Genomic DNA, 57,671 nt, shown 5'->3' with positions numbered 1-57,671 from the left:
TATTCTTTGTATCTGAAGGAACTGGTATGAAAAATATCTATTTTTTGTAATTATGATTAACATAGAAAATGCTTTTCAAGATGAAATGTAACTTGGTTCGTATCCTGTTATGAGACTACTATTGTGGGAGTATTATAGGCTTATTTTCTGTTGTTACAAATGGAAACTGGTTAAAACAGGGAAGGGGGGCCGGATTAATGCGGATTAAATCCTGAATCCGGTTCCGGTTTTATACGGATTGGAAGAAAATTGCAGATGCTTCCCTTGCCGACAGCTGTAGCTTCGGCAAGGAAAACTGTCTGTTTCACATGGCCTATACCGGTATTGGATTAACCCGGAGTGTGTCCAGATTGATATATGCTCCCCGGTACAGGGTTCTTCCTTCCTTGAACATCTTCCATAGAATGTCACAGCCGACTTGTGCCAGTATGGAGTTGATGTACAGGTCCTGTCTTTCCAGTGCTTCCGCCAGTGAGCAGCTCGGTCCGGAGTCCTTCTCTTCTATTGTGAAATAGTTCACCTCCTCGGTGATGACATTCATTCCGGGTACCGGCATGAATTCTTTTGATGCCGGCTGCCGTATCTTGTTGCGGACAGTACCTATGAAGACTTGCCCGGTGGTTTGCGCATTCCCGAAATCCATCCAGTAATAAACCGCCCTTTCATTGTTTACGGAGGCCTCCCTGTATTTTTTCAGGAATCTCCACAGTTCCAGTCGTGAGCGGGTATTGTCCGTGCAGGTGATGATGATATTCGCCGGCTTTGTCCTGTCATCCCCGTTTTCCTGTGTTTTCCGTACGGGATAGCGGCAGTTTTCCGCCGTCCATGTTGTTCCGAAAAAACGGTTGACGCGTGTGACGGCCGCCGTCGCCTTGCATTGCCCCAGTTCCGTCTCACTGAAGAGCTGGCGTCCTATGTTGGCTTCTGTGATAATGTCGGGATCGAATACGGTGACGTGTAGTCCCGGATGTCCCAGTGCCTGCAACGCGACGTTCATGCGTGCCAGATTGGTTATGACCTGTGATCCCGTGCCCCCTGCACCCGCAACATGGATGGTGACGGGATGGTAGGGTTTCAGCAGGTAGCTGTCCGTGTAATGAATCTTTTTCATGTCAGTATGTCTTTAAGTTTCTTCCCGGATTGTTGTAACTCGCTGTAATCAAACGGATTGTTCCGCGCATGTTCCGTTACGGAAACCAGATTGCTGCGGGTCGGGTTTCTGTCACCTCCCAAATGTGAGAACTCGCTCATCCAGAAACGCTTTTCCCAGTATTCCTGAAATTCATGAAAATCCATGTCCTGCGGTTTCTTTAGCGATGAGTTGCCCAGGCAGACGTCCGCCCCGGTTACATTGAAGAACGGCGCCAGATACAGTTCTGTCCGCTCTTCGGGGATTGCTCCCTTGAAGGCGTGTATGTCCATGCATTCCCGTTCCACCACGTAGATGACGCCCGGTACGTTGAATGTCCCGTCTGTAATGTGCAGCCCGTCCTGGAAGTACATTTTTCTCTTCTGCGGCGGATTGTACCATATGTACCTTTCGCGTCCTTTTCTGGGGTCGCACAGGAGCATGTTTCCGGGGATGCGTCCGTGCGGGATTCCGCTCATGCTTTCCGTGTATGATTCCACCAGTGAGTTCATGAACTCATAGGTTACCGGAATGCCGGCTCCCATCCGTCCTTTCTCATTGACAGGCCTGAGCTCGAGATAACTTTGCGGGATTGAGTAACCTGCCGTTTCGCATTCATAGGCGACAAGTACCGCTCTGGGATGCATGATTTGCTGCATCTGTTTTGTCAGTTCATTCATTTTCCTGTTTTATTAGAAGTTGTTTGTAATGAGTTTTGTGAAGCGTGCGAGCCATTGGGAGAACCGCTCCGGAAAGTCATCCATGGAGAAAGGCTTTTCCGTGTCCGGCGTCAGGTGGAATGTCGTGACGGGTGTGATCGCATATGATTCCTGGTAGTCCGAGTTGAAATAGCTTTCCATTTCGTCGTTCATGGCGTCCTTTACCGACCAGGTGACCATTATCTGCGTCTTCAGTCCCACCGACCTGAAATCAGGTGCCTCCTCGTATGCCCAGTCGTAGGAGTATTGCATGATGCTCGGGCTGCCGTGTGAAATGTATGCCATACCTTCCGTGAGCAGTTCCAGCAATGCCCGCTCATAGTTCTTCTTTGTGTGGTATTTCCGTATTTCCCCCTCCAGATCCGCAAGAAATCCCTTTGGATTGTCCATTCTCTCCAGTATACGGTGCGCCTTCCCTTTTTCATACAGTCTGGCAAGTGCGGCCTTGCGTCTGATCTCTCCTGCCGTCGCCTCTTCGTCGTAGAGCCTGTAGTCTTCCAGATAATCGTGTGCCATTTCGTAGTAGCTGGTATCCGTGCTTTTGGGTATGCCATGGTGCCGGGCGAGCTGCTGGATAAATTCCAGTGCTATCCTTCCGAGTTTTTCCGGCAGTCTCTCCGTGAATTCCAGCGGTATCCAGAACAGTTTATATTCCGGCCACTCATGGAACCGGTAGAGGCAGAAGTACAGCCTTCCGTTCTCCTCTTCCAGATTGACATGCTCCGGGAGTATGGTGTCCATTGCCCGGTACAGTTTGATGATGTTCATCCTCGGTGATTTCCCGGTCGGGCGGAAAGGAAGCCTGAGGCCGACAAGCCCGCTGTATCTGAGTGCCGAACGGTACAGGAAATCAAAATTCTCCCTTGTCGTAAGGTTGATTTTTTCTCCCGTGCGGCTCTCCATATAGTAATCGGGGGTAACGGGGAGAATCCTCCCCGTTAGAAAATCATTACGGTTCCTGCCGGCGGCAGCCTTCTTTTCTTTCTGCTGCCGGTTCCCCGGCTGATGTCTGTGCATCCGGCCTCGCTGATAATAAGTCGTGCCAGGTCTTCCGTTTGTAGTTCCGATAACTGTCTGCATGCTGTCTCCTTCTTTTTCTTAGGGTTTGTTTTCTTTACCATGGCTTATCCTTTCGTTCCTATGGTGGTTTTGAACCGGTATACCGCACGGTCCTCTTCGAGTTCCGGCCCGTGCAGGGTTGCCGTGGTCAGTTCCGGATAGTTCATGGAATAGAAGTCCGTTACTTCGGAAAGGGACATTCTGCTGTCCGGGTCTTCCAGTGTCAGGGTGTCATTTCCTTTTTTCAGGATGAATACTCTTTTGAGTCCTTTGATATCAAGTGCCATATTATTTAAAGTTTTAATGGTTTAACAACATATAAGCTCCGCCTGTGTCTCGTCCTTCATGCGGCATTCCTGCGGGAAGTCTATGTATTCCGCATACGGGTCTTCACGCAACAGTTCCTTGTCACTTTCATCGTCCTTGTCAAAAGTGAGTGCTTCTGCGGCCGGTTGTGGCGGTGATTGGTATTCCCTGCCCGTATTTTCCCGGGTTGTCTGTATGACGGTTGCTTGCGGCCGCTGGGGGACGGGTTGCGGCTGTTGCCATGGTTGTGCCTGGGGGTACTGTCCGCCGGGCTGGCGGAAGTATGTTTGGGGCTGTTCCTCTATTTGTTGCGGACTGCCGTTTGCGGGATTCCGGCAGTATCCTTCGTACATTGGCTGTGGTTGCGGTGTTCCCGGATAATATTGTGGTACAGGCTGCGGCTGTACTATCTGCGGCCGGGGCACCGGTTGTTGTACCGGTTGCGGGATTGCCTGCTGTACAGGCTGTTGTGGCGGTTGTGACGTGAACATCCGCATTTGTCCGTCAGGCCGGTTTCCGTTCGCCGTACCGTTTGCGGGCGGCTGTTGTGGAAGCGGTTGTGTGTCCGTTTCAGGAAACAGGCAGCCCTGTGACGACTCCTTCTGCACTTCCTGTATCCTTGCCTCTATCTGTTTCTGCCTGTCCGTATCTGCGAGTACCTTGGCCTGCCTGAAGCAGGTTGTCGCTTCCGAGTATCTTCCTGCCGTGAACGCCTCCTCCGCACGTTTGAGGAGTTTTTCCATCTTTTCCTGTTTTTCACGTGCCTCTTTTGTCTTCTTGTCGTTGGCGGTTCCGGTCGCCTTGCCTTGTGTTGCTGCGAGCCGTGCCTGCTGTTCGAAGGTTTCAAGGTTGGTGAGGATTCCCTGCGCTTTCTGCAGCGGTGTGGTGATGATTTGCAGGAATTGTCCGTCCAGTTCCATGGGGGTGCCGTTGAGTATGAGCGGCACGATGAGCTGTCCGGCTTCATCCTTGAGTGTTGTACGCCTGGGCATTACCGCTACGGACAGTTTTCCGTCCGTTCTCCTGATGTTGATGTTCAGGTCTGTGCCTGCCGACATCATCTGATAAATTGATTGGAAAAACATAATGGTTGTTTTTTATTGTTATACATAGGTTTCCTTGAGATATGTCTTCAGAATTTCGTCTCTGTCCGGTCGCTTCGTGATGTCAAGCAGTGGCTTGAGATAATACCCGATGTTTCTGGGCTCATCGACCGTATTGGGAAATCTTCTCTTTGCAGGTCTGATGTTGCGCGTTGTCGGCCACAGTGCGGGTGCGACCGGTACTGACGGGGTGAATTTTTTTGTTTCCATTTCATTTGTTGTTTAAGGGTTTATAATATCATTCCGATAAGGATCAGAATGGCGAGAATTGTCGCCAGGAACGGGAGGAGCCTTAGCAAGATACGGATTATGCCTTTGCGGCATAGCAGGATTATTGCTGCGGCTGCCAGTAGTGTGACCGCCGGCTTGCAGATGCTTGCGATGGATTTCTGTTTCATGTCCTTGTTGTTTTTATGAGTGTATGATTATCCCTTCGGGATCTGTTTTCCCGATTTTACAGGCCTTCGTCTCCCGGATTACCCTTTTGTGTCAAGGCTTGGCGAAAGAAAATACCGGAGCGCAGCGAGGATGATTTTCTTTCAGCCGACCGGCCCGCAGGGCTGCCTTGACACGAATACGGGGTAATCCGGTACCTTTGCCGCCTAAAAGCGGCATAACAGATGTCTGACAAATAAAAAATGCAGACTTTTCAGCCTGCATTTCCCGTTCCTATATATAGCTTCTATCTTTCACATTTCCGGAAGATATCTTCCGTTACCTCTCTTGAGAGTTTGAGTACCCCCTTCATGAATTCTTCCTGTGTAAGCTTTCCCCTTTCCATTCGTGCCAGTTGCGCCTCCCAGCCCGAAGTCAGTGCGGCTCCCGCTATTTTCATGTTCCGTACCGTCTCATATATGTAAAGTCCCTTTCGTGTGGGGATGATGTATTTGCCTGAATAACGTACATATTTGCGGTCAATCAGGGTCTGCAGGATTCCTGTACGCGTGGCCGCCGTTCCCAGTCCGGCAGTGTCCATGTAGGTGATCAGTTCCGCGTCGGTATATGCGGATATGGGCAGGTCCTTCCTGTGTATCAGGCTGCATCCGGTAACAGCGGCCGTCTCCCCGTTTTCGAGTTGTGGGATGGGGGAGAAGCCGTATTCCCTTCCTGCAATGACACTTTCCCTTTCGAATATGCCGAACCATCCCTTTTCAATGATGCGGCATGCATGACACCGGAAATTTCGTGCGGCACATACGGCATCCACAGTGGTGTATTCCGCCCTGCATGCGGGCATGAAGGCTTCCAGCATCCGTCCGATGATCATCATGTAAAGCTGCATCTCCTCCCGGTTTAATCCTTCCGGATATGTATCGGTAATGATGATGGCGTGGTGTTCCGCCGCCTGTCCTTCGTCGACAACCTTGTCCGGCAGGTCGAATATGTTGATCCCCATGCTTCTGACATACGGTCGGAATTCCTTCCTGTTCAGGATCTTTTCCATGATACGGGGCAATTTGTCGTAAACGTCCCGTGGAAGGAAACGTCCGGCAGTTCGCGGATAGGAAATCAGTTTCTTCTCATAAAGTCTCTGTGCGATTTCAAGTGATTTTCCGGCAGTCATTCCGTAATAGTTGTTGGCGTCTTTCTGGAGTTCGGTCAGGTTGTAGAGGGCTGGAGGCTCTATCTCCCTGACCTGCCTGCTGACAGCGGTGACGCGTGCATGTCCGGCCAGTTTGCAGTCGCTGTAAAGTTGTGCGGCCGCCTCCCGGTCTGTGAATTCTTCCGTACAGCGCATTTTGAGCAGGGTGTTACTTTTGCACAGGCTGATAAAAATCGGAAAGGTGTCCGTGGCAATGTGGTTCTCGCGTTCACGGTAACGGCTGCTTATGGCTGCCAGTACGGGCGTCTGCACCCGTCCCAGTGAGTTGTTTCCCGTTCCGGTCGCTTGGCAAAGGGCATAGCTGGCGTTGAGTCCCAGTACCCAGTCCGCCTTGTTGCGGCTGTCCGCTGCCAGAAACATGCGGTCATACAGGCTGCCGGGCCTGAGGTTGCCCATTCCCTCCAGCACGGCTTCGTCCGTAAGTGACGAGATCCATAGACGACGGTAGGGTTTCCTGCATTCCAAATACTGGTAAAGGTATCTGAACACCATTTCTCCCTCCCGGGAGGCGTCGGTGGCCGCAATAATGCTCTCGCAGGCGGCGAATACTTTCTCGATCACTTTCAGCTGGAGGACTGCGTTGATGTCCGGTATCCATCCCGTATCGGTCTTGATGTGTTTTACCATCAGTCTGAAGGGGGCGGGATTTATCGGGAAGTCCCCGCGTTCCGGGCGGTCCATCCCGTAATCCTTCGGCATGGCCAGCGAAAGCATATTGCCGAAGGTCCATGTCACTATGTACCCGTTCCCGCTCATGTATCCATCCTCTCTGGTATGTGCTCCCAGAATTCTTGCTATCTCTTTTCCCACATTGGGCTTGTCTGTCAATATCGCAATCATAATCTTCTTCCATTTGATGTTCCCCGTACCTTCGCAATAAAACCGGTACGGGGAAATTGTGTATACTTTTTATTCTGTCTGTACGGGTCAGGGATTATCCGCCGGCTTCGTTTTCCGCTTCGGGACTGATCCCGTTGATTTCCATTACCGGTTTTCCGTCCGTTCCCACCATGATCCTGAGGGTGGCGTCCATTGTTATGCTGAGTGCGGGAGTGCGGATTTTCAATGGGACGGTTTCCGTTTCCTCCCCTTGCAGGAGCAGTTCCATGTCCCCGCTTTTTTCCAGCTCTTCTTTGTGGATACCGATGGTCTCCAGTTCTTTCCAGTCAATGTCTTCCTTGCTGAATATCCGGTTGTCATTCTGATTCATGTCTTTTTCTCTGATGAATGGTTAATGATTCTTTTTTGTATTCTTCTTATACGGCCTGTCTGCTTCCTTTCTTCTGTTCCTGCTGCCGGTTTTGCGTGTCGTCCGCCTGTGCGGCGCGCCGGGCCGTATTGCGGCGTATATCGGGATTTTCCTGAAAGTATTGCAGCTGTCCGGAATTTGCGTTCACTTTCAGGTAGGAACTGAATGTCTTGTTGTTGGCGCTTTTCAGGTCCGATACGAGTATGGCTTTTCCGTCCTGCAGGTTGGCCCGTTCCTGTGCCGTGAATACATGTCCGTATACTTCCGCCGGAACGACCGGCACCTGGCGCTCGCTGAAACCGTCCGGTGTACGCGAGTATTGCGGCCTGCCCGTATTCATGTCCAGTTTGACGAAGGAGGAGAACTCTTCCCCCTTGCGGTTGATCATGTTTTCAAGGAAGACGGGTTGCCCCTTGCGTAGTGCCTCCTTGTCCTCGGGAGTCAGTAGCACGTTGCAGATTTCCTTCGGGATGTATATTTCCCCGTTCTCCGGATTATGGCGTGTATATTGCGGTCGGCCGGTTACCTTGTCCAGCGTGACGAAAGAGGAGAACATCGCTCCGTCGGTGCGTTTCATGTCCTCTACAAGGATGGTATGTCCTTCGCTGAGCATTTTGATCTGGTTGGGTGAAAGCTGTACGCCTCCCAGACTCTGCTGGTTGAACCCCTTGCTTTCCGGATAGATGAATTCCAGCCCCCTGCGTTCCGCACTGTATTGGAGTGTGGCGTCGAACGGCTTTCCGTTTTTTGAGGTCATTCCGTCCACATATACCGGTTGTCCTTCCTTCAGCGCGTTTATTTCATCCGCTGTCAGCCTGATGCCTTTCACTTCACTTGGTATGTACACGTTTTCCTGCCGTACGGCAACCAGCTCGTTGGTATTCTTGTCAATGGAGATGAGACAGGGTGTATAGGATCCCCCGTTCAGGTTCAGTTCCGCTACCCGTCCCATGTTTCCCGTCTCACGGAGGTTCTTCTTGTCCTCTTCCGTGAAGATGTGCCCGAAATAGGGTCTTTCCAACTCCGGTTCCTTGCGGATGCCGTGGATACCCAGACCGATTTGCCCGTCCGGCATGGTGATGAATGAGAGGCGTGCGTCCAGTTTGACCCTGGCACCTGTCAGCGTCAGTGTCAGGGGAACCAGTTTGTTGGTTTTGTATCCTTTCAGCATGGAATCCAGCAGTCCCTGCTGTTCGAGGGAAGTTTTGGAGACTCCCATCTTTTCCAGTGCGTCCCAGTTTACCATATTCTCGTCATAACGGTAGCGTGGTGCCTGCTGTTCCTGTGGTTGTCCTGTTGAAACTGTCGGTTGTGGTGCCTGCTGTGGTACCTGTTCCTGCGGGTTTTGTTTTTGTTTCTTTGCCATCGTTTCTGTTTCTTTTTCGTTTTTACTCTGTTCCTTGTTTTCTCTCGGCCGGATTTCGTAGCGTTTGAGGAACTCTTTTACTGCGTCCGTTTCCTTACCTTGTGACAAATCCCTGATTGCCTGCCTGTTCTGCTTGTAATCATGGATGGTCATTCGTATGAGCCTGAAATGTGTCGGTTCCTTGAGCTGGCTCCAGAAGTTCCTGATGAAGTTTTCGAGGATACTGGAGTTTTTCTCGAATTTCAGAAAGGAGTTTTCGTTCTTTTCTTCTGCAGGAACCGTCCTGACCTTTCCTTCCCCGTCAATTTCGCTGACGGCTTGCACACCGGCTTTGGGGTCCTCCTTGTTGTGGACAAACAGTAGTTCGTTGATTTGTTCCACATAGGGCTTTTCTTTGGCGGATTTCTGCGTTTTGCGCGTCCGCTTCGGTTTTTCTTTCACTTCTTTTTCTTGTGCCATGATCCATCATTTTGAGATTAATGTTTTCGTCTGACAGCTCAAAAATAGTGGCTGAAATTGAATAAAATGCTGATTCTCAAAACGGTGACATCACGTGTCGTTAGATGTCAGCAGATGTCAATCAAAGGGAAAGGATGATGGTGGAAAAAGGGAATAAGGAAGAAAAGAAATACACAGGCCGGTTAATAAGGTGAGAGAAATTTATGTAGAACAGAGGGAGCTGGAGTCCCTGTCTTTATTGGGGACAGTTTTTCTTTAATTATGAATTTACTTTGGGAACTGTGTAGTTAGTTTGTGTAATATTGTAGAGATGTTGGTAAAAAGAAAGGGAATGGTGGAAATGTGATCTATGCGTCACGTCGGTCGCAGTTAGTCCCTATAATCCTTCCATTAAATCAAAAACGTGGTCGGAGCGTTTTTTTCAAAGGAATTTTCTCCGACGAAGTCGCGAAGAAAACTTCTTTGAAAAACGTAAGCCAGAACGTGGAGATAAGACGTTTTTGGTTTATCTTTGTTATAGGGAATAATTGTGCTTATAATATTTGATTTGAGAGAGATTGTAGCAACAATGATATTACTAGGCATTAAATGCTAGACAAAATAGATAAAATAAAAATGTGTATATGTTTATGTGTTAGTTGTCTTGTGAAGGCTAGGTGAAAACTTGAAAGCTATTTGAATGTAATATGCCTTAAACATTGTGTTAAAATGCTTGAGGATAGTATGCTAGAAATAGTGTTCTGCAAAACGAAAACGTTTTGCTTGATATAGAATGCAGTAATTTTTTTTATTTGCATTTTGGGGATTATTGGGAATGGCAATAATTTTTAGTGTGGGTTTTCACTTTGCGTTGGCTTAAGCAAATAGGAAGTTTGTTGATAGGAAATGATTAATATTCTAAAACTATGAAAGGAATGAAAATCGTTTAATGAACAATTTGTTCCAAACAGAACTATTTTCATTCATATAAACGCAGATTGATCTGACGATATGGAGAGGTATAGAGCTAATGAAAGAATTTTGTAAACAGTAAAAAATGATGTATGATTTGTAAACTAATGATGGGTTTTAATTTGAAAAAAATAGTCTCAAGTAGGACAGTGATTTTCAATAATAAATTATGTTAAAAAATATAATGTAGTCATTTAACAATTGATATTTTACAATAATTTTATTATGTCTCTGTCTGAAATAAAAATGTTTTTGGTATAAAACTAGGTGATTGATTTTATCTTTTTGAAAATCAAAAAGTAAGGACTAAATCAAAAAGTAGGAGGTAATATATTGGTAGCAAAAGTCCTGCTGTATATTGCGTTTCTCTACATAATTTCAAATATCTCTATCACCAAAATAGTCAATATATTTGAGTGCAACAAATCAATTGAAAACTTTTATTGAGGATCGGCGTTATTTGTTGGTTCTTTTTTTATAGTAAATCTGAAAGCATACCGATACATTTTAGCTCCGATAACCCTGCCTCGTTTTATTAGGAAAAACAAAAAACAAGAAATAATAAACACTGATAGTAAGTGTATTACAGATAAAAATAGGGCTGACGGATATTAGAGAGCGCTGAAAAGGTCCTCCTGTATCTCTTCTACTTAAAAAATGACGGTATAAATCCAAGATAATACGGTACAACCGTCCGTGATAACCTATTGAAGCCGGCCTGTATTATTTTAACTTTGCCGTGAAATTTGAATTATGGATAAAGTTGAACTTTACAGACTGATTTTCACGTCTTTCATGCAGCTATGTGCTGAAGGCAAGCAGCCTGGTTCGTTTCGTGCATATTGCAACGAATATGGTGTTGATCAATATCAAAAGCCTCAAGTGCTGAAAGGGGAATTTCAAAATGTAAAAACACCTCCCGGCTACAGGGCCTACAGTTGCAAAGGACTTCATGGTGTGGGTAAACTATGTGCCAAGATTTATGAGGATTTCAAGCGTCTGTGGGCTACAGGAATATACTTCTGAAATTGTTTTAAATTTTAATGTCCTTCGTTCAAGTCTGACAGATGAGTTATTGGAAAAATGCGCAAAGGAAAGTGGTTTTAAAAGGAGAAAATCCCGAATCACCCCCAGCATATTTATTGATATGTTGCTGTACTGCGCTTCATTGAATACAGGGAAATACTCATTGTCTCAAACGGGTGCTTACTCGTTTGAGACTTTTGGAGTTTATGTTTCGAAGCAATCGATAGATGAGCGGTTCAATGCATCGGCCCAATCTTTTGTAAAGTCAATCTTGTCGCATTTAGTTGCTAATTACATATCTATTCCTCTGGGAAAATCCTATTTGTCACATTTTGAGAGAGTAAGAATAAAAGACTCCACTAAATTCATATTGCCTGATTTTCTGAAAGCGTACTATCGGGGAACAGGTGGCAACGTCAATATTTCCAAAGCCGGCATAAGTATCCATGAGTATGATATTAAAAGTTCATCTATCGTAGAGTTGGTTTTGACCGATGGCAATCGTAATGATATAACAGATGCCAAAGAAAGTTTTGATTGCATTGGAGCCGAGCCGGTGATTTGATTATTCGAGATCTGGGGTATTGTAGTCTTACTGTACTTGAAGGGATAAAGCAAAGAAAAGCTTTTTTATTTATCGTTTAATGCTTTCCTTGTCTGTCTTTGACTTTCATGGAGAAGATATTAATTTCAAAAGAATATATGAGAAGGTATTCTATCCCTTACTTGGAAATGATTGTATATATCGGAAATAAGGAAAGGATAATGATATCAGTCTTGCTTCAGAAAAGGCTTACAACCAACGTATGAATAAACAGAAAAAGGCTAATCAGAGGAGAAAGGACAATATCAGTGAGAACTCCAAGTTGCTCTTCAAACTTAATTTGTTCATTGTATATTTCTTAAATTTGTACGATTATTAACGAGTTGTTAAATTTGTAATCAACACAAGAGCCACCACAAGCACGGAATAAGGCAGATTGTTCATTCGTCCGTCGAGACAGGAAGAAATGTTGTGTCCCCGTGCTTTTACATCCGAGACCGGATAGTTCATTTGGGCAGTTTCCTGACCCCGCATTTTGCAATGGAGGTCTGAGATGTAACGGTGATTCTTATAAATTGCGAGATTATGAGATACATCGGAATCGACATCAGCAAAGCTATGTTCACCGTCGCCTATTCTCCCGACAGGTGGAGTGCCGTCAGTGATTTCCGCAACACGACCGCGGATATCCGCAAATTCATCCGCACACTTTCGGCGGAGTGCCACTGCGTCATGGAGGCCACAGGGCCCTACAGCACATTGCTTCTCTATCTGCTTTCCAAAGCCGGAATAACGGTCAGCATGGAAAATCCATTGAAGATAAAGAACTTCGCCAAGGCCATGCTCACGGTGACCAAGACAGACCGTGCAGACGCGAGGCTCATAGCCCTTTACGGAGAGCGGATGCAGCCGGAGCTGTACAAAATCCCCTCGGAGGCTCTTATGCTCCCCAAACAGAAGCGCACCGTCCTGCGACAGTGCAAGAAACAACTCGTCGCCACAAAGAACCTCGCTCACTCGCTTGATGTTCTGCCGGTTGTCGACAAGTCTGCCAAGGGAGCCGTGTCGTCCGTAATCACCTCTCTGGAGAAGCAGATCTCCAATCTTGAAAAGGAATTGGCAGATGTTACGGAAAAGGAGTTCAACCATCAGCTCAAACTGCCACCTCAGTCAAAGGCATAGGAATCACTTTGACCACGGCACTGATTGCCGCCACGGCCGGTTTTTCCAACTTTGACAATTCCAAACAGCTTTCCCGGTATCTTAGACTTGCGTCTACTTACGAGCAGTCGGGCACATCGGTCAACTACTGCGGTCACATCAACCGTAACGGTGATTCCTCCTTGCGCGGGCTTCTCTACGTTGCCGCATGGCCCGCAAGCAGGTATAACGCGGCATGTAAAGAGACATACACGCGACTTCGCGAGCGAGGCAAACCAGGGGCTCGCTATGGTCGCCGTTGCCAACAAACTTCTCAGACAGGCTTTCTCCGTCGTCAAAAGCGGTATGCCCTATGAGGATGGATTCGTCAGCCAAAAAACAATCGGGAACTGACAGGATATGATATAGTCCGGTACTTTTTATTAACTTTGCCTCTTGGAGAGCCGAAGAGGAAACAGGCTCTGCTGAGGAGCAACCTGCCAGCAATACGCTCTCCGCGCCACACTGGACAAACAATGGAGCGAGCGGGGCAGCCTTTGCTGAAACTCCGCCTTTTGCTTGTTTAGGAGGCGCCTCATGGATAAAAAAAACTTTACCACGACTTCCGTCAACAAGTACGGCAAATGTTAATAGTATGTTAAAGTCTCTCGCCATTCAATATAGTTCATTACTAATGTACCATCTTATATTCTTTCTGCCAAGGATATACAAGATTTGTATCATATCAGATGGCAGATAGAATTAATCTTTAAGCAATGGAAATCGACTTATGGAATTCATCGAATATCAACGATGAAGGTGTACAGATTCCTATGTATGTTTTATGCAAAACTAATATTGATACTTACTTGTTTGGCATTGGCTAATTTACTTAATGCGTACTATCACAAAGAAATAAAAAGCTTTTAAGTATACATAAATGTATGAAAACATTATGGAATAACTTTGGAATCTTACCTATAGTCATTAAAAAAGAAGAAAAAGAGGCTTATAAGAATTTTAGAAAACTTATTGATAAGGTGTCGGCAAACCATTGCCTTGAAAGGAAAAACAAAAAGTTATCCTATATTGATTTGTTCATCCGTTTCACAGAATTGTAGAATTGATTAACTTTGGTGTTAAAAGGCGAAATGCCCAAAGTATAGTCATTTGCCACTTCGCCTTAATCGAAAAAACTCAATAGTTCTTTGTCATGTTAAAAGATACGAAATTAAACTCTATTCCCGAAAGAAATGGGGTAAAAAAAGCTCCAAACGGAATGCTTTTAACATTATTTTGGTTCAAGTAAGCTTAGTCTGACGGTTATGGACGATACCCTCACTATGTTCCTCCATATGGAGTTCCAGCAGCCGGATGATAGAACCGGAGATGCTGCTGCAACCACCGCCCCTGACCAAGCATGGCGATCCGGCGGTGCAGTCTCCGTCAATGTATGCGGTCTTCCACTCTGCGACCTTGGGAGCAGGAATCTGAAACTTTCTTTGGTAGTCTTCCGGGTCTGTCACTTTCCTTGCCCGGCCCTGCCTTTCATGGTCCGGTACTTCCACCGGTGGTTCCGGGGGGACGGGAACTGATAGAAGACTCCTCGTGAGTCCGATCCCTCTGGTGTTCGGATTTATATTAAATTCGTTAGTAAATCGATGAATTATAAAAATAAATATAAAACAAATCTTTGGTCTTGTTAAAAAAATCTTTAGTAGTTTATTTATGTGATATGGGAATGTAACCAAGCATAAAATTATGGTTCATTTTATTGAATAAAAATATATAAATAAGTTAAATTGTCGGTTTGTATATAATTTAATGTATTACTTTTGTTATTGAAAATTAAATACTATAGAAATTCATAATGGGAAAAAGCATATTTGTCATATTAATATCTTTTTTATCTATTTCCTTTTGTTATGGGCAGAAATTGGATTATGGGCTTGAGATATTATCTCATCCATTGCCTAAAAAAGATTTTACTACTCTTTCATTGAATAATGGTGAAGTCATTGATTGGAATGATGAGTTTACCATTACTTTTCAGTTATGGTTATTTGACCGTTATATGACTGGTTCTTTTTGCCGGTTGATAACAGATCGTGGAGAGGTGATAGAAATGGTGTTCAGTAGAGAAAGTGATGGGCAACTTTTTGTTGTGGTAGTAACAGAGGGAGAAGCTCATCGTATTAATTGTTCTGTAAAGAAGGAGAAATGGACTGATGTTGAGCTGAGCATTTATCCAAAGAAGGGAATATTAAAAGTGAAATATGATAAAAGTGAAACCATCTTCACTTCCTCAGTTGTTAATAAGGGGAAGGGCTCTCAAGTATTTTTTGGTTATTATCCATTGAGGCAATATACACCTTATGTGGCATCGGTTTGCATTAAAGATATTCGTCTTCTTTGTGGTGGTCAAGAAGTAGGTAATTATAAACTACAGTGTCATAATAATGACACAACATACGATTCATGTCAAGGACAAGTAGCTATTGGTAAAAATACAAAATGGGTTATAGATGAAACCTTAAAGTGGAAACTTGTACTGACAAAAACATTTCATCATTTTCCTTCCATTGCTTTTGATTCAGCTAAGGAGACTTTTTATATGACAGTGGGGGATAATATGTTATATAAATATAATTATTATACCCATTATTTAGATAGTCTTAGAACGGTTGGTGGAAATTGTGTGGCTCGTTTTCCAAATCAACTTATGTTTATTTCTTGTTTAGATACCTTGCTGTCTTATGATGTAAATGAAAATCTTTATTCTTTTTTCTGTTTTAAAACTTTGAAATGGGGGGGGACTGAAATCTCTACATTAGATAATAAAGCGTGGAATAACAGTGTTAATTATAATTCGATAGATAGTACTCTTGTCAGTTTTGGGGGATATGGTCATTTTAGATATAGTAATGAATTAACAATAAGCTATCCGTACCATCCTGAAATTATTCCGAAAAAAATAATATTGAAAGAGATACCTCCGCGTTATTCTCCTGCGACAGCTATTGTTGACAATGTTCTTTATATTTTTGGTGGTAATGGTTCTGTATCTGGCTATCAGGAGATTCAACCGCGAAATTTTCAGGACTTTTATGCTGTAGATTTGAAAACTTATTGTGTCACAAAGTTATGGGAGAGACAGGAATATGCAACAGAGGAAGAATTTATACCTAGTGAACACATGATATATAATGGTAATGGATATTTTTACTTATTATGCAAGCGTTATGGTGGGAAAATGATTAGGATTAATTTGGATTCTCCATTTATAGAAGATATGTCTTATCCTATGTATGCTCCTCTAAAGACTGAATATATTTACGGTGATATTTTTTACTCTTCGCTTCGAAAGATGATGTATACTGTTTTTATTTTGTCAAATGGAAATGGTGAATCTACTGTTTTGGTCTATGAGATGAGTGAGCCTGTCGCTTCTCTACGGATGCTGACTAAAACTCTCCCTCCTATAGTGAGGAAAGATGGAAAAACTAAAGTTCAGGCTATTTTGATATTTTTTTCTATATTTCTTTTATGTGTGGTAATCCTTATTTGTAGATGTTATTGGAAGAAAAGAATGTTGCCTCTGAAAAGTAAGAGCGAAAAGATAGACAATAAGTTTGTTGTAAACGAAAAGAAAACGGATTTAGTATCTGAAAAATCAGAAATGGAAATATTTGACGAGGTTTCAATAGTACCTTATACAAAGAGTTGTATATATTTAATGGGGTGCTTTCAGGTGATAGATAGGGAGGGTAAAGATATAACATCTAACTTTACTCCAACATTAAGAACTCTTCTTTTTTTACTCATACTATGGTCAAAAAAGAAAGCGAAAAGTATATCGGGGCAACAGATAATTCAGATAATGTGGTCAGATAAGATGGAGGTTTCTGCGCGGAATAATAGGAATACTTATCTTAGTAGACTCCGTTTTTTGTTAGAGAATGTAGGTGTAAAGTTAGTAAATAATAATTCTTTGTGGGAAATCCAACTTGACAGTGATACTCATTGCGATTATATGGAAGCGATTGATTTGCTCTATAATAATAGTCGGACTTTGGAAGATACGGACTTATTGGTTACTTTGTTATTGCGGGGAGTGTTATCTGGTATGGATAATGATTGGGCAGATGATTCGAAAAATGAACTTTCTGATTTGACTATTAATTTCCTTTCTCAAGAATTAAAACGTTCCGACCTGTCGGATGAGAGAAAACTAAGAATGGCAGATATTCTTTTTTATCATGATTATTTGAGTGAAGAAGCATTACAGACTAAATGTTATATATATTATCAGCAAGGTAAAAAAGGGCTTTCTTTGAATATTTATAACGAGTTTTGCAAAAAATATAAAAGTTCATTAGGAGTGGATTATAAATATTCTTTTAATGAAATTTTGGCGCATTGATGTGAAGAAGACTTCTTGAATGAATATAGATATGTTAAAAATGAAGAAGTCTTTGTGGATATTCCTGAAATAAGAAAATTTAAGAGGATGTCCTTTTCAGACACCCTCATGAAAAATATTTATTTGATTGAGTACTTTATATAGTTGCAAAATAGTTTGCGTGCTACTTCTGATGCCGTATCGGTATTGTCTAATTCATTTACGATATTCAACGTAGAGAATACTATACGCCCTTTTCCACAGGGAATTACACCCACTGCTGTGCCAAGGTTAAACGGCCAACTACGGTATGCTCCAGCAGCTAAATCCTCACCATGAATACATAGTCCGAAGCGGTGATCACTGTCTTTTACTACTGCTTGGTAAGGCCAGTTCATCGAGTCACCGACGGGTAGTCCCTCGAATAACGGGTGCTTTTTCACAAAGTGTACACCACCAATCCAATGACGACCAATTGTAAAATATCCATCATATTTTATCCCTGTATATTCTGCCACATTTTTCATCCATGTCTCAGACTTATTGAGTAATATTATCGTGGTTCCGTCATTTTGGGCACGGTCAAAGATGGCTTGTGCTGATATACCATCAGGATTGGGCTGTGCCCATTTTAATTTCATCTTGCCTGTTTGTTGATTTTGTCTGTATTCCACCTTTATCTTCACGGGAATGCCTGCTTTTAGATTGAGTGTGCAATATTCTTCTATTTCCTTTTTATTATCCCAAAAGTTTAACACTGTTTTTCCGTCTACTTCAAGTCGTACACCACGATTAGTTTCTACAAAGAACTGAAACTCTCCCGTGTGCTGCGGCATTATTTTTCCTTCCCAGACTGCTGAGTACGGTTTGTTTGCTTTTAGTGATTTATCTGGTTGTTCCCCGTTTTTAAACGTATGGCTTATATTATCAACTGTATTTGTTACTACCTTATTACGCATATTGAAATCAGAGAACCATGTAACTTGTAATGTTGATTTGCCATCCTTATCCATGAAAAATTTGGATGCGATATCTACTGGTTCCTCAAACGGTGTACGGTTCACTACAATCCAGTCGAGTTTACCACTTTTCTTACTGAGTGGAGGCAATTCTTTACCTGTATTCTTTTTGTAGAAAGTTGCCATTGGATCATTTGCTATGCCATAATATGCTCCAATTCCGGCCATATCCTCGGCTTGCCATTCAACGCCGAGTACTTCGTCTCGCCCTATGGCGCACACCTTTCCGTCTGACGATATAATCTCTGCCTCAATACGGTACATTCCACCATTCTTCTTAATCGGTACGCTCACGTTTTCGACAAGAAGTTGTCCGAAGGTATCACCGCCAACTATATTTATTTGTTCCTTTTTGTTAAACACTTCTTGTCCATCGGGAGAAAGTACTTTTATACATAAGGTATGATTACCGTTCAAGTTCTTTTCATTTACGATGTAAAAGTCGATAATGGCTGTACCAGGACAACGTACTATTTGACTGCGTGTTGATACAGCTACGTAGAGTGGCTGATTGTAATACGCCAATGTTTGAATATTGCCCTTCGGATTGCGGTATATATCTACTACTCCTGAATGATTGTCATAAGGCATGGCTTCCCAACCGTTTATTGCATATACGTCGCCGATATTCTGCATACGAAGTCCTTCAATACGACGGCCTTGGTGATAGAGCGAGATATCTCCCATAGCTCGCGTTAGATTATCTATTGTACCGAAAGAGGAAGCAAGTCGTTTCTCGTTGAAATAATTACTGAATTTTTGATATTGGTCACGCCAGAACAAGCCATCCCATCCATTTTTGCCTGTGCGTACTATTTCTTCGTAGATCTTTTCTATTCGTGGCGGAGTGGATATGGCTCCTTCTTCGCCACGCATAAATATTTCCGTGTGGTTATCACTGAACATAAAGTTCTCCTTCGGACTTTTGTATGAACGCTGCTCCCATGTAGCAGGACCACCAGCACGGTGAGCGTCAAACCATCCACGACGATAAAGTTTATCGTCAAATGGCCGCATATGCGCCTTTGAATCTTCTTCGCTATTTTCCTTTTTCGCCCATCCTGATGTGAATGTCATGATACGGCTTGGGTCAAGTGCGTGGGCTATCTTCATATCGTTCATACGTTTCTCTGTAAGTTCTTTGTCGTCGGCGATCGAGCCACGAAGTTCGTTTATGAGATTGTATATTATCAGACTTGGATGACTGCGGTCTCGTTTAATCATACGATGCAGTTTTTCGTTGGCTATGGTGCGTATAAAGGTATTATTGTTGGCGGCATTGAATGATCCTGGTTCTTCATAATAGAGTAGACCAAGACTGTCTGCCGCCTCAAATACCACAGGCATTCCGATACTTCGGTGAAAGTTGAGCATATTTAGTCCCATTTCTTTAGCTATATTAACCTGTCGGTTAGCCATTTCTTTAGTCGAGTAGAGACCTGTAGCAGGGAAGTATCCCCAACTAATGGCACTACGTAGCACTATGCGTCGTCCATTAAGTCGCAGTATGGCATCCTTGCCAATACCTTCGGCGGTAAACCACCGAAAGCCAAAGGTACGCTCATTGTTATCGACAACGTTTTTGCCGTTTTTCAGTTGTACGTGGCAAACATATAGATTAGGCATATTGACATCCCATAGTTTGGCGTCCTTTATTTCTATGGGAATGTTCACAGTTTGATTGTCTGAAGTTATGGTAATGTTTTTCATCGTTGTGTGAAATACTTCTTTCATTGGGCTATTCTTTTCTGTCACTACGATGTCTATATCGTGTTTGGTATTCTGTTCTTTGGTATTCGATAACGTTACGATAGCATTTACTTTCTTTACCTCTGGTGTATTTTGCATATATACATCTGAAATATACACAGAATTAAGGCACTCTATGTGTACATCACCTATCAGGCCACTGAAACCACGTCCGGTAGGTACTTCATATTTACCCCATTTTATGCGGGTGAAATCTTGGCTGTCATAGTTTCCCCCAGGATTGGTCACACGTACAGCTAATGTCTGTTCTGTTCCGAACTTCACAGCATTAGTGATATCGAAGTCGAAGGGGGATTCGCCCACAATGTCGTATGCTACTAAACGACCATCAAGGTATACTTCAGCACGCATACGCACTGAACCAAAATAAAGACGGATCTGTCGTCCTTTCATGTCAATGGGTATCTTGATTTTACGCCACCACCAACTTACACCCTCCGTATCCTCGGGTTTCGGACTTTTGGTCTTGGTGAGATATTCTTCCACTGTGCCTGGTACTTGCACGTTAACGCCTGTAGATGTATCGCAGAGCACGCTCCAACCTCCTGTAGGCTGATTCACAGGTAAATTCGACAGATCTTTTGTTTCGGTAGGCAAGAATAACTTATCATTACGCCACATTGCTTTTTTGTCCATCCATAGTTTCCATTCGTCACCGTTCAAAGATATCGTGTATCTACTTTGACTTGCGACATTGCTGCCCATTATCATGGTAAGCAGCATTACTAATAATAAAATTCTTTTCATTTACTATACACTTTTATAGATTATTTTTTTGCATAGATAAACTGTAAGTCTAATTTTTGTATAAATTAGAACTAAATATTTGCTAAATATATTGATATAGCCCTTTTTCCCTTTTTTATTATTTATTTTTAACTAAATAGAGATCTCGGTCTTCGTGCTATTTGATTAGTGTACTTGTTGGTGTATGGATTTAACTTGATGATTAGTATATACCATCATTTTATTGAGAATTGTAAAGCAAAAAAATAGATGGGCTTAATACTTCTTTCTAATATATGAAATTTGATAATCATAAGACTTAGGCTGGACCTTGAATTGGGAGTGACAGGATAGTATGGTTGACATTGGGGTATTTTACTTTTTCTGCATAGATGAAAGGTAGCATGTCGTTATAATTTCTTTCTTTGGTAGGCAAATAATGAGATAGACAATAAATAAATTAATAATTTTTTCTGTTTGCTTATCTTTTAGTTTATATTTAGCTTATATATAGTCTATTTTTAGATCAGGTCTTGATATTTGTGAAAAATCGAAATACTATAGATAATGCAAAATGCAATTTATAAATTATAAAAAATGAAAATATTTATAAGGTGATATTATAGGTGTTTCGTTTCAAATCATTCCTTAATAGGATTCATGTTTTGAAGCTATGAGCTGGGAGGGAATATAACGAAACATTTTTTAAGTGTGTTAGAACTTTACATATTAGAATAGTATATTGTTTGTTAATATAATTGTTAATTTAAATTTTTTAGGATTATGATTATTAAAAAAATTTTAGGATTGGTGGCTTGTTCACTTTTTACTATGGAAATGGCACAAGCTGTGGAAGTGATTAATGAAAATGAAGTTATTTATTCTGATTTAGATCGTACTGGATGGGTTGTATCTGCTTCAAATAGTCGTGACCAAAATCGAGCTCCAGAGAAAGCCATAGATAATAATTTAGGCTCCCGTTGGGCTTCAGGAATCCTTCAAGAAGGTGGTGAATGGTTTATGGTTGATATGCGAACTCCTCAATCGTTTAATGTTATAGAATTGAACCAGGGGAAATCTCTCATGGATTATCCGCGTGGTTATGAGGTCTATATTTCAAATGATGGAAAGAATTGGGGGGAAGCGATTGTTACCGGAAAAGGTACGGAAGGAAAGGAAACGGTTATAACTCTTCCTAAGGTAGTTGAATCTAGGTATGTGAAAATTGTTCAAACTGGAATAGCTGATGGAAATTGGTGGTCAATACATGAATTCTATTTGAAAATGAATAAATAAAATAGTTATTAGGTCTAAAAATAAGGTTTAAGATTGTTTTGAGGATTGAAGCTATGTTACTTTTCTCGTTTAGAGGAGGTGGTATTTGTTTCAGTTACACAGGATATTGTTGGTTGCATATATAATCTAAATACTTTTATCATGAATGCAAATAGTGTCAAAAGAATATTCAGGCTACTGGTCTTTGTTTCCATTCTTATTTTTGTGAGTGGTTTTGTGAATGCGCAACAAACTAAAGATACAGATATTTTAAAAATAATAAGTAAGTTGGAAACAGGTGAAAAAATAGATCTTTTGTGTGCGAAAGCTCCTGCAGTACAACGTTTGGATATTCCTTCTTATGACTGGTGGAATGAATGTCTGCATGGAGTCGCTCGTAATGGTAAGGCGACGGTTTTTCCAAAACCTATAGCTATGGGGAGTATGTGGGATGTTGATTTGATGAAGCGTATTGCAAATGTCATTTCAGATGAAGCTAGAGCTAAGTATTATGAAGCATTGGACAAAAAAGGAGTTACAGGCAGATATGAAGGACTCACTTATTTCTCTCCTACTTTGAATATTGCTCGTGACCCGAGATGGGGGCGTATGTCAGAATGTTTTAGTGAGGATCCGCTTCTTACCTCTGAAATGGGAGTAGCTTTTGTTCAAGGATTGCAAGGAGACGATCCGTATTATTTGAAATTAGTTGCTACACCAAAACATTTCGTTGCGAATAATGAAGAGAATAGACGTGTTGATGGCTCGGCAGAAGTAGATGAAATGTCTTTACGGGAATATTATTTTCCAGCTTTCAAAGCGGCTGTCATGCGGGGTAAGGCTACTTCGGTTATGGGAGCTTATAATGCGCTCAATGGGGTTCCTTGCTGTGCCAATGAGTTCCTTTTGACAGATGTATTACGTAAAGAATGGGGATTTGAAGGTGTTGTTATGTCTGATGGTTCTGCTATAGGTAATATCTCGAATAAACATAAATATAAAGCCAATGGAGCTGAAGGGGCTGCCGCAGCTCTGCAAGCAGGGTGTGATATGGCTTTACGTGATGAATATGGAAAAGCTTTGAGGCAAGCGTTAAATAGAGGTTTGATTGAGGAAAAGGATATTGATATAGCTTTAAATAGAGTCCTTACATTAAGAAAACGTTTAGGTATTCTGACTTCTTCTGCAGCCAAGACACCCTATGAGCGCCCTAATAATAATATTGTTGAGTGTGAAGCTCACCGACAACTGGCGTATGAAGCAGCGTGTAAATCTATTGTATTATTAAAGAATGAGAACGTACTTCCTTTGAATGCCGAAAAGTTGAAAACTGTAGCTTTAATCGGTGATGCTTTCAAAAAAGTGTATTATGGTGACTATAGTGGTCGTTCAGAACAAAATACAACCCTTTTGGATGCTCTTATAGAGGGGTATCAAGATAAAATTAAATTTCTATGGGCGGGTGATGGTAATGAGAACGTAGTGGTTCCAGAAGCTAATTTGGTGAGACCTGCCAAATATGAATATGAAGGGAAATTAGGCTTGACAGGATATTATTATAATAGACCTAAGATTGAAGGGAAACCTATTTTTGAACAACATGATTTAACACTTGATTTCAAGGCGGTTGACTCGGAAAAACTGAGAAGATTTGGAAAGCTTTCTGCATATTGGACCTCTTCGTTGGTACCTGGAGAGACTGGCGAACATATTTTATCGTTAGAGGGAACAGGAGACATGAAATTGTATATTGATAAGAAATTGGTTATTGATCGTCCGGGGAACAGAGGTAAAGTTTCTGCTGCTATCTCATTGGTGGCCAATAAAAGCTATGAGATTAGAATAGAATGCGAAAATATGAATAAGAAGGATAAATTCCGTTTTCTGTGGTGTCCACCTGTGGATGTGAGTACAGCTGCACCAGAGAAAATGGCGAGAGATGCGGATGTGGCTATTGTTTTTATTCGGGATAACAGTGGTGCGGAAGGACGTGATAGGACTTCTTTGGCTATGAATCCGGAGCAAATTTCAATGGTTAAGCGTATTTCTCAGGCAAATAAGAATACGATTGTATTATTCGGCTCTAGTGCTCCTTTGATGTTGGGGGAGATTGTACCTTATGCAAAAGCTTTGCTAAATGTTTGGATTGGTGGACAAGGAGAAGCACAGGCTATATCGGATATTCTATTTGGAAAAGTAAATCCGTCAGGCAAGACACCCGTTACTTTCTATGCTGATGAAAAGCAACTGCCGCCATTGGATGATTACAATGTCAAGAATGGACGTAGTTATCAATATTTTAATGGAGATATATTGTTTCCGTTCGGTTATGGGCTGAGTTATACAAAGTATCGATATTCGCCTCCCCAACTTCAGAAAAAACAGATTGGTCGTAAAGGGACAATCAAATTGTCCATTATGATAAAGAATGAGGGTGCTTATGACGGTGATGAAGTTGTACAATGTTATGTATCATCAGATAAGTGGAATGGCGAGCAATTAAAACAAAAATTATTGGATTTTACTCGTGTACATTTAAAAAAAGGAGAAACAAAAATGGTTACATTTGATATTCCTGTTGAAAAATTACAGCGTTGGAATGTAATTAAACATTGTTGGGAAATACAACCAGGTCAGTATCGACTATCTGTTGTTCCTAATTCTCAATCTAAGAATGTTGTGGATTTCTCTATAAAATAGACGAGTAATACTTTGAAAATAAAAAATACTATGAGGAAGAAACGTAATATAAGAAGTTTGTTGATCACTTTCTTAACATTGTTATTCTTAACTAATTGCAATGTTTATGCACAAAATCGAATATTAAAAGGGAAAGTTACCGATCAAATGGGTGAGCCGATGATTGGAGTGACTGTGATGAATGTAAATGAACAGAATAAGAGTACTATTACCGATCTAGAGGGAAACTATTCAATAAAGATAAGAGACAATGCGATTTTGAAGTTTTCTTATATTGGCTTTAAAACCAAAATACTCAATGTTACGAGAGAAAGAAACATATTGAATGTAGTATTGGAGGAAGAAACAGTCATGCTAGAACAAACGGTTGTAGTTGGCATGAATATGAAGCGTGACGAGAAATCTCTTTCTACTGCTTTTCAAAAGATGGATATTGAAAGCATGACAGAATCTCGTGATGTAGATTTCTTAAATATGCTTTCGGGCAAAGTTGCCGGATTGCAGGTTATTTCTAATGGTCCTTTTGGCTCGGCTTCGGTTCGTATGCGTGGAACAAATTCTATTACTGGTAATAATGAACCACTTTTTGTAATTGATGGTGTACCTATTATTAATGAGTCCGGATTTGATGAAGAAGATTCTGGCATAGACTATGGTAACGCTGCAAACAGTCTGAATCCTGATGCCATTGAAAGCATAGTTGTGCTGAAAGGGGCAAATGCTACTGCTATTTATGGTTCGGATGCAGCTAATGGAGCTATTATTATTACTACTAAAAAAGGAGATTATCAAAAAGGCTTGGGAATAACATATTCCACTAACCTGCAATTTACAAAACTTAGCCAGTATCCCATTTATCAAAATGTGTATGGTGTAGGTACAAATACAGCTTTCAGAAGTGGATATGCTAATCTTCCTGGTAAGGATTTGGACTATGACCCCAATTTGCCATGGGGCATTAATCAGTTGACAGGTTCAGGTTATAATCAATACAGTTGGGGGCTACCGATGCTTGGCTTTGATGTGGTAGGACGCAATGGTTATATGAAAACTTACTCACCGAATGATGGGAATATTCTAAATATGTATGAAGTGGCTACTACATGGACTAATAATGTGTCTGTAGATAAAAGAGGAGAAAATTTTAGTTCTCGTTTGACTTATACGAATATTCAGGCAGATGACATTATGGAGAATTTTAATAAGGTGAATCGTAATCTAGTCAATTTTCATCTTGGTTTCAAACCGGTAAAGTTTTTGAATATTGATATAAATGCTAGTTATATGCATGAATCAGGGCACAATCGTGGTTCACGAAATGGTTCGGATAGCAATCCATTGAATATCATCACCTCTATGCCCCGCGATTTGTCTTTGTCAGAGTTGATTCCATGGAAACGTCCTGATGGGCGGCCTACTACTTACAATGGCTTTAAGAATCCTTATTGGTTGCTGAATGAAGGAGACAATGGAGATAAGAAAAACAGCTTGCTGGCAAATGTTGCTGTAACAACGGAATTTACAAAAGATTTGCGACTTCGTTTGAGAGCAGCAATCGAACAGAGTTCAAAAAGTTTCTGGAGTTTTGCTAATTTGTATTCTCCCAATGATTATGATGGTGATTATCGTGAAGGATGGGAAACAATGCGCAATTATACTTATGAAGCATTATTATCCTATAATAAGCGTTGGAAGGATTGTTTTAATCTCACTACTTCGCTGGGAACTTCTATGCAAGACTACAACTATAAGTCGCGTTTTGTCCGGATGCCTGCATTATTTCAGCAGGATATTAAGTCACTGACCAATTCTGGAGGTTATCTTCAGACTGGAAGTATATACCGAGCAAAAAAGAAAATAGGTATATTTGGAACAGCGAGTGTGGGGTATAAAGATTTTATTTATATAGATTTGACGGCACGTAACGATTGGTCATCGTCTCTTCCTGCCTCCAAACGTTCTTATCTCTATTATTCAGCAGGTACGAGTTTTATTTTCACGGAGGCATTTAAGGACCTGATTCCGAAAAAATATCTTTCGTATGCGAAGTTCAGAGTTTCTTATGCCCAAGTCGGAAATGATGCGGGTTTTGACCAATTGTTATCCAGCTATAAATACGGTCGTAATTATTTAGGTAGTATGTCCTATTATGAAAGTGATAACAATAGGCGAAATCCCAAATTAAAACCAGAACGTACTACTTCCGTAGAAACTGGGCTTGATTTGCGTTTCTTGGATAATCGAATTACCCTTGACTTTACTTATTATAATAAAATTACACGTGATCAGATTGTGGGGGCGGAACTTGACGGGTTTAGCGGCTATACGTCAGAGGTGGTGAATGCCGGAAAAATTCGTAACTGGGGAACAGAAATTACATTAGGAGTAGTTCCTGTGCGTACGAAAAGTAAATGGGAGTGGAAAGTGGATTTTAATTATGCCAATAACAAATCTAAAGTACTTTCTTTGACAAATGATGTAGAATATATGTCTATTAAAGGAGCTCGTGTGGCAGAAATTCGTTTGGTGGTGGGACAACCTTTCGGTTCAATTTATACTAGCGGTCGTGAGACAAATGAACTAGGGCAGGTATATGTAGATGCCAACGGTTCACCTTATGAACAGAAAGGTTTCTTTTTGGGTAATGTATCACCGAAATGGATTGGTGGTTTACGGAATACTGTTAAATGGCGTGATTTTTCAGCTTCTATGTTACTGGATATAAAGGTCGGTGGACATATTTGGTCAGGTACAGCTTTTCAGGGGGCACAGAATGGTGCCACTGTAGAATCATTGCAAGGGCGTGATGCCTATTTATTCAGTAATATTATCTTACGTGAGAACAATGAAGAGCGAAAAGGCTTGTTGAATTCTTCCCATAGTAATTCAACGAACAATGTTATTTATGGAGACAATCGCATCAAAGGCAGTTACATTCCGAATGCAGTTTTTAAATCGGATGGGACATCTGCCCTAGTTTATATCAATCCGATGAACTATTGGTGTCATGATCCTGGTCGGGGGGCTTTATTTATTTATGACGCTTCGTTCATCAAGTTGCGTGAAGTGTCCATTGGTTACAATGTTCCGACCAAATATCTGAAGAAGATAGGCGGTTTCCTTCAATCGGCACGTCTTTCAGCAGTAGGTCGTAATTTAGCAATTCTTTATCAAAAGACTCCGAAAGGGATTGATCCAGAAGCTACTACTACATTGGGTAGTGGACTAGGACTGGAAAATGGTTTTAGTCTTCCTTCTTCTTCTTATGGATTTAACTTGAAAATAACTTTTTAATTAATGAGAAACATGAAGATTACATATTGCATATTGATCGTACTGATGGGATTGGGTTTTACGTCTTGTCTGGACGATTTTACTTCAGTCAATCAAGACCCAGACAAGATTTATTCTGATAATATGACTCCTGAAGCTATATTTCCGGGCACTGTTTATAAGACGCTGAATGCTATGGCACGCCTCAATCACGACTATTTTTGCTGGCAGTCCTATTACTGCCGGATGTCGAAAAGTTTTTCCGAAAACGATGATCCGGGTGATCGTTTGTTTACATTTTATACACAGATATTGAAAGATCTCAAAATGTTGGAAGACACTTATGTCGGAAGAGAGGAATATAACAATGTTGGTGGTATTGTACTCACTTGGAAATCGTTTATTTATTCTTATTTGGTTTCTATTTGGGGGGCATTGCCTATGGAAGAAGCGTTATCTGTTACTGAAAAGAATAAGTATCATTATGATGCGGAAGAAAAAATCTATATGCAGGTATTGCGTGATTTGCAGAAGGCTGTGAACATGTTTAATCCAAATACGAAGGTGGAAACGGATAAACTGAGTGTAGATCCTTTCTATCCGAAAAATGACAAGAGTAGTGATATTGAAAAATGGCGTAAATTTGCCAATACCTTACGCCTTGAAGTTGCAGTCCGTATGATGAATTTAAAGGACGAACAGGTGCGGCAGTTCGCTAAACGCCAAATAGAAGAGGCTTTGAATGCAAAAAATCGAAATTACTTCATTTCTTCGGTTGCTGATATAGCTAGGGGGCGATGGGGAACGGATTTGAATTCAGATGCTTCCTATTATTATTTGCGTATCCAACGTGGACATGATGAGAATACAAATAATGGTTATTCTCAACATCCAGCCATTGGGCAGTATTTATATCTTTATTTGCGTTCCTTCAACGATCCGCGGTTGCAGAAGTATGCTAAGCGGGCAGAAGGTGATAAGCGTTTTTTCGTAACAGATACATTGAAAGATGAAACGGGAAAACGGGTGGACGTGCGTTATCGTATTCCTTATGCTGTGTATAAAGAATTTCAAGCTATTCCTCAGACGCAGTATGTAGGGCGATTGTCTGAAACCACTACTTCTACTTATAAAGATCCTCATGGACAAAGTTATATGCCGTTAGTGGATGAAGGAGAGAACTGGGCATGGATTCATCCTGATTTTTTAAGACAGGATGGTACTATCACGTTTATGAATTGGGCGGACGCTTGTTTTTTATTGGCCGAAGTTTCCTTGCGTATTAATGAATGGAATTTGAATATCGCTGCACTTCCCAGAACGGCAGAGGCCTATTATTATGATGGCATACAAGCTTCTTTTGCAGAATATGGCATTGCTACAGGATATGATGATTATATTAGCCAAAATGGAATCAAATGGGGGACGGATAGTGATGATGAAAAATGCTTACGAGAATACCGGGGGTATTTCAGAGCTCACATTTATGGTGAATCCGGCGGACAGACTTACCGAGGTGATCCTAAGAGTAGAGATAGTTTTTTAAATCCGCGTACCTATCCGGGAAATTATGCTGCTCGTAGCAGAATCACTGGTGGGTTGGAGCAGATATGGAAACAACGTTGGATTGCTGATTTTTGGAATGGTCATGCTGGATGGGTGCTGGAACATCGTACTCGTATTATGAATTTTCCTCCATATTTCACCAACAGCATGGTAGGTACAGGGTCCTATGGTGATATTTGTTATTGTGATTATGTACCAGAACGTCTGCTTTATCCTTGGTCGGAGAGAAATCTGAATCTGGAATGTTATTGGGGGGCTATTGCTCAGAACCAGATATCTAGCAAAGCACCGAACCGTGTGATGGATGGTGTCAACTTTTATACTCCTTTAGGAATGTCTGCTGAATATTATGGGTTGGAAGAAAATCCAAAGCTGCTAGTTGAAAACTGGCAGAATTTTGAAATTCGTTATAATACAGATATTATTCAGCAATATTATGGTCATACGATAGAAGAATTCATTCAGAATGTTAAACGTGACTATCCTGATAGTGATGGATTAGAAGGATTGAAAAAATATATTGATTTCCAATTTGTTAATAAATGATGAATCATGAAAAACAAGAAAGAAGCTAAGATGATTACAGGATGTTTACTTGTAGTGTGCCTTTTTACCGCTTGTATGGAGGAAAATGGTGGTCCTTCTATTGATGACCATTTCCTTAATTTTGAAATTCCTGAGATATCCGTTTCACAGGATTATATGGTAGGTGCTTTCTATCTGAAAAGTACTGACCGTATGAATGGCAATCCCGGTAGTGTGAATAGAACTGATTGTTGGGCGCGTCTAACAGGTACAGGCGATTTTGCTAACTATGAATATGATGTTTCTCCCAAGGAAACACCTATGTATGGAGATTTTCACCTGAAAACAAATGATGTTAGTAAAGAAGATGTAGATATGATACAGCAACAGATGGATTCGTATGCTGCCAATGGCATTGATTTTCTTATTATGCCTCCTATTAATATGGATTTTAAAAACGGTAATCAGATTTCGGATAATGATGTCTCCTTAGTCAAATTATTGACTGGTAGAATTGGTGAGGGAAGTGATACTGATGGTGAAAATGATGTAGATATGAATCCGGATATCAATCATGTGAATTTTCCGTTGGGATTTGTCTGTTCTGTTAATGTGGACAACTTGACTAAGGAACTTGATTTGACTGGTATTAAGGAGGATGGTGCTAAAGTATATGGAAAGGCCTCACAACTCTCCAACCAGCATCTTATAGAAGATATGGAGATACTTCCCGACTGTGTGACGACGTTGATTAGTGGGGAGGCTTGTACACGTGTACAGCTGTTACAACGGCTGTTTGTCAGTGTAGCGGACAAGTTTTTTGGGGATACACATTATTATAAAGTGGATGGCAAGCCAGTAGTGCTGATTGAAAATGCCGCAAGGCTATATTCAAAAGATTCTCGTGTGCTATATGATGGCATACGTGCTTACGTGAAAGAACAAACAGGATATGACGTGTATTTGATAGCCAAGAGTGGAGCTGCATGGTGCCCGCCTGATCGTTATGAATATTTTTATCTTCAGGGTGGAGTGGATGCTGTTACTAGCCAAAATATGTATAATGGATTACGATATGATGAAAGCTACTATTTCTATCCGCAAGCTATCTACTTAAATATGCAGTATACGCGAGAATATATTGCAGCTAAATATAATATTGATTTTGTTCCTACCGGAGCAGTAGGATACAACAAGTTTGTAGAGAACGGTGATTTACAGACTCCTATTATAAAGAAAGAGCCTGTCATATTTCGTCGTATGTGTAACATATTGAAGGCACAGACTGGAAAGAAACGACTGGTGTTCTTGCATGCGGTGAATGAGTATAAGTATGATTCATTTCTTGATTCTACAGTGGAGGAAGGAGATACTTATTTGAAAATTGTAAAAGAACAATTCAAGAGATAAACAAAAAAAGGAACAATCTAAAAAAAAGGAACTATGATGAACAGAAAATTCTTAAATGTAATTCTTTGTGGAGCTTTATGCTTTTCTGCTGCTACATTTTCATCGTGTAAAGACTACGATGAAGATATTGAAGGACTGGACAATCGTATAACAGTATTGGAGAATAAGGTGAAGGTCTTGCAGAACCAGCTGGAAGACGCTGTGGCAAATGGATGTTGGATAGAGTATTATGAAATAGATCAGGCTACTGGCAACTGTACTTTACATTTTCAGGGAAAAACGGAAACGCTTACTATACCTAGTATTGAGGGAAAGGATGCCACAATACGTCATTTTAAGGTAAACAATGGTAAATGGCAGATAGCTCAGAAAGATGGTACTTATACCAACGTTGTTAGTGTCACAGGGAAAACTATATCAGTGACGAAAGATGAAGACGGAAATGTTGTATTGGGAAATATTGTTATTAGAGCTGTTGAAACAGAGGATATGGGCATCATGCAGGTTGTCTATATTGGTGAAGTGGAAACCACGATTCATTGTGATAAAAACGATCCGGTGCTTGCTGTAGATGAGGAGAACAAGTATATGGTGATAAGTGTTGGAGGGGTTCATTATACTCTTTTATTGGAAGGTTCTGTATTTAAGGGCTTGCAATCAATTTCATATCGGAGGGTATGCGCATTTGATGATTATATTGAGGCTCTCACATTGATTAATGATCAAGGAGAAGCTATAATTTCCTCTCCAGCTAGAGTTTCTTTCCGCGTGTTACCTGCTGACTTCAAATTGGAACAGGCTAAGTTCTCTTGTGCTGATTTACGCAAATTGAAGACACGTGCTACCCAAACTGCATTGACTTATATCCATAACACAGCTAAGCTTGAAGATGGAGTATTGAGCCTTTCCCTGCAGCCTGAGAATATGGAAAATGATGTGTACTTTGGTGCTGTTTTGAATGTAGAGCTGAATGGTTATACCACTTCATCTGATGATTTTGTAGTAAAGAAGAGTGAACATAAGGTGTCTGAAGCAAAAATTTTTAATGCTACGACGGGTACTGCAATAACGGAGCCTATCATATTCGATGAGAAGAGTCCTCTTTATCTGAATACTATTCGGTGTGGCTTTGAGGTCGGAAGGTACAATAAATTGGAATCATTAGACGATTTGGGATTTGATGTAGTGATTACATATGAATTGGATGGAAAATGTAAAGAAAACTTTACTGTGGGCGAGGATGAGAATGGAACATATCTTGCAGTGAATCCAATACCCTCTGAAAATAAGGGTGAAGTGACTGTTAAATATACTGATAAGAATACAAATAAAGTATTATTAGTCCAAAGCGTTAGCATAGAAGCGAAGTCCATTGATATTTTGCTGGCTGCGGATGAATATGAATCTACTAAATTGGAATCAATATCTTCACTTCATACAAAAACATCTTATATAAAACTGAACACTTCGGTTTTCACATCTGAGGAAATCAATTCGCTCTTTGATAATACTGAAAAATTGAAAGTGGGATATGTAAATGGTGGAAAACTAAATATCCTAAATGAAAACAAGGTTTATGTTACAAGATTTGATGGAAATAATATAACAAATTCCTTATATTTGTTTGTGGATAAACAGATTGATCTGGATCAAATGACAGGCAGTTCTAACCGTAAACCATTCGATATGTACCTGATTGCAGCTAATGGTGGAGTGCTTCAGGTAAATACAAATGATGGAGTGAAACGAATTTGTCTGAAGAAAGTAAACTTTTACTATCAGCCTTATATTAAAGTAAGAGTAGGTTTAGAACAAGAATATCAGATATTTGACAATGGTCAAATAGAAAATGATGTAGATGATATAAATAATATGCCGGGGTGTACAATCAAGGGGAAGGCTATTATTGGACGTATAAAAGATGAGGATAATTATAGTTTTGCTAATATCCAATTTTCAGAATTGTATGATTGGAGTCCGGAAGATTATGTGATTTTCTCTATTAGAAAAGAAGACCAAACTGATTTCTTACAATCAGAGTGGGGAAAAAGCTTTATATATGAAACAGGAGGATTTTCAGTGAAGAAACCCTGCAATTTGCGAAAATTGAATTTTGGGAACGATCAAAAGGCTGAAAAAGATGGAAGTGGAAATACTATCCAGAATACTGATCTAGAGATGCGGAAAAAAGGTGGAAATGAAGGTTTGAAAATTTGTTATCAAGTGGGAGATAAAGAAGTGTTAGACAATTGGTACTTTCTGGATCCGATCTCTTCACCAAGTGATCAGTGGTTCCGTTTTCATTATCGGTTTAACTTGAAGGGAGCTGATAAGATTCGCTTATATGAGGGAGTCGGTATGGTGGATAGCGAAATTGATTTGTTGAAATGTATGACAAATATTACGGGATTGAATGATAATGATAAAATGTTGCTTCAAGCATTTACTTCTAATTTGTGTCATGATTGGTATTTTGCAGATGAAAATGGAAACAACAATATTGTGTCAGTAATTGAAAATAATGATAATTCAGTCTTGGTAGTCTCTGATTGGGCCACAAAACGTTATGGAAATATTAAAGTTTCTTTGGTAGGTCCATACAATAATAAGGATAATTTTGCAACTGTTGATAATAGCGACAATTTGGTCGTTAAATGCGCAAAAGAATTTAAAGAGACTCAATTTAAGATTAAAATCACTACAGAGTTAGGAGAACAAGAAGCACTTTTTAAGGTGAAAAAATAATGATATGCTAAAGTAGAAGTATATGATGAAATTTTGGCAAGTATTTTTATTTATCGGTGTAACTGTCCTATTGGACAGTTGTACCGATAATGAAGTGGCTGAAGGGAATATTTGGCTGGATAACGGAAAGGTGGATAATGGAATTGAAGCGGAGCCGTTGCCTCCGCTTTCTGAAGCGAGATTGAAAGAAGATGGGTATATGGGTGTTCTTGTTGGTTTAGAAGGTGGTTTGAGAACGGGAGATATGAGTAGTGAAACGACCACTTTGTATAACCTTCCCTTATTTGATGTTAAAGCATTGGGAGCTACAGAAGAAGAGTGGTGGGATAATTTAGTGGAAGAACTAGCCTATTCAGGAGTTGATTATGCTGTAGCAAACTGTCGTGGGTGGTTACCAAGCGAGACGAAACGGAAAGATCACGGCAATCCGGAGCGGATTATGGATATGATAGATGCTATGAAGCGACGTGGAGTGGAAGATAAGTTTAAGATTGCAGTTTTTGATGATTCTCCTGCCTCTTGGCATGCTGCGCGTAATTGGAATCTTTATAAAAAGTATTCACAAAAGGTCTTGGAGTTGAGTGATTTTGACGGATATAATTCGGATACCCGATTTCCAGAGTATGAGTTACAACCTAAACCACAAACAGAGGAACAGCTTGTTTATCCACTGGATAATCTAGACCCAAATGATCCATTAGGCTGTTATTTCTATATTTGGACGTGTAACATAAAGCAGGCATTTGCGAACTTTTATGGTGAAAACAGTGAGAACAACAAGTTCCTGTTTAAATATAAAGGAAGACCGGTACTATATCTTTGGACACTGAACGGTTTCTTGAATAAGAAATATCTTGGGTTAGGAAATAAGAAGATTGATTGTACAGGAAAACTGAAAGCGATTATCTTGAAGATGAAAGAAGATTTTCGTAGGGAGTTTGGTGATGAACTGTTCGTCATACCTGACCGTGCTTGGTCTGATTTGGATCCACAGGTACGTGACGATGGAGTCGTTGATGCTATGCATGTGTGGTTTTCTGGAAGACTCCATCCGGGCAGATTGTATGCCGGTGGAAATTATTATTTGTTGAATAATCCTCGTGAGACGGACATTTGGGAATGGCATTATGATAACGATAATACTCCGAATGAATATATCAAAGTAGGGACTGCCATTCCTGGATTCTGGAATAACGATCTTGGTGGTTCCGGTCAATTTTATGATGCAGACCATGGAAAGACACTTAGCACCTCGCTCGAGATGTTTACTACCCAAGAAAATGGGATGCCGGGTGATGGGGATCACAGAGCTGATCTCATTTTTTTGGAAGGATTTACAGACCTTTTGGAGAACGCGGCATATTGGCGTAGTACAGATACCCGTTTCTATGATTATCCGAATCAGCGGTTGAATATCTTGCGTCAATACAGCCATTATCCTTTTCCTTATGTGCAGAAATTGGAGGCAGAAGCTTGTGACTTTTATTTTAACAATAAGGTTTATCCTAATGAGATGAAATATATTACGCTGACAGGAAAGGTGAAACGATGTAAGGATGCGAATTATGGTGGTGGATGGTATGTATCCGGACTTCGAGTGAATGACCATTTGCAATGGAAAGAAATACCTTTTCGAGAGGGAAAGACTATAGTTAAAGTTCGCTATGCCTATGCTGTTTCTGAGATAACTCTTGAGGTGACGGTTGGCGATATTAAGAGAAAAGTTGTTCTCCCCATTTCTCGAAAGGATGGGGAGTGGGCAACGGCAGAAGCCGGAGAGTTTACTTTTTCTGAAAAGGGATATCGGGATGTCACTATCAAAGTTTTGAATGGCGCAGTTGATTTGAATTATATTCATCTGGTTGCTCAATGAACAGATCGTTTGGAGTAACTTTTTCAAATCATTGTAGTGTCAAGAATAAAAATGACTCATTAATTTTGCTTATATTTATGTATAAAATAAAGATTATATTTTTACTGAAAATACTTTTGTGGAGTTCGTTTGCTATGTCTGTTATGGCACAGACCGAACCTTATAGGAATCCTTCTTTATCGCCGAGTGAACGTGCTTGGGATTTATTGAAGCGTATGACTTTGGATGAAAAACTGAGTCAGATGCGTAATAATGCCAACGAGGTGAAACGGTTGGGTATTCCTCGCTATAATTGGTGGAATGAAGCTTTACATGGGGTTGGACGTGCCGGTCTTGCCACTGTTTTTCCACAGGCAATCGGTATGGCTGCTACTTTTGATGAACAAGCTGTTTATGAAGCGTTCGATATTGTATCTGACGAAGCGCGTGCTAAATATCACGATTTTCAGAAGCAGGGTGATCATGGCGGTTACAAAGGATTGACATTTTGGACACCTAATGTGAATATCTTTCGAGATCCACGTTGGGGGCGTGGACAAGAAACTTACGGTGAAGATCCTTATTTGACTACCCGCATGGGATTGGCAGTAGTGAGAGGATTACAAGGTGACGGTACACAGAAATACGATAAGACTCATGCATGCGCCAAACACTACGCTGTACATAGTGGCCCGGAATGGAATCGTCATAGTTTCGATGCAAAAAACATTTCTCAGCGTGACCTTTATGAAACCTATTTACCGGCTTTCAAGGCATTGGTGCAGGAAGGGAAAGTAAAAGAAGTGATGTGTGCCTATAACCGTTTTGAGGGAGAACCATGTTGTTCCAATAAACAATTATTAGTGAAGATACTCCGTGAAGACTGGGGATTTGACGATGTAATAGTGTCAGATTGTGGCGCTATAGGGGATTTTTATAAACCTAAGAATCATGGAACACATTCTGATGCTTCTACAGCGTCAGCTGACGCAGTAATGTCTGGTACGGATTTGGAATGTGGCGGTTCTTATGCTTCATTGAAAGAGGCTATTCAGAAAGGCCTTATTAGTGAGGAGAAAATCAATGAATCAGTATTTCGCCTACTTAGGGCTCGTTTTCAGTTAGGGATGTTTGATGATGACAAGCTTGTTTCATGGAGTGACATTCCTTATTCGGTAGTAAATTCTAAGGAGCATCAGGCTAAAGCACTTGATATGGCACGGAAAAGTATTGTTTTGCTTAGCAACAAAAACAATATACTTCCATTGAGTAAAAAATTGGGAAAAATAGCAGTATTAGGCCCCAATGCTAATGATTCTATTATGATGTGGGGGAATTATAGTGGTATTCCTGCACATACAGTTACGGTATTGGACGGTATTTGCCAGAAGTTATCCGATACTGAAGTTATTTATGATAAAGGATGTGATTATGTAGATAATCGAGTGATGTATAGCTATTTTAATCAATGTTCTTTTGAAGGTAAGAAAGGGTTTAAAGCTACTTTTTGGAACAATAAAGAACTTACGGGAATTTCGGAAGTGAGCAGTCATTTCAGCGATCCTCTTAATTTTACTACAACTGGTGGAACTCCTTTTGTAGCAGGAGTTGGTTTACGTGATTTCTCAGCACGCTTTGAATCCATATTCACACCTGAACAATCAGGGAACGTGACTTTTTATATAGCGGCAGATGATGGCTCACGTCTGTATGTTGATGGGAAATTAGTATTCGACGACTGGGGACATGGTCCCGCTTCTGAAAAGACATATACTATGACAGTAGAAGCTGGGAAGAGCTATTCTATTGTATTGGAATACTGGCAAGGTGGTGGTAAAGGCGAATTGCGATTTGATCTAGGATATAAAAAGGAAATTGACTATCAGGCAGTTGCCAAAAGAGTGAGTGATGTTGACGCTATCGTCTTTGTTGGAGGTATTTCACCGAAGTTGGAAGGTGAGGAAATGGGAGTCAAATTACCAGGCTTTAAAAACGGTGATCGTACCAATATTGATTTACCCCAAGTACAGAAAGATATGTTGAAAGCCTTGAAGAAAACAGGCAAACCGGTTATCTTTGTCATGTGTGCCGGCAGTACTATGGCATTACCTTGGGAGGCAGAGAATATGGATGCTATTTTAGATGCTTGGTATCCAGGACAGGCTGGTGGTACTGCGGTTGCTGACGTGTTGTTCGGGGACTATAATCCGGCAGGACGTCTACCGCTTACGTTCTACGCTTCTTCTACAGATTTGCCTGATTTTCAGGATTATAATATGACGGGGAGAACATATCGATATTTTAAGGGGACGCCGTTATTTCCATTTGGTCATGGACTAAGTTATACAACTTTTAAATATGGTGTTGCTTCTACTAATGTAAAAGAAGTGAAAGTAGGAACAGGGATAACGCTTACTATTCCGTTGACTAATACTGGTAAACGTGATGGAGATGAGGTGGTTCAAGTTTATGTGCGTAATCCGAATGATGCAGAAGGACCTATGAAGTCGTTGAGAGCTTTCCGGCGTGTGACGTTGAAAGCAGGACAGATGGAACTGGTTAAACTTGAGCTCCCTGCTATGGCTTTCGAATTTTTTGATATGAAAACTAATATGATGTGTATTAAAGCAGGAAAGTATGAACTTCTCTATGGAGGTACCTCTGATGAGCAGAAGCTAAAGAGAATGACCATTCAACTGAAATAAAGAATTGATGTATCTCCTTAAATATTGATGGATAGTTATGAATATGTTTTTAAAGTTTTTTATTATATGTAGCATAGTAACTCATGGAGTATATGCCCAACAAAGCAGCAGCTTGAAATATGATTTTACTCAATCCGGTCAGCCACTAAAAGTGGTCGGGCGTGGGGTTTGTAAAGTAGAAAATGGTGTATTAAAGTCAAGAGATGCGTATGCTTGTTTTGGTAATCCGAAATGGAGGAACTATACTGTTTCTTTTAAAGCAAGAGCACCAAAAGATGCTGAGCAAGTTCAAATTTGGGCTGGCTTTAGGGCTTTTAATCGCTATGACCGCTATGTAGTAGGTATCAAAGGTGGTTTGCAAGATGACCTTTATCTTTCCCGTATGGGATATATGGGGACAGATGAGTTGATGGATATCCGACCATTGGGATTTCATCCAGTGCCGGGAACTTGGTATAATATCAAAATAGAAGTTTGTAAAAACAGGATACGTGTATTTGTAGGTGATAATAAGCTTCCATATATTGATGTAATTGATAAAAACAGCAACCTGGCTCCTTCGGGTGAAGTAACTTTAGGAGGTGGTTGGATTGAAACAGAGTTTGATGATTTGACAATCATTCCTTTGGAGAATACTTTTCTAAATAATACACCTTTAAAGACGCTTTCTTTTAAATTGGCATCTAAAGATAAAGAAAAGAAACGTATAAAGGAAAGAAATGAATATAAACCAGTGATTGTAAATAAACAGATTGGAACTAGAAGCGAGATTAGCCTTAACGGTAATTGGTTGTTTATGCCTACTTACCAATTGGATGATGTAAAGAAGGCTATTGCTGTTTCCACTGATGACCAAGATTGGCATGTGATGTCTGTTCCTAATTTTTGGAATCCGGTACGTATTTGGTTACATGGTGAAAAAATGCAATCAGCCGCTGGCAGGCAGTCTAAAGGGGTTTCTGATACTTACTATCAACAGGAGACGGATCGTTGCGAGAATTATACGTTTGAATATAATAAGATAAAAGCTGCATGGTATCGCCAATGGGTGGAATTGCCTGAAGATATTAAAGGAAAACGGCTGGTCTTGAATTTTGATGCTGTATCCAAAGTCGCAGAGGTATATATCAATGGTGAACTGGCCGCTTCTCATATTGGAATGTTCGGTAATTTTGAGGCGGACGGTACGAAATTGTTCAAACCGGGAAAGAATCTCGTGGTGGTGAAAGTGACCCGCGACTTCGTGAAGAATATAGCAGATGCAGAGAAAGTGGTAGATGTAGCTGTGACAGTGCCAGTTACCAATAGTATGTTAAAAGATATTGCTCATGGTTTCTATGGTGATAGTCCTGCTGGTATTTGGCAACCAGTGAAATTGACAATAACTAATCCAATGAAAATAGAAGATGTATTTATCAAACCGGCATTGGATGGTGCTACGTTTGATGTGACAATCAACAATCATTCTCCCAAGAAAGGTAACTTTGATGTAACTGGTAAGGTTGTTAATAAGCAGACAGGCGAAGTATTGTATAGTGGTACGTTGCTGAAGAATCAGGTGCTGAATACAAACGAAGAAAAGGTATTCACAGCCTCAATAAATAATCTGAAACCGCTGTTATGGTCTCCGCAACATCCGAATCTGTACAGATTCTCATTTACAGTTGTTTCCGGTAAGACAGAAGTTGATACGAAAACTATAACCTCTGGCTTTCGTACATTTGAAGTGAAAGATGGATTATTCTTTCTGAACGGTAACCGTTATTGGTTCAGGGGTGGCAATCACACTCCTTATGCATTGGTAGCCAATGACCGTGCAGCAGCTGATAACTTTTATCAGGTGATGAAAGCCGGTAATATTGAAGTGACCCGCACGCATACTTGTCCTTACAATGAAGTATGGATGGATGCTGCCGATGAAAACGGTATCGGGGTAAGTTACGAAGGCACATGGCCTTGGCTGATGATTCACGAGTCAATGCCCGACCAGAAACTGATTGATATGTGGGCAGATGAGTGGCTGGGGATGCTGAAAAAATACAGAAACCATCCTTCATTGCTGATATGGACTGTGAACAACGAGATGAAATTCTATGATAACGATAAGGATCTGGAACGTGCGAAGAAAAAGAGCACCATCATCTCCGATGTTGTGAAGGGCATGAGAGCGGTAGATCCTACTCGTCCGGTTTGTTTCGACTCCAACTATCAGGCAAAAGGTAAAGCACAAAAATACGGTAAGGCATTCTGGGATACGATTGATGATGGAGATATTGACGATGTTCATTCTTACATCAACTGGTATAACCGTACTATCTTCAAACAGTTCAAAGGTGAACTTCAGCGTGACTTCAAGATGCCGGGACGTCCTTTGATTAGTCAGGAAATGGCTACCGGCTATCCGAACAATGAGACCGGACATCCTACCCGTTTCTATACGCTGGTACATTATAATCCGCAATCATGGGTAGGAGAGCAGGCGTATGCGTTCGGTAATCCGAATTGTTTCCTCGAGGCACAATCGTTCATTACAAGCGAACTGGCTGAAGCACTCCGCCGTTCCAATGACCAGGGTTCGGGAACCATTCACTTTGCATTGCTGACTTGGTTCCGCAGTGTATATGATAAGAATAAAATTGCCCCGTATCCTGTATATTACAGAATGAAACGTGCGTTGCAACCGGTGCTGGTAAGTGCCGAACTTTGGGGACGCCATTTCTATGCCGGTGAGAAACTCCCGACGCGTATCTATATCGTCAATGATCTGGAAGACGGTTCTTCTTTGAAACCGACGGTAGTGAGCTGGTCTGTTCAGGATAAGAGTGGCAAACAGCTGGTGAGCGGAACAGACAATGCTCCGGAAGTGAAACATTACGGACGTTACTGGTATGAACCGAATATCGTATTACCGGCCAGTCTGCCAGCTGATAAGTCGAACTTGAAATTGGTATTGAAACTGACAGAAAACGGTAAGACTGTATCTGAAAATGAATATGAATTGCTGGTAGCAGTAAAGAGCTGGAATAAATTGCCGGGGGATGCCGGTAAGAAGGTTGTACTGGTGGATGGTGACAACACGAAGAAAGTATTCGATTACTTGCAGATACCTTATCAGTCGGCAGCAACTGTGGCAGACGCGTTGAGGCAGAAAGCGGATGTATGCGTATTTGCCAGTTTGAAAGATTGCACACCGGAAGAGCAGAAAGCGATTCGCGAATATATGGTCAAGGGGGGGAAAGTACTCTTCCTGCATGGCGAACAAGCAGTGAAGGCAGTCTTCCCTGAATACATCACAGGGTGGATAAAACCTACTGAAGGCGATATCTCCAATATGGAAATTCCGGAGTCTCCCGTGTTCAATGATATAGACTGGATGGAATTGAGATATTTCAACGACAACCGTCGCGAAGTGCCTACTGTTTGCAGTTCGGCTTATCAGGTGACAAGAGATGAACGAGTTCTTCCATTGGCTAATCATATCAAGATTCACGGTTATGTGAATGGTGATATGCATGAACGTTCTGAGTACGTGAAGACTATCAAAGGATTCCCGTTGGTTCAGATTACGGAAGGAAAAGGAACAGCTGTAGCTTCGGGTATGTCGATAGAAAAGGCAACGACCGATCCGATTGCCGGAAAACTATTAGTGAATATTCTTAGTGATTTGTTGAGATAAATTTAAGATTAATTTTTAGGTTAATGTTTATTGGTAAAAAGAGTTGTTTTCAGTCAATGTCACTCCTGCAAATGGAGTGGCATTTACTACTTCTTAGAAACAACTACAGGCACATGCATTAAATCATATAATATCATTATAAATATACCATGAAACGACTGAATTCTTTTTTGCTTGGGGCCGTATGTTTATTGGCATCGTGCGGCAATGGTACCTCGTCTATTATGTCGGAAATGTCTCCCGTCGATTATGTCAATCCTTATATGGGGAATATCAGCCACTTGCTGGTTCCGACTTTCCCCACCATCCATTTGCCGAACAGTATGTTGCGTGTATATCCGGAACGTTCCGATTATACGGCTGACAAAATCAAGGGGTTGCCTTTGATTGTCACTAATCATCGCGAGCGTTCGGCGTTTAATCTGACGCCCTATCAGGGCGACAGAGACGGGATGAAGCCGGTGATTGCCTATACATACGATCACGAGCGCATCACTCCTTATTCTTATTCGGTCTATTTGGATGAACCGGGGATTGAAGTATCTTATGCTCCGTCTCATCAGTCGGCTGTATATCAGCTGGAGATGAGTCCCGACTTTCCTTCCTATCTGATCTTCAATTCACGCGAGGGAGCCGTGAAGGTGAATGACAATGCCGTGAGCGGTTATCAGCAACTGGTGAATAATACCAGAGTTTATATTTATCTCGAAACCAGCCAGAAACCGTTGGAGACGATGGTGCTGAAGGATGGCAAGGCGGATGTTGCTCAAAAAGAAATGAGTGGTAAGGATGCTTGTGTGGCGCTTTATTATGGGGATAAAGGAGGCACATTAAATGTACGTTACGGAGTGTCTTTTATCAGTGAAGAGCAGGCACGCAAGAATCTGGAACGTGAGATTTCCGGTTATGATGTGGCTGCTGTTGCTGCTGCCGGGCGTGAAATCTGGAACCGTACATTGGGTAAGATTGAAGTGAAGGCCTTCAATGATGATGAAAAAGGACTTTTTTATACCTCTCTCTACCGCTGCTATGAGCGCCCTGTTTGTTTGAGCGAAGATGGTAAATACTTCAGCGCTTTTGACGGCACTGTGCACGAAGATGCGGGAGTTCCTTTTTATACCGATGACTGGATTTGGGATACTTACCGTGCTACTCACCCGCTGCGTGTGCTGACTGAGCCAGTTTTGGAAACCAACATCATCCGTTCTTATATCCGCATGGCAGAACAGATGGATAGTCTGTGGATGCCTACTTTCCCTGAAATAACCGGTGACTCTCGCCGAATGAATTCCAACCATGCTGTGGCAACAGTGGCAGATGCTTGTGTAAAAGGACTGACGGATTTTGATATTGAAAAAGCTTACCTTGCCTGTAAGCAAGGGATTGAAAATAAAACGCTGGCTCCTTGGTCGGGTAAACCTGCCGGATGGTTGGACAGCTTCTATAAAGAACATGGTTATATACCGGCTTTGGCTCCGGGAGAGGTGGAAACAGTGCCCGAAGTTCATCCTTTTGAAAAGCGTCAGCCGATTGCCGTTACGCTGGGTACTGCTTATGACGAATGGTGTCTTTCGCAGATTGCCGGATATTTGAATAAGGAAGAGCAAAAAGATTATTATCTGAAACGGGCACTTAACTACCGGAATGTGTTCAATCCGGAAACCCGTTTCTTCCACCCTAAAGATAAAAGTGGTAAGTTTATCGAGCCGTTCGATTACCGTTATTCTGGCGGTATGGGTGCTCGTGAGTATTATGGTGAAAACAATGGTTGGGTATATCGTTGGGATGTACCTCATAATGTGGCCGATCTCATTTCGCTGATGGGCGGACGTGACTCCTTTAATCAGGAGTTGGACAGAATGTTCAATGAACCGCTGGGACGCAGCAAGTTCGAATTTTATGCCCAATTGCCGGATCATACCGGAAATGTGGGACAGTTCTCCATGGCCAATGAGCCGAGTCTTCACATTCCTTATTTGTATAACTATTCCGGACAGCCTTGGAAGACGCAAAAGCGTATCCGTACCTTGCTGCACGAATGGTTCCGTAACGACCTGATGGGTATTCCCGGCGATGAAGACGGTGGTGGTATGTCAGCGTTCGTTGTGTTCTCTATGATGGGATTTTATCCGGTTACTCCAGGCACACCTACCTACAATATCGGCAGCCCGATGATGGAATATGTGAAGATGGATTTGGGCAATGGAAAGTTCTTTGAAATCGAAGCGAAGAATTGTTCGATGGAAAACAAATATATACAGTCGGCCACGTTGAACGGAAAGGAATGGAATATGCCTTGGTTCAGCCATTCGGACATTGCCAATGGCGGAAAACTGGTACTTGTAATGGGAAGCAGAGCTAATAAGACATGGGGAGCGGGCGTAGACAATGTTCCTCCTTCTGCCAACACAAAATAATCGTCTGATAAACAAAAGTGAATAGATGAAACGAGGACTATTGAATATAATGTTGATTAGTGCAGCATTGTTGCTGTTGGGAACAACCGTACAGAGTAAAAAACAATATGATTCTTATAAAGGATTGGTAATGGCTGGCTATCAGGGCTGGTTTACTGCTCCCGGTGATGGTGCCGGTCGCGGGTTCTATCACTATCAAGGAAGCCGTGGTTTTAAACCAGGTTCGTGCAGTGTGGATTTTTGGCCGGATGTGACTGAGTACAGTAAGATTTATCCTACCGATTTCACTCTGGCCAATGGAGATACGGCATATGTCTTCAGTTCGTATGATGAATCTACTGTCGATACTCATTTCAAATGGATGAAGCAGTATGGGCTGGACGGTGTGTTTATGCAGCGTTTTGTAACTGAGATAAAAAGTCCGAAAGGGAAAAAGCATTTCAATAAGGTGTTGGCATCGGCTATGAAATCTTCTACTAAATATGGACGTGCTATTGTTGTGATGTACGATTTGAGCGGGATGAAGTCGGGAGATGAAATGACGGTGTTGAATGATATTGACGAGATCTCAAAAACTTATGATTTGCAGAATCGTAAGAAAGTGCCCGGTTATCTGTTCCACAACGGTGCTCCATTAGTCACACTCTGGGGAGTAGGTTTCAATGACAAACGTGCATATGGACTCGGAGAGGTGGAAACGATGGTGAGAGGATTGAAAGCCCGCGGATTCAGTGTGATGCTCGGTGTGCCGACTTATTGGAGGGAGTTGAAGAACGATGCAGTTCAGGATCCGAAGCTACATGAGCTTATTCGCAGTTGTGATATCATTATGCCTTGGTTTGTGGGACGTTATAATGAGACATCTTATGATAAGTTCAAGTCAATTCTTCCCAAAGATATTGAATGGGCAAAAGAGAATAAGGTAGACTATGTGCCTTTGTGTTTTCCCGGTTTCTCGTGGAAGAATATGGAAGGGGAGAAGTCACTCTTTATTCCTCGCAACAAAGGAACTTTTTTATGGAAGCAATATGCCGGAGCAATAGCTGCAGGTGCAGAAATGCTGTATGTAGCCATGTTTGATGAAATAGACGAAGGGACAGCTATCTTTAAGTGTGCCACCGAAGTACCTGTGGGAGCGAGTACATTTATTCCTATTGAAGAGGGATTGAAGTCTGACCATTATCTGTGGCTTACTGGTGAAGCGAAGGCAATGATGCTTAAAAAGAGAAAATTCACGGAGACACCTCCTGTAAGATAATAATATTTTAATAATTTTAATTATAACAATACCATGAATTTGAAATGTGTAAATTTTGGTAAAAAAGCAATGTTGTTTTTGCTTTGTCTGGCAGGTATAAACCTGGCTATGCAGGCAAAAAATGACTATCCATACACTTTTAATCCGATGAAAGGGTTGGTGGATGATACAGAAAAAGCTTTTAGACAGGAAATATGTTTAAATGGAAAATGGAGTTTTATGCCCATTTACGGTGCGAAAGCTGGCGATTTTAAGCTGCCGGGTGATTTTAGGTGGGATGCAACTCCTATCAAAATTCCTTCTCCATGGAACGTGAATGACTTTACAAATAAGCAGGGAGGTGACTTTGTTGCTTATCCCAGTTATCCGAAAAAATGGAAAGATGCCACAATTGGATGGATGAAGAAGGACTTTGAAGTGTCTAAAGAATGGGGAGCTGACAAACGTATCATTCTTCATTTTGAAGGATTGATGGGTAAAGCCATGATTTATGTGAACGGAAAGTTGGTAGCAGAGAACTTTGAACTGTTTATGCCGCTTGAGATAGATGTAACGGATCTTATTAAGGCTGGTGACAAGAATGAAGTTTTGGTGGGCATAGCCAAACCTAAAATATTTGAAGAAAAAGGAAAGAATGGAAGACGTGTCAATGTGGGTGGTTCTATGTGGGGAACTGAGATGGCAGGTATTTGGCAAGATGTCTATTTGTTTGCCTATCCGCAGGTATATGTGCAGGATATGTTCGTGCAGCCTTCAGTGAGCAAAAAAACTTTGGCTTTTGAACTGGAAATTAACAATACTACAGCGAAGAAAAAAACGGTTACTATTGACGGTATTGTAAAGCAGTGGATTAATATGGCCGGAAAATCGATCAATGAGGCACCTGTTCAGTCAGGTAAACTGGATGAGAAGGTAGCTTTGGCTGTTGCGGGACAGAAGAAGGTGGTGTTAAACCCGAATTGTGTGACAAAGGTGCGCATCGAACAGCCGGTGGCTGACGGACAACTTAATTACTGGACTCCCTCTACTCCCCATCTATATGGAGCTTTGATTAGTATAAAGGATGGAAAGAAAGCGATAGATACTAAATACGAACGTTTCGGATGGAGAGAGTTTGATATTGAAGGCGGGCATCTCCGCTTAAATGGCAAGAATATTTCTTTGGCGGGTGATTCATGGCATTTCACAGGAGTACCCCAAATGACACGCCGCTATGCGTGGGCATGGTATACAGCTTTGAAAGCTGCCAACTGTAATGCAGCTCGTCTCCATGCACAGCCTTTCCCACGTTTCTACATGGATATGGCTGACGAAATGGGTATTTGTATTTTGGGTGAAACAGGGCTTTGGTCAAGTGACGGTGGTCCTAAAATAGACAGCGAAGAGTACTGGACTAATGCTGTAGAGCATATTCGTCGCTATATCAAGAGGGATAGAAATCATGCGTCAATTTTCGGTTGGAGTGTTTGCAACGAAGTGTTGCCGGTGGCCATACACGTGTTCAAATCTCCGGAAGAACTGGTGCAACGTCAGGTAGATGAAATTAATCACTGGGTAAGAACAGCACAGGAAATGGATCCCACTCGTGGATGGATTTCGGGAGATGGTGAAACCATGCGTCCTACGATATTGCCTACTGTCATTGGTCACTATGGTGATATAAACGGTATGAAGAATTGGGCTTCTCAGGGAAAACCTTGGGGGATTGGTGAACAAAGTATGGCTTATTACGGAACGCCTAAGCAGACTTCAAAATATAATGGCGACCGCTCATACGAATCTCAATTAGGGCGTATGGAAGGGTTGGCAATTGAATGTTATGACTTGCTGAAAACACAGCATGAACTCAACGCTTCTTATGCTTCCGTATTCAATTTGGCATGGTATGCTTTGCAGCCTTTGGCTTTAGGACAGAAGGATACTAGTGTAGCTCCGTCTGCAAACGACGGAATTTTCTTCACCGAATTCAAAGAAGGTGGTTATGGTATGCAGCCGGAACGTCTTGGTCCTTATACGACAACATTTAATCCGGGGTATGATCCGTCTTTACCGTTGTACATTACTTGGCCGATGTTTGATGCAATCCGCGCTGCCAATGCTACTCCGATGCAACCTTACAATGCACCTGTCGTTTCTGCAAAACCTGCACTGAAACCGGTGGCTCCTGCCGAAAAAGTAATTGTATTGGCGGGTGAAGGTTCCACATTGGTTACGGAATTGACAGAACTGGGTATTGCAGTTGCTAAAGATAACACTCTAGCCAAAGGTAAAACGTTGATAGTAGTAGACGGTAAAAACTTCCCGACCGAAACTAAACAGCTGGCATTGCTTGACAAGGCCAAAGCAGGAAAAGATAACATTACTGTGTTGATTTGGGGAATGCTTCCCCCTAATGTAGATGCATTGAATGTTTATCTGCCTTATGCCATGAAGATGGACAGACGTCCTGCTACTTCTTTTTTGGTAACTCCTGGTGCGGTAGCTGTACAAGGTATGGGACATGGCGATTTCTATTTTTCCGAATTATTGCCTAATAATAAGAATGCAATGAAATTCGGTATTTCCGGAGACTTTGCTGATAAAGGCGAAATAATCCTGAAGGCTTGTCCTGCCGAATGGACTAAGTGGAATTATAAATCGGAAAATACAAAGACAGCGGCCGTGTTCCGTAGCGAACGTGAAACGAAAGGGTCACCTGCTGCGATAGTTTCTGCCAAGAACGGGAAAACGGAATTTGTAGTTGCTTCTTTAGACTTGAAAGATATTAAATATGAGACTAATGCTTTAGTACGTCAGATTATTGCTAATCTGGGAGCTCAAATATCCAATAGTAATTTGAGCGGTATGCAGGCCTTTGATGAAAATGCAACTTTGCAACGTGCACTGTTTTGTTTGGCTACACGTGATAATGAGCAGAATGTGAAGTTTATGTTGGATAAAGATTTCCTGGATGGGGAAATAGCTTTAGAACCGGGATTGGATACGAAGAGTGGAGAACTCACATGGCAAGTGATGACAGGTACGAATCAGGGAAACATGATTCTTGAGAATAAGGAAAGCAATAAGAAAGCGGGAATTTTCTATTTAAGCTATTGGATATACAGTCCGCGTTCGTTGGTGAACTTACTTGCTGAACCGGATATGCCTCACATGAATATGATTGTTGATACTCCTTATGGTTTCAATCTCTGGATCAATCATGAATTACAGTCAAACAATTTACCTAAAGATGGTGTAAACAGTGTGGCTGTAGAAAACTTGAAACTGAATAAAGGTTGGAATCATGTGATGATGAAAGTGGTAGTTCCGGTAAAGAGTGATAAAGCGATGAAATTGAAAGTTCGTTTAGAATCTAATGATGATAAATATTTGAAGCAGGTACTTTCATCAGTAGTACGTTAAGTTATATTGCGATACTATACTTAAATTAAATGTCCTTCCCCATGAAAACTCTGTGAAGAGGTTTTGTGGGGATTTTTTTTCTGAATACCTTTCGTACAAGTTATTTTAAGGATTTATTAATCTCAATTAATTCGAAATTAATAGCCCGGTTAGCCTCTCGGCTTTACTTTTGCTTCCACTTATATTTATCATTTGATTATTAATAATAAAAAGTATGAAACACATTACTGGAAAAACATTTTTCTGTTTGCTGACTGGGCTGGTTGTATGTGCCATGACAGTTCAAGCTTCCATAACAGAGGATATTAGGAATTACAAAGGAACACCTTTCAAAAAATTGGAAGTACCGGGGACGATAGAAGCCGAAGATTATGATGAAGGTGGGGCAGGTGTTGCTTACAACTTTCAGAAAGGGAAGGAAGGCAACTGTAAGCAATATCGTGAGGATAAAGGGGTCGCCCTTAGCAAGAATGGTCAAAAAGTGATTATCGGTCACACAACCAGGGGAGACTGGACCAATTATACTATAAATGTGGCACAGGATGGCGTCTATACTGTCGAGACGTTCTGTGTGGCAGGGGGCGGTAACGGTCGTTTTTATTTCGAGCTCGACGGAGAACCAGCTTGTAAGTTACAATATGCTCCGGACGATAGCTGGGATAACATTTCCCGTTCTGTAAAAGCAGAGGGCATCCGCATGAAAGCTGGAAAACATATTTTGAAATGGTGTACTTATGGTGGTATGAATGTAGATAAGTTTATCTTCACACGTACTGGTGACTTGGTAGGAGGGAATGCCAAACAAGGTGGGTTCGATTATAAATATCCGATAGTGACGAAGCAGGAACGTAATCCCCTGTTTGTGAATCTGCCTTCGCAGATGTATAAAAGTCCGTTCGTCGGTAATTTGTATACAGCCGACCCTTCCGCGCGCGTATGGAAAATCAATGGGAAGGAACGTCTGTATGTATATGCTTCCCATGATATGGAACCGACAAGGGGATGTGACCATATGGACCGTTATCATGTGTTTTCTACCGAAGATATGAAAACATGGACCGACCATGGCGAAATCCTCAATTCGGATGATGTGAAGAAACAGACCGGTGTAGGTGTGGAAGGATTCATGTGGGCTCCCGATTGTGTATACAATCCGAAAGATAAGAATTATTATTTCTATTTCCCGCACAAGATTCAGAAGAAAGAGAACGGTAAGGGGGAAGATATATGGCGCATCTTTGTGGCTACAAGCAAGGAGCCGGCTGCAAATTTCAAAGTAAGAGGCTTCATTGAAGGTATTCCTTCCACGATAGACCCCGGTGTGTTTATTGATGATGATGGTCAGCCGTATATTTACACTAGTGGTGCCGGAAAAGGTTGCTGGGGTAGTAAATTGAAAAAGGACGACTGGACGAAGTTGGATGGAGAAATGACTCCGATGAGTGGATTTGTAGATTTTCACGAGGCTCCGTGGGTATTCAAGCATAACGGTAAGTATTACATGGTTCACTCTGACAATCATAGTAATAATTTGGGTGGTAACCGGATGATACACGCCATATCCGATAATCCTTTGGGACCTTGGAAGAATTGCGGAGCTTTTATGAATCCGCATGGTGAAGAAACGACTCATGGTTCCGTGGTCCAATACAAGGGAAAATGGTATATGTTTTATCACACAGCTAACTACTCCGGTGAGGGATCATTACGTTCCGTTTGCTTTGACCCAATTGAATTCAATGCCGACGGAACCATCAAAATGTTGCACAACTGGGGAACTCCGAAAGATGGCAAGGTACCCGAAGTTTCTTTGGCAAAAGAAACAAAGATTGAAGCAGAGAATTTCAATGATGGAGGATCGCATTATGCCTACTTCAAGCGTCCTTCAGAAGGTGATATTAAAGTGGAAACAAAGAATGGAATCACCTATCTAAGTGGCATGAAACGGAAAGAATGGGCTCGCTATACCATTCATGTAAAAGAAGCCGGGCGCTATGCTGTCACTTGTATGATGATGCAGACTCGTGGTGGAGGTAGCTTTCTGTTGGGAATCGACGGCACATGGGTCCGTTCTGCGGAAACTAAGGTGAATTCGGCGAATAATAAATGGGAAACGGTCGTAATCCCCAATGTAGAGCTTCAGCCGGGCGAACATTACATTGAGTGGCGTTCGATGAATGGTAATCTCAATCTTGACTGGATTAGCCTGGCTGCATCGGTGAATAAAGTGCCAGGTATTGTTGAAGCAGAAGATTTTGACGACAACGGTTACGAGTTCAAGAATGGAGAACTGGGTAATCATAAGAATTATCGCAGAGATAAGGGAGTGGCTATCAGTGCCAGCAAGGTAGCTGTTCATATTGGCAACACCTCCGGAGGCGACTGGCTCAACTATACATTTGAAGCAGAGGCAGGCACCTATGATGTAAAGGTATATGCTGCTACTCAGGGCAATGGTAATTTTTATATCTCTTTTGATGATGGTGCACAGGAGTTTGACGAAATCCCCTTGTCTACCGGAGCATGGCAGCAATATGAGCCTTTCGTTGTAGAGGGTGTGAAATTGACTCAGGGTAAGCATACAATGACGCTCCACATCAAGAGTCCGATCAATCTAGATCGTTTTGAATTTATAAAAAAGTAATCAAAATGAATCTTTAAGTATAGTTCATCATTAGTTAATGTCATAATTTAGGCATGGATTACGCGGCCTTTAGTGTTCATTGTTGCAAAGTATTAATCTGTGTAATCCGTGCCTGAAAAAGAAAGCAATTAATTAGTGGAAGGTACTTATGTAAACGAATGATCGGATGAAGAATAAATTGAAAATATTACTGGCAGTAGCGACATTGACTTATTCTGTTGCGATGACTGCCCAACAGGCTAGTGAGGTATTGTCCGTATCCGCTTCGACGAATATGGAAACCGCCCCATTGGCTTTCGATAAGAACGCCAAAACCATGTGGACCTTATCTGGGCAGAAGTACGATGCGGATCAATGGATGATGCTGGCACTCCAGGAGCCGGGGGATGTGAAAGAGATAGACTTGATGGTGCAGGGCATCTCGAAGGAGGAGTTGAAGCAACTTCTGGATATTTATGTGACGTACGATCCTATGAATTTGGGTGTTCCCATAGACTATAAAGTAGAGGGAAGTAACAAAGATATGAAACTCAACTTTGCCGAGCCGAAATACGGGGCTCATGTGAAGCTGGTGTATAAGGCAAAGAAATTCCCGGGCGTGCTGGGGCTGAAAGAAGTCACCATCTGGCTGGCGGAGAAAAAACTGACTGACCGCAAAGGGCAGGTAACGGATAAACGCTACATGGACCCGACATTTCCGGTGGATGAACGGGTGGAAAGCCTGCTGTCTGTCATGACTCCCGAAGATAAGATGGAACTTATCCGTGAGGGATGGGGAATTCCGGGAATTCCTCATTTGTATGTGCCACCTATTACAAAAGTAGAGGCAGTTCATGGGTTCTCTTATGGTAGCGGAGCAACGATTTTCCCACAGTCTTTATCTATGGGAGCAACATTTAATCGGGAACTGACGGAAAAGGTGGCGATGGCAATCGGTGATGAAACGCTGTCGGCTAATACCAAACAGGCATGGTCACCAGTGCTTGATGTGGCACAAGATCCTCGTTGGGGGCGTTGTGAAGAAACTTATGGTGAAGACCCCGTATTGGTGTCACAGATTGGCGGTGCTTGGATTAAAGGATACCAGTCGAAAGGGTTGTGGACAACTCCGAAGCATTTTGGCGGACATGGCGCTCCGCTAGGTGGACGTGACTCACATGATATCGGGCTCAATGAGCGGGAGATGCGGGAAGTCCATCTGGTTCCGTTTCGCCACGTGATGCGCAATTATCACCCCGAATCGCTGATGATGGCTTATTCTGATTACATGGGGGTACCGATTGCCAAAAGCACCGAACTGCTACAACAGGTTCTCCGTCAGGAATGGGGATTTGATGGCTTTATTGTCAGCGACTGCGGTGCGATCGGCAACCTGACTGCCCGCAAACACTATACGGCCAAAGATAAGATTGAAGCTGCCAATCAGGCATTGGCTGCTGGAATAGCAACTAATTGCGGCGATACTTACAATGATAAGGAAGTAATCAAGGCTGCTGCCGACGGACGTCTCAATCAGAAGAATCTGGATGAAGTATGCCGTACGATGTTGCGTGTCATGTTCCGCAACGAACTTTTTGAGAATAATCCTTGTCAGAAACTGGACTGGAATAAAATCTATCCGGGATGGAACTCGGATGAACATAAAGTACTGGCACGTGAAGCTGCCCGGCAGTCTGTCGTAATGCTCGAAAATAAAGATAACATCTTACCTCTTTCGAAGGACATCAAGACTATTGCCGTGCTGGGACCCGGTGCGGATAACTTGCAACCGGGTGATTATACTCCGAAATTGCAGCCTGGACAGTTGAAGTCTGTGCTGACAGGCATCAAGGAGGCTGTGGGGGATAAGACGAAAGTATTGTTCGAAGAAGGGTGTACTTTTGCAACAGACGATGAATCCAATATCGCCAAAGCTGTGAAAGCCGCTTCACAAGCAGATGTGGTGGTAATGGTTTTGGGTGATTGCTCTACAAGCGAGTCTTATAGTAGTATCATCAAGACGTGTGGAGAAAATAAAGACTTGGCTACACTAGTGTTGCCGGGAAAACAGATGCAGTTGATGAAAGCCGTCTGTGCTACCGGAAAACCTGTTGTATTGGTGTTACAAGCCGGACGTCCGTATGTGCTGACAGAAGCTGCACAACTGTGTAAAGCTATTCTGGTGAACTGGTTGCCGGGACAGGAGGGTGGTCCGGCTACTGCCGATGTACTCTTTGGGGATTGTAATCCTGCCGGACGCCTTCCGATGACTTTTCCGCGCCATGTAGGCCAGGTGCCGCTGTACTATAATTTCAAGACTTCCGGCCGTCGATATGAGTATGTGGATATGGAGTATTATCCGCTCTATCGTTTTGGCTACGGATTGAGTTATACCTCGTTCGAATACTCGAATCTCAAGATTCAGGAGAAAGAGAATGGCAACGTGACGGTGCAGGCTACCGTAAAGAATACAGGTCAGCGTGCCGGTGATGAAGTGGTGCAACTCTATGTCACAGATATGTATGCCAGTGTGAAAACACGCATTACCGAACTGAAGGATTTTGCCCGTATCTCTTTGCAACCGGGGGAATCGAAAACCATCTCTTTCGAACTGACGCCTTATGATCTTTCACTGCTTAATGATCGTATGGACCGTGTGGTGGAAAAAGGTGAATTTAAGATTATGGTGGGAGGAGTAAGTCCCGAGTATGTTGCCAAGGATGAAATCAAGCACAGTGTAAACTATAAGAATACAGCCCAAGGAGTGAAAGGCATACTCGACTATAAACATGAGTTTGCTTCAGATTTCAGCTTGACTATCCATAAAGTGGATGAGAGTCTCGTCGACAATCTGAAAACGGTATGGGTGTCAGTTAAGAATACAGGCACTATTACCGATACCGGCAAGGTAAATATGTTTGTTGGCGGAAAGAAAGTCGGAGATGACATTCATTATGAACTTAATCCGGAAGAAGAGAAATTAATACCTTTTTCTATCACCAAAGACAACACCGGTTCGGTAGTGTTTACTAGCAAGTATAAAATGCTGAATCTGTAATAAAGATACTTGTTCTATAAATAAGAGAAAAAGTACAGGAGGTACGAATGCTTTTCAAGTCGTGTACTCTTGTACTTTTTTTAGATTCTAAACTACCGGACAATCTCGTTGAACAAATACTTGTAGTTACTTCCCAGATATTCTACGTATTCTTTGCAGAATTTATCAAATACCACTTTAGCGGGTCCTTTTTTCCCTTGTCGGTAAAGAATGTGACATTTCGCCCTCATAGCTACTTCATTAACGGGGTCATACTGGAACAGGAGATCGGTCATCTTCAGTTTTATATCATCTGCCCATTGATCACTTTCCAGCCATTCGCACAGCAAATTGATGGTTGAGTCTGTGAAAGAGCTCTTGAACGGCTCTGTCCATTCCGCATCCATATCGGGGAGTATCACCCCATGCAATAACACTTTTAGTAGCTGTATATCTTGTTCGCGTAATCTTTTCGGACTTTGGAATAGATTCAATGCTTCTTGATAATCGCAACAGGTTTTTTCTCCGAATTCGATGCTCCATGCCGACTGGTTGCCCGATAGTTGCATATTTCCTATTTTATCCAGCAGGTTACGCATTTTGCTCAAATAGACGTTACGACTGTTTTTGGCAGACTCTTCTATCTTGTCTGACCATAAAAGTTGAATCATCTTCTGGCCGGAAATACCGGTTTTTCTTCCTCCTGTGTGCAGTATAAGTAAGACCAGTAGTTGCTTCATGGTGGGAGTAAACAGGGAGGTGATGTCTTCCCCGCTTTTGTCAATCACCCGGAACGTTCCTAAGAGGTAGATTCCCGTTTTAGTGATTTCCTCGGTTGCTTCTACCGTTTCTATTGGCGGAGCCGATGCAGAATCTGTCGCTAGTTCAGACAGCGAAGTTTCCCGCATCATATTTTTTTTCCGTAATTTACGTCGGTGGCAGCAGTAGATGCCGCTTCCTGCGATAAGGAGGAACAAACATACTGAAAGAATCACCATTCCATAGTTCCCATCACTCTTTTTGAGGGATTTTCTCTCCACATATGCCACATTCTTCACGATTATTGGCGGGTAATTCATTTCATATACTTTCAGGATATATCTATCCTCCGAATTTGTGTAGATGGAAGCTAGATATAACTTCTGCTGCCGAGGTGAAAAGTAGAGGTTGGTGTAGACGCATTGCGCGTCGGCGAGTTTTTCGAGTGGTAGTGACACATCTTCAAAGTGTGCACGATGCTTATCAATTTGCCTCAACACTCCTTCAGCTTCGTTACAGAAGAAGTAGAAACATTGATTCTCCGGATTATAAACCATATTGTTACGGGGCAGAAAATCTTCCTGTCCGGGAGGTGTTTTTACTTCCCACAATTTGCGGGTGTGACGTGTACGCAGGTCGATAGCATAAAAGTCATAGTAATTGTGTGGGGAGAGTTCCTGACGCCCGGAAGGACAGCCTCGCCCTCCGAAAATATAGAGTGTGTCGTCTACAATCACAGAAGTGGAGGAGTATCTGGGAACGATGCTATCCAAAGGGAAACGTTGGAAAGGAGTGTCGGGCTTCCAGGGATGCCCGAGAATCAGTTCATTGTTATAACGATACTGTCTGTATCCTCCGAAGCTGACAAATGTACTGTCGGCGGGATTGTAGTTGGTGGTGTTGTCCGAGTAAGATTGTTCATGTAAGGGAGACCGTTTGCTTTCCCATTGCCGGGTGGAGAAGTTGAAGGTGGCAAACAGTTGTTCATCTATGTTATAAGCTAACAACGTTTTTTCCTGTGGAATGTACATCAATTGATTGGTAGGGGTGGCTATATATTCGCCTCCTTTCACGCGGATGGTGTCCGTTGTGTTGTCGGAACAATGGTATTTGTACAGGTTTCGATTGTCGCAAGCGGCATAGAAACTTCCGCTATTCGCATCGAATGTGATGGAAGGACGTTTGCTGAACGAAAGCATACCTGTGGGGTTCCAACTGATGCGCTTATCAATCAGCCATTCAGAGTTTTGAGCGGTGGCGGGTCTTTGTTCCAGTTCGTCATAAGTGGTGTTGCCATTGTGAAACATCATTGTCCATCGCCTGATTTCTTGCTGATTACGCAGCACGCTTATTTCTTTGAGGTTGACGGAAACAGCGTCTCGTGTATATCCGTGGAGAGGACAAGAACCGAAAAACACACTGGCACTCTTTGCCACTGCTATTTTCTGGCTGGATGCACTGATTTCTTTCCCGTCGAAGTGTAGGGTCACTGTATTCTTTTCCGGGTTTATGGTGAGCCGCACCGGCAACCATTTATCTGTTTTTATGTCTTTCTCTATGAAATATACTTCATTCCCGATGACCAGCATGGGGCGTCGTCGGCTGTTATCATCGTTTCCGAACATGAGCCCTATGTTTTCTTGTTTGTCAGTAATGAGGCGGCAGATGCTGCCGAATACATTCTCATTTCTCACATATACCTGAAAGTCGATTGCAAATTCTTTACCTTTCCATTCGAAGGCCTTGCCGTCTTCTAGGGGCATGGAGGTGTATTCTTTGAATAAAGGGAAAGTTCGTATATAAAGGCCGTAGTCGGGAGTTTGTGCGAAAGATTGGCACATGAATAATAAAAACAGGAATGCTAGGTTCTGTATTTT

General features: G+C 41.8%; 32 protein-coding genes and 1 pseudogene (1 of these 33 only partly in view). 20 read left to right on the top strand and 13 right to left on the bottom strand.

Annotated elements, in window-relative coordinates; all coding sequences use genetic code 11:
* Positions 1-313 precede the first annotated feature (313 nt).
* The 9 genes from I2I04_RS18520 to I2I04_RS18480 all read right to left on the bottom strand — a co-directional run bounded on the left by I2I04_RS18520 (position 314) and on the right by I2I04_RS18480 (position 8,993).
* A complete protein-coding gene (locus I2I04_RS18520; RefSeq protein ID WP_195470613.1) occupies positions 314-1,111 on the bottom strand; it encodes a PRTRC system ThiF family protein in 798 nt (265 codons plus the stop codon).
* Positions 1,108-1,809, bottom strand: coding sequence for a prokaryotic E2 ligase family D protein (locus tag I2I04_RS18515; protein ID WP_195655624.1), 702 nt, complete (start codon positions 1,807-1,809; stop codon positions 1,108-1,110). Before I2I04_RS18515 ends, I2I04_RS18520 begins: the two co-directional genes overlap by 4 nt.
* 12 nt (positions 1,810-1,821) lie before the next feature.
* Positions 1,822-2,928 (bottom strand): hypothetical protein, encoded by a 1,107-nt coding sequence (locus tag I2I04_RS18510; protein WP_195655623.1) that lies wholly within the window; start codon positions 2,926-2,928, stop codon positions 1,822-1,824.
* 44 nt (positions 2,929-2,972) lie between these two features.
* Entirely contained in the window at positions 2,973-3,194 is a 222-nt protein-coding gene (locus I2I04_RS18505) for a PRTRC system protein C (protein WP_004323222.1), read from the bottom strand.
* A 21-nt stretch (positions 3,195-3,215) separates the two neighbouring features.
* Entirely contained in the window at positions 3,216-4,298 is a 1,083-nt protein-coding gene (locus tag I2I04_RS18500; protein WP_195655622.1) for a PRTRC system protein E, read from the bottom strand.
* Between the two features lie 18 nt (positions 4,299-4,316).
* Complete coding sequence (locus I2I04_RS18495) at positions 4,317-4,526, bottom strand: hypothetical protein (protein WP_195655621.1); 210 nt, start codon at positions 4,524-4,526, stop codon at positions 4,317-4,319.
* 472 nt (positions 4,527-4,998) lie between these two features.
* Entirely contained in the window at positions 4,999-6,759 is a 1,761-nt protein-coding gene (locus I2I04_RS18490; RefSeq protein ID WP_195655620.1) for a DNA topoisomerase, read from the bottom strand.
* Positions 6,760-6,853: 94 nt separating this feature from the next.
* Positions 6,854-7,129: a DUF4099 domain-containing protein gene (locus tag I2I04_RS18485; protein WP_195655619.1), complete on the bottom strand. Its 276-nt coding sequence runs from the start codon at positions 7,127-7,129 to the stop codon at positions 6,854-6,856.
* A gap of 46 nt (positions 7,130-7,175) precedes the next feature.
* On the bottom strand, positions 7,176-8,993 hold the full coding sequence (locus I2I04_RS18480) for a DUF3945 domain-containing protein (protein WP_074911474.1): 1,818 nt from the start codon (positions 8,991-8,993) through the stop codon (positions 7,176-7,178).
* Between the two features lie 1,704 nt (positions 8,994-10,697).
* Between I2I04_RS18480 and I2I04_RS18475 the strand changes: the two genes are divergently transcribed.
* Complete coding sequence (locus tag I2I04_RS18475) at positions 10,698-10,970, top strand: hypothetical protein (protein WP_195655618.1); 273 nt, start codon at positions 10,698-10,700, stop codon at positions 10,968-10,970.
* On the top strand, positions 10,927-11,535 hold the full coding sequence (locus I2I04_RS18470; RefSeq protein WP_195655617.1) for a hypothetical protein: 609 nt from the start codon (positions 10,927-10,929) through the stop codon (positions 11,533-11,535). The genes I2I04_RS18475 and I2I04_RS18470 overlap by 44 nt, the downstream gene beginning before the upstream one ends.
* 354 nt (positions 11,536-11,889) lie before the next feature.
* Here the strand turns inward: I2I04_RS18470 and I2I04_RS23430 are convergent, their stop codons facing one another.
* Positions 11,890-12,024: a hypothetical protein gene (locus I2I04_RS23430; protein ID WP_255553103.1), complete on the bottom strand. Its 135-nt coding sequence runs from the start codon at positions 12,022-12,024 to the stop codon at positions 11,890-11,892.
* Between the two features lie 75 nt (positions 12,025-12,099).
* Between I2I04_RS23430 and I2I04_RS23560 the strand changes: the two genes are divergently transcribed.
* The 3 genes from I2I04_RS23560 (at position 12,100) to I2I04_RS23685 (ending at position 13,584) form a co-directional block, all read left to right on the top strand.
* A complete protein-coding gene (locus I2I04_RS23560; protein WP_317192950.1) occupies positions 12,100-12,696 on the top strand; it encodes an IS110 family transposase in 597 nt (198 codons plus the stop codon).
* 8 nt (positions 12,697-12,704) lie between these two features.
* Positions 12,705-13,031 carry a transposase gene (locus I2I04_RS23555; protein WP_317192949.1) on the top strand — a complete coding sequence of 109 codons (327 nt, stop codon included), beginning with the start codon at positions 12,705-12,707 and terminating at the stop codon, positions 13,029-13,031.
* Positions 13,032-13,341: 310 nt separating this feature from the next.
* A complete protein-coding gene (locus I2I04_RS23685; protein WP_195655631.1) occupies positions 13,342-13,584 on the top strand; it encodes a transposase in 243 nt (80 codons plus the stop codon).
* 401 nt (positions 13,585-13,985) lie between these two features.
* On the opposite strand, the pseudogene I2I04_RS23550 reads toward I2I04_RS23685, so the two are convergent.
* A pseudogene (locus tag I2I04_RS23550) lies at positions 13,986-14,324 on the bottom strand (hypothetical protein); the annotation flags it as partial.
* Between the two features lie 200 nt (positions 14,325-14,524).
* Between I2I04_RS23550 and I2I04_RS18455 the strand changes: the two are divergent.
* The gene (locus I2I04_RS18455) at positions 14,525-17,077 is read left to right on the top strand and encodes a hypothetical protein (protein WP_195655616.1); all 2,553 of its coding nucleotides are present in this window, start codon (positions 14,525-14,527) and stop codon (positions 17,075-17,077) included.
* Between the two features lie 119 nt (positions 17,078-17,196).
* Here I2I04_RS18455 and I2I04_RS18450 read toward each other — a convergent pair whose 3' ends face one another.
* Positions 17,197-20,592 carry a PA14 domain-containing protein gene (locus I2I04_RS18450; protein WP_195655615.1) on the bottom strand — a complete coding sequence of 1,132 codons (3,396 nt, stop codon included), beginning with the start codon at positions 20,590-20,592 and terminating at the stop codon, positions 17,197-17,199.
* A gap of 762 nt (positions 20,593-21,354) precedes the next feature.
* On the opposite strand from I2I04_RS18450, the gene I2I04_RS18445 reads away from it, so the two are divergent.
* From I2I04_RS18445 to I2I04_RS18380, 14 genes are all read left to right on the top strand, one after another.
* On the top strand, positions 21,355-21,867 hold the full coding sequence (locus I2I04_RS18445) for a discoidin domain-containing protein (protein ID WP_195655614.1): 513 nt from the start codon (positions 21,355-21,357) through the stop codon (positions 21,865-21,867).
* Between the two features lie 141 nt (positions 21,868-22,008).
* Positions 22,009-24,546: a beta-glucosidase gene (locus tag I2I04_RS18440; protein ID WP_195655613.1), complete on the top strand. Its 2,538-nt coding sequence runs from the start codon at positions 22,009-22,011 to the stop codon at positions 24,544-24,546.
* A 30-nt stretch (positions 24,547-24,576) separates the two neighbouring features.
* Complete coding sequence (locus I2I04_RS18435) at positions 24,577-27,840, top strand: SusC/RagA family TonB-linked outer membrane protein (protein ID WP_195655612.1); 3,264 nt, start codon at positions 24,577-24,579, stop codon at positions 27,838-27,840.
* 12 nt (positions 27,841-27,852) lie between these two features.
* Entirely contained in the window at positions 27,853-29,931 is a 2,079-nt protein-coding gene (locus I2I04_RS18430) for a SusD/RagB family nutrient-binding outer membrane lipoprotein (protein WP_195655611.1), read from the top strand.
* A 6-nt stretch (positions 29,932-29,937) separates the two neighbouring features.
* Positions 29,938-31,320 carry a hypothetical protein gene (locus I2I04_RS18425; protein ID WP_195655610.1) on the top strand — a complete coding sequence of 461 codons (1,383 nt, stop codon included), beginning with the start codon at positions 29,938-29,940 and terminating at the stop codon, positions 31,318-31,320.
* A gap of 33 nt (positions 31,321-31,353) precedes the next feature.
* Positions 31,354-34,065, top strand: coding sequence for a hypothetical protein (locus I2I04_RS18420; RefSeq protein ID WP_195655609.1), 2,712 nt, complete (start codon positions 31,354-31,356; stop codon positions 34,063-34,065).
* Between the two features lie 22 nt (positions 34,066-34,087).
* Entirely contained in the window at positions 34,088-35,938 is a 1,851-nt protein-coding gene (locus I2I04_RS18415; protein ID WP_195655608.1) for a DUF5010 domain-containing protein, read from the top strand.
* Between the two features lie 134 nt (positions 35,939-36,072).
* Complete coding sequence (xyl3A, locus tag I2I04_RS18410; RefSeq protein ID WP_410489786.1) at positions 36,073-38,622, top strand: xylan 1,4-beta-xylosidase; 2,550 nt, start codon at positions 36,073-36,075, stop codon at positions 38,620-38,622.
* Between the two features lie 37 nt (positions 38,623-38,659).
* Positions 38,660-42,298 (top strand): glycoside hydrolase family 2 protein, encoded by a 3,639-nt coding sequence (locus I2I04_RS18405; protein ID WP_195655606.1) that lies wholly within the window; start codon positions 38,660-38,662, stop codon positions 42,296-42,298.
* A 149-nt stretch (positions 42,299-42,447) separates the two neighbouring features.
* The gene (locus tag I2I04_RS18400) at positions 42,448-44,715 is read left to right on the top strand and encodes a GH92 family glycosyl hydrolase (protein ID WP_195655605.1); all 2,268 of its coding nucleotides are present in this window, start codon (positions 42,448-42,450) and stop codon (positions 44,713-44,715) included.
* A gap of 25 nt (positions 44,716-44,740) precedes the next feature.
* Positions 44,741-45,973: a glycoside hydrolase family 71/99-like protein gene (locus I2I04_RS18395; protein ID WP_229127015.1), complete on the top strand. Its 1,233-nt coding sequence runs from the start codon at positions 44,741-44,743 to the stop codon at positions 45,971-45,973.
* 33 nt (positions 45,974-46,006) lie between these two features.
* Positions 46,007-49,375 (top strand): glycoside hydrolase family 2 protein, encoded by a 3,369-nt coding sequence (locus tag I2I04_RS18390; protein ID WP_195655604.1) that lies wholly within the window; start codon positions 46,007-46,009, stop codon positions 49,373-49,375.
* A gap of 214 nt (positions 49,376-49,589) precedes the next feature.
* The gene (locus I2I04_RS18385; RefSeq protein WP_229127014.1) at positions 49,590-52,019 is read left to right on the top strand and encodes a family 43 glycosylhydrolase; all 2,430 of its coding nucleotides are present in this window, start codon (positions 49,590-49,592) and stop codon (positions 52,017-52,019) included.
* 166 nt (positions 52,020-52,185) lie between these two features.
* Positions 52,186-55,056, top strand: a complete 2,871-nt coding sequence (locus tag I2I04_RS18380; RefSeq protein WP_195655603.1) for a glycoside hydrolase family 3 C-terminal domain-containing protein — start codon at positions 52,186-52,188, stop codon at positions 55,054-55,056.
* A 92-nt stretch (positions 55,057-55,148) separates the two neighbouring features.
* On the opposite strand, the gene I2I04_RS18375 is transcribed toward I2I04_RS18380, so the two are convergent.
* A protein-coding gene (locus I2I04_RS18375; protein WP_195655602.1) for a kelch repeat-containing protein crosses the window boundary here: on the bottom strand, positions 55,149-57,671 show its 3' portion. It continues 3 nt past the right edge of the window; only the last 2,523 of its 2,526 coding nucleotides appear in the window; its start codon lies off the right edge, out of view; the stop codon is at positions 55,149-55,151.

The organism is Bacteroides sp. 1001136B_160425_E2, from assembly GCF_015559655.1.
Lineage (GTDB): Bacteria > Bacteroidota > Bacteroidia > Bacteroidales > Bacteroidaceae > Bacteroides > Bacteroides luhongzhouii.
This window is presented reverse-complemented; position numbering and strand designations above follow the sequence as displayed.

Excerpts from the sequence above, each read along its gene's own strand:
- I2I04_RS18510 (WP_195655623.1), bottom strand. The coding sequence starts at position 2,928 with ATGCAGACAGTTATCGGAACTACAAACGGAAGACCTGGCACGACTTAT.
- I2I04_RS18490 (WP_195655620.1), bottom strand. The coding sequence starts at position 6,759 with ATGATTGCGATATTGACAGACAAGCCCAATGTGGGAAAAGAGATAGCA.
- I2I04_RS18485 (WP_195655619.1), bottom strand. The coding sequence starts at position 7,129 with ATGAATCAGAATGACAACCGGATATTCAGCAAGGAAGACATTGACTGG.
- I2I04_RS18495 (WP_195655621.1), bottom strand. The coding sequence starts at position 4,526 with ATGGAAACAAAAAAATTCACCCCGTCAGTACCGGTCGCACCCGCACTG.
- I2I04_RS18405 (WP_195655606.1), top strand. The coding sequence starts at position 38,660 with ATGAATATGTTTTTAAAGTTTTTTATTATATGTAGCATAGTAACTCAT.
- I2I04_RS18445 (WP_195655614.1), top strand. The coding sequence starts at position 21,355 with ATGATTATTAAAAAAATTTTAGGATTGGTGGCTTGTTCACTTTTTACT.
- I2I04_RS18400 (WP_195655605.1), top strand. The coding sequence starts at position 42,448 with ATGAAACGACTGAATTCTTTTTTGCTTGGGGCCGTATGTTTATTGGCA.
- I2I04_RS18380 (WP_195655603.1), top strand. The coding sequence starts at position 52,186 with ATGAAGAATAAATTGAAAATATTACTGGCAGTAGCGACATTGACTTAT.
- I2I04_RS18390 (WP_195655604.1), top strand. The coding sequence starts at position 46,007 with ATGAATTTGAAATGTGTAAATTTTGGTAAAAAAGCAATGTTGTTTTTG.
- I2I04_RS18415 (WP_195655608.1), top strand. The coding sequence starts at position 34,088 with ATGATGAAATTTTGGCAAGTATTTTTATTTATCGGTGTAACTGTCCTA.
- I2I04_RS18475 (WP_195655618.1), top strand. The coding sequence starts at position 10,698 with ATGGATAAAGTTGAACTTTACAGACTGATTTTCACGTCTTTCATGCAG.
- I2I04_RS23560 (WP_317192950.1), top strand. The coding sequence starts at position 12,100 with ATGAGATACATCGGAATCGACATCAGCAAAGCTATGTTCACCGTCGCC.
- I2I04_RS18420 (WP_195655609.1), top strand. The coding sequence starts at position 31,354 with ATGATGAACAGAAAATTCTTAAATGTAATTCTTTGTGGAGCTTTATGC.
- I2I04_RS18500 (WP_195655622.1), bottom strand. The coding sequence starts at position 4,298 with ATGTTTTTCCAATCAATTTATCAGATGATGTCGGCAGGCACAGACCTG.
- I2I04_RS18385 (WP_229127014.1), top strand. The coding sequence starts at position 49,590 with ATGAAACACATTACTGGAAAAACATTTTTCTGTTTGCTGACTGGGCTG.
- I2I04_RS18505 (WP_004323222.1), bottom strand. The coding sequence starts at position 3,194 with ATGGCACTTGATATCAAAGGACTCAAAAGAGTATTCATCCTGAAAAAA.
- I2I04_RS18480 (WP_074911474.1), bottom strand. The coding sequence starts at position 8,993 with ATGGCACAAGAAAAAGAAGTGAAAGAAAAACCGAAGCGGACGCGCAAA.
- I2I04_RS18395 (WP_229127015.1), top strand. The coding sequence starts at position 44,741 with ATGAAACGAGGACTATTGAATATAATGTTGATTAGTGCAGCATTGTTG.
- I2I04_RS18430 (WP_195655611.1), top strand. The coding sequence starts at position 27,853 with ATGAAGATTACATATTGCATATTGATCGTACTGATGGGATTGGGTTTT.
- I2I04_RS18450 (WP_195655615.1), bottom strand. The coding sequence starts at position 20,592 with ATGAAAAGAATTTTATTATTAGTAATGCTGCTTACCATGATAATGGGC.
- I2I04_RS18425 (WP_195655610.1), top strand. The coding sequence starts at position 29,938 with ATGAAAAACAAGAAAGAAGCTAAGATGATTACAGGATGTTTACTTGTA.
- xyl3A (WP_410489786.1), top strand. The coding sequence starts at position 36,073 with ATGTCTGTTATGGCACAGACCGAACCTTATAGGAATCCTTCTTTATCG.
- I2I04_RS18435 (WP_195655612.1), top strand. The coding sequence starts at position 24,577 with ATGAGGAAGAAACGTAATATAAGAAGTTTGTTGATCACTTTCTTAACA.
- I2I04_RS18515 (WP_195655624.1), bottom strand. The coding sequence starts at position 1,809 with ATGAATGAACTGACAAAACAGATGCAGCAAATCATGCATCCCAGAGCG.
- I2I04_RS23430 (WP_255553103.1), bottom strand. The coding sequence starts at position 12,024 with ATGAACTATCCGGTCTCGGATGTAAAAGCACGGGGACACAACATTTCT.
- I2I04_RS18440 (WP_195655613.1), top strand. The coding sequence starts at position 22,009 with ATGAATGCAAATAGTGTCAAAAGAATATTCAGGCTACTGGTCTTTGTT.
- I2I04_RS18455 (WP_195655616.1), top strand. The coding sequence starts at position 14,525 with ATGGGAAAAAGCATATTTGTCATATTAATATCTTTTTTATCTATTTCC.
- I2I04_RS18470 (WP_195655617.1), top strand. The coding sequence starts at position 10,927 with ATGAGGATTTCAAGCGTCTGTGGGCTACAGGAATATACTTCTGAAATT.
- I2I04_RS18520 (WP_195470613.1), bottom strand. The coding sequence starts at position 1,111 with ATGAAAAAGATTCATTACACGGACAGCTACCTGCTGAAACCCTACCAT.